46 protein-coding genes, 3 tRNA genes and 1 pseudogene (2 of these 50 only partly in view) are annotated in these 56,484 nt (G+C 71.9%); 23 read left to right on the top strand and 27 right to left on the bottom strand.

Annotated elements, in window-relative coordinates; all coding sequences use genetic code 11:
- Positions 1 to 60, bottom strand: the beginning of a protein-coding gene (locus QNO09_RS24035; RefSeq protein ID WP_283972319.1) for a hypothetical protein. 138 nt of this gene lie to the left of the window's left edge; the window shows 60 of its 198 coding nt (coding positions 1–60); the start codon lies at positions 58 to 60; its stop codon lies off the left edge, out of view.
- A 214-nt stretch (positions 61 to 274) separates the two neighbouring features.
- On the opposite strand from QNO09_RS24035, the gene QNO09_RS24030 reads away from it, so the two are divergent.
- The 3 genes from QNO09_RS24030 to QNO09_RS24020 all read left to right on the top strand — a co-directional run bounded on the left by QNO09_RS24030 (position 275) and on the right by QNO09_RS24020 (position 4,259).
- Positions 275 to 763, top strand: a complete 489-nt coding sequence (locus QNO09_RS24030; protein ID WP_283972318.1) for a MarR family winged helix-turn-helix transcriptional regulator — start codon at positions 275 to 277, stop codon at positions 761 to 763.
- 97 nt (positions 764 to 860) lie between these two features.
- Entirely contained in the window at positions 861 to 3,317 is a 2,457-nt protein-coding gene (locus tag QNO09_RS24025; protein ID WP_502962339.1) for an MFS transporter, read from the top strand.
- Between the two features lie 87 nt (positions 3,318 to 3,404).
- A complete protein-coding gene (locus QNO09_RS24020) occupies positions 3,405 to 4,259 on the top strand; it encodes a YceI family protein (protein ID WP_283972316.1) in 855 nt (284 codons plus the stop codon).
- Here the strand turns inward: QNO09_RS24020 and QNO09_RS24015 are convergent.
- Both QNO09_RS24015 and QNO09_RS24010 read right to left on the bottom strand, forming a co-directional pair.
- On the bottom strand, positions 4,245 to 4,943 hold the full coding sequence (locus QNO09_RS24015; RefSeq protein ID WP_283972315.1) for a GAF and ANTAR domain-containing protein: 699 nt from the start codon (positions 4,941 to 4,943) through the stop codon (positions 4,245 to 4,247). The genes QNO09_RS24020 and QNO09_RS24015 overlap by 15 nt on opposite strands.
- A 57-nt stretch (positions 4,944 to 5,000) precedes the next feature.
- Entirely contained in the window at positions 5,001 to 5,723 is a 723-nt protein-coding gene (locus tag QNO09_RS24010; protein ID WP_283972314.1) for an ANTAR domain-containing protein, read from the bottom strand.
- A gap of 275 nt (positions 5,724 to 5,998) precedes the next feature.
- On the opposite strand from QNO09_RS24010, the gene QNO09_RS24005 reads away from it, so the two are divergent.
- Both QNO09_RS24005 and QNO09_RS24000 read left to right on the top strand, forming a co-directional pair.
- On the top strand, positions 5,999 to 6,292 hold the full coding sequence (locus QNO09_RS24005) for an STAS domain-containing protein (RefSeq protein ID WP_349636984.1): 294 nt from the start codon (positions 5,999 to 6,001) through the stop codon (positions 6,290 to 6,292).
- A gap of 10 nt (positions 6,293 to 6,302) precedes the next feature.
- Positions 6,303 to 6,773, top strand: coding sequence for a PPOX class F420-dependent oxidoreductase (locus QNO09_RS24000; RefSeq protein ID WP_283972312.1), 471 nt, complete (start codon positions 6,303 to 6,305; stop codon positions 6,771 to 6,773).
- Position 6,774: 1 nt separating this feature from the next.
- On the opposite strand, the gene QNO09_RS23995 is transcribed toward QNO09_RS24000, so the two are convergent.
- The 7 genes from QNO09_RS23995 to QNO09_RS23965 form a co-directional block, all read right to left on the bottom strand.
- On the bottom strand, positions 6,775 to 7,554 hold the full coding sequence (locus tag QNO09_RS23995; protein ID WP_283972311.1) for a TetR/AcrR family transcriptional regulator: 780 nt from the start codon (positions 7,552 to 7,554) through the stop codon (positions 6,775 to 6,777).
- 400 nt (positions 7,555 to 7,954) lie between these two features.
- Positions 7,955 to 9,451: an MFS transporter gene (locus QNO09_RS23990; RefSeq protein ID WP_283972310.1), complete on the bottom strand. Its 1,497-nt coding sequence runs from the start codon at positions 9,449 to 9,451 to the stop codon at positions 7,955 to 7,957.
- A 106-nt stretch (positions 9,452 to 9,557) separates the two neighbouring features.
- Positions 9,558 to 11,711 carry a mannosyltransferase YkcB-related protein gene (locus tag QNO09_RS23985; protein WP_283972309.1) on the bottom strand — a complete coding sequence of 718 codons (2,154 nt, stop codon included), beginning with the start codon at positions 11,709 to 11,711 and terminating at the stop codon, positions 9,558 to 9,560.
- Positions 11,708 to 13,222 carry a bifunctional glycosyltransferase family 2/GtrA family protein gene (locus QNO09_RS23980; RefSeq protein WP_283972308.1) on the bottom strand — a complete coding sequence of 505 codons (1,515 nt, stop codon included), beginning with the start codon at positions 13,220 to 13,222 and terminating at the stop codon, positions 11,708 to 11,710. The genes QNO09_RS23985 and QNO09_RS23980 overlap by 4 nt, the downstream gene beginning before the upstream one ends.
- Positions 13,223 to 13,236: 14 nt before the next feature.
- Positions 13,237 to 14,925 carry a sensor histidine kinase gene (locus QNO09_RS23975; protein ID WP_283972307.1) on the bottom strand — a complete coding sequence of 563 codons (1,689 nt, stop codon included), beginning with the start codon at positions 14,923 to 14,925 and terminating at the stop codon, positions 13,237 to 13,239.
- On the bottom strand, positions 14,922 to 15,662 hold the full coding sequence (locus QNO09_RS23970) for a response regulator transcription factor (RefSeq protein WP_283972306.1): 741 nt from the start codon (positions 15,660 to 15,662) through the stop codon (positions 14,922 to 14,924). Before QNO09_RS23970 ends, QNO09_RS23975 begins: the two co-directional genes overlap by 4 nt.
- A 106-nt stretch (positions 15,663 to 15,768) precedes the next feature.
- Positions 15,769 to 16,641, bottom strand: a complete 873-nt coding sequence (locus QNO09_RS23965) for a DUF2797 domain-containing protein (protein ID WP_283972305.1) — start codon at positions 16,639 to 16,641, stop codon at positions 15,769 to 15,771.
- Positions 16,642 to 16,909: 268 nt separating this feature from the next.
- Here QNO09_RS23965 and QNO09_RS23960 point away from each other — a divergent pair.
- Positions 16,910 to 17,226 (top strand): annotated as a pseudogene (locus QNO09_RS23960) (transposase); the annotation flags it as partial.
- 319 nt (positions 17,227 to 17,545) lie between these two features.
- Here the strand turns inward: QNO09_RS23960 and QNO09_RS23955 are convergent.
- Complete coding sequence (locus tag QNO09_RS23955; protein WP_283972304.1) at positions 17,546 to 18,016, bottom strand: NUDIX domain-containing protein; 471 nt, start codon at positions 18,014 to 18,016, stop codon at positions 17,546 to 17,548.
- A 2-nt stretch (positions 18,017 to 18,018) separates the two neighbouring features.
- A complete protein-coding gene (locus tag QNO09_RS23950; RefSeq protein ID WP_283972303.1) occupies positions 18,019 to 18,762 on the bottom strand; it encodes a DUF5919 domain-containing protein in 744 nt (247 codons plus the stop codon).
- 95 nt (positions 18,763 to 18,857) lie between these two features.
- On the opposite strand from QNO09_RS23950, the gene QNO09_RS23945 reads away from it, so the two are divergent.
- The 3 genes from QNO09_RS23945 (at position 18,858) to QNO09_RS23935 (ending at position 20,720) form a co-directional block, all read left to right on the top strand.
- Entirely contained in the window at positions 18,858 to 19,112 is a 255-nt protein-coding gene (locus tag QNO09_RS23945) for a hypothetical protein (RefSeq protein ID WP_283972302.1), read from the top strand.
- Positions 19,113 to 19,317: 205 nt separating this feature from the next.
- Positions 19,318 to 19,761, top strand: coding sequence for a glycine-rich domain-containing protein (locus QNO09_RS23940; RefSeq protein ID WP_283972301.1), 444 nt, complete (start codon positions 19,318 to 19,320; stop codon positions 19,759 to 19,761).
- Positions 19,762 to 19,832: 71 nt separating this feature from the next.
- A complete protein-coding gene (locus QNO09_RS23935; protein WP_283972300.1) occupies positions 19,833 to 20,720 on the top strand; it encodes a protein kinase family protein in 888 nt (295 codons plus the stop codon).
- 291 nt (positions 20,721 to 21,011) lie between these two features.
- Here QNO09_RS23935 and QNO09_RS23930 read toward each other — a convergent pair whose 3' ends face one another.
- The 3 genes from QNO09_RS23930 to QNO09_RS23920 all read right to left on the bottom strand — a co-directional run bounded on the left by QNO09_RS23930 (position 21,012) and on the right by QNO09_RS23920 (position 22,512).
- A complete protein-coding gene (locus QNO09_RS23930; RefSeq protein WP_283972299.1) occupies positions 21,012 to 21,839 on the bottom strand; it encodes a PASTA domain-containing protein in 828 nt (275 codons plus the stop codon).
- Positions 21,840 to 22,152: 313 nt separating this feature from the next.
- Positions 22,153 to 22,225: transfer RNA gene (locus QNO09_RS23925), tRNA-Arg, on the bottom strand.
- Positions 22,226 to 22,421: 196 nt separating this feature from the next.
- Positions 22,422 to 22,512 (bottom strand) — tRNA-Ser (locus tag QNO09_RS23920).
- A 185-nt stretch (positions 22,513 to 22,697) separates the two neighbouring features.
- Here QNO09_RS23920 and QNO09_RS23915 point away from each other — a divergent pair.
- On the top strand, positions 22,698 to 23,216 hold the full coding sequence (locus QNO09_RS23915; RefSeq protein WP_451524923.1) for an SSI family serine proteinase inhibitor: 519 nt from the start codon (positions 22,698 to 22,700) through the stop codon (positions 23,214 to 23,216).
- A gap of 357 nt (positions 23,217 to 23,573) precedes the next feature.
- Positions 23,574 to 28,562 carry a PAS domain-containing protein gene (locus QNO09_RS23910; protein ID WP_283972297.1) on the top strand — a complete coding sequence of 1,663 codons (4,989 nt, stop codon included), beginning with the start codon at positions 23,574 to 23,576 and terminating at the stop codon, positions 28,560 to 28,562.
- A 150-nt stretch (positions 28,563 to 28,712) separates the two neighbouring features.
- Here the strand turns inward: QNO09_RS23910 and QNO09_RS23905 are convergent, their stop codons facing one another.
- Positions 28,713 to 29,291, bottom strand: a complete 579-nt coding sequence (locus QNO09_RS23905) for a TetR/AcrR family transcriptional regulator (RefSeq protein WP_283972296.1) — start codon at positions 29,289 to 29,291, stop codon at positions 28,713 to 28,715.
- A 128-nt stretch (positions 29,292 to 29,419) separates the two neighbouring features.
- On the opposite strand from QNO09_RS23905, the gene QNO09_RS23900 reads away from it, so the two are divergent.
- The gene (locus QNO09_RS23900) at positions 29,420 to 30,619 is read left to right on the top strand and encodes an MFS transporter (RefSeq protein ID WP_283972295.1); all 1,200 of its coding nucleotides are present in this window, start codon (positions 29,420 to 29,422) and stop codon (positions 30,617 to 30,619) included.
- A 63-nt stretch (positions 30,620 to 30,682) separates the two neighbouring features.
- Here the strand turns inward: QNO09_RS23900 and QNO09_RS23895 are convergent, their stop codons facing one another.
- The 6 genes from QNO09_RS23895 to QNO09_RS23870 form a co-directional block, all read right to left on the bottom strand.
- Entirely contained in the window at positions 30,683 to 32,326 is a 1,644-nt protein-coding gene (locus tag QNO09_RS23895) for a long-chain fatty acid--CoA ligase (protein ID WP_283972336.1), read from the bottom strand.
- A gap of 160 nt (positions 32,327 to 32,486) precedes the next feature.
- Complete coding sequence (locus tag QNO09_RS23890) at positions 32,487 to 33,047, bottom strand: SigE family RNA polymerase sigma factor (RefSeq protein ID WP_283972294.1); 561 nt, start codon at positions 33,045 to 33,047, stop codon at positions 32,487 to 32,489.
- Positions 33,048 to 33,180: 133 nt separating this feature from the next.
- The gene (locus tag QNO09_RS23885) at positions 33,181 to 34,353 is read right to left on the bottom strand and encodes a lipid-transfer protein (protein WP_283972293.1); all 1,173 of its coding nucleotides are present in this window, start codon (positions 34,351 to 34,353) and stop codon (positions 33,181 to 33,183) included.
- Positions 34,350 to 34,733, bottom strand: a complete 384-nt coding sequence (locus tag QNO09_RS23880; protein WP_283972292.1) for a MaoC family dehydratase — start codon at positions 34,731 to 34,733, stop codon at positions 34,350 to 34,352. The genes QNO09_RS23885 and QNO09_RS23880 overlap by 4 nt, the downstream gene beginning before the upstream one ends.
- Complete coding sequence (locus tag QNO09_RS23875; protein ID WP_283972291.1) at positions 34,730 to 35,644, bottom strand: bifunctional MaoC family dehydratase N-terminal/OB-fold nucleic acid binding domain-containing protein; 915 nt, start codon at positions 35,642 to 35,644, stop codon at positions 34,730 to 34,732. Before QNO09_RS23875 ends, QNO09_RS23880 begins: the two co-directional genes overlap by 4 nt.
- Before the next feature lie 162 nt (positions 35,645 to 35,806).
- Entirely contained in the window at positions 35,807 to 36,133 is a 327-nt protein-coding gene (locus QNO09_RS23870) for a hypothetical protein (RefSeq protein ID WP_283972290.1), read from the bottom strand.
- Positions 36,134 to 36,502: 369 nt separating this feature from the next.
- Between QNO09_RS23870 and QNO09_RS23865 the strand changes: the two genes are divergently transcribed.
- The 3 genes from QNO09_RS23865 to QNO09_RS23855 all read left to right on the top strand — a co-directional run bounded on the left by QNO09_RS23865 (position 36,503) and on the right by QNO09_RS23855 (position 38,915).
- A complete protein-coding gene (locus QNO09_RS23865; protein ID WP_283972289.1) occupies positions 36,503 to 37,369 on the top strand; it encodes a bifunctional DNA primase/polymerase in 867 nt (288 codons plus the stop codon).
- A gap of 43 nt (positions 37,370 to 37,412) precedes the next feature.
- Positions 37,413 to 37,877, top strand: a complete 465-nt coding sequence (locus QNO09_RS23860) for a hypothetical protein (protein WP_283972288.1) — start codon at positions 37,413 to 37,415, stop codon at positions 37,875 to 37,877.
- 465 nt (positions 37,878 to 38,342) lie between these two features.
- On the top strand, positions 38,343 to 38,915 hold the full coding sequence (locus QNO09_RS23855) for a GNAT family N-acetyltransferase (protein ID WP_283972287.1): 573 nt from the start codon (positions 38,343 to 38,345) through the stop codon (positions 38,913 to 38,915).
- Between the two features lie 166 nt (positions 38,916 to 39,081).
- On the opposite strand, the gene QNO09_RS23850 is transcribed toward QNO09_RS23855, so the two are convergent.
- The gene (locus tag QNO09_RS23850; protein ID WP_283972286.1) at positions 39,082 to 44,106 is read right to left on the bottom strand and encodes an nSTAND1 domain-containing NTPase; all 5,025 of its coding nucleotides are present in this window, start codon (positions 44,104 to 44,106) and stop codon (positions 39,082 to 39,084) included.
- A gap of 444 nt (positions 44,107 to 44,550) precedes the next feature.
- Here QNO09_RS23850 and QNO09_RS23845 point away from each other — a divergent pair, with 444 nt between their 5' ends.
- The gene (locus QNO09_RS23845; RefSeq protein WP_283972285.1) at positions 44,551 to 45,018 is read left to right on the top strand and encodes a hypothetical protein; all 468 of its coding nucleotides are present in this window, start codon (positions 44,551 to 44,553) and stop codon (positions 45,016 to 45,018) included.
- 305 nt (positions 45,019 to 45,323) lie between these two features.
- A complete protein-coding gene (locus QNO09_RS23840) occupies positions 45,324 to 45,536 on the top strand; it encodes a ferredoxin (protein ID WP_283972284.1) in 213 nt (70 codons plus the stop codon).
- 193 nt (positions 45,537 to 45,729) lie between these two features.
- On the opposite strand, the gene QNO09_RS23835 is transcribed toward QNO09_RS23840, so the two are convergent.
- Positions 45,730 to 45,816 (bottom strand) — tRNA-Ser (locus tag QNO09_RS23835).
- Positions 45,817 to 45,879: 63 nt separating this feature from the next.
- On the bottom strand, positions 45,880 to 47,331 hold the full coding sequence (locus tag QNO09_RS23830) for a S1C family serine protease (protein WP_283972283.1): 1,452 nt from the start codon (positions 47,329 to 47,331) through the stop codon (positions 45,880 to 45,882).
- 288 nt (positions 47,332 to 47,619) lie between these two features.
- Here QNO09_RS23830 and QNO09_RS23825 point away from each other — a divergent pair, with 288 nt between their 5' ends.
- The 3 genes from QNO09_RS23825 to QNO09_RS23815 all read left to right on the top strand — a co-directional run bounded on the left by QNO09_RS23825 (position 47,620) and on the right by QNO09_RS23815 (position 50,352).
- On the top strand, positions 47,620 to 48,447 hold the full coding sequence (locus QNO09_RS23825; RefSeq protein ID WP_283972282.1) for a glycerophosphodiester phosphodiesterase: 828 nt from the start codon (positions 47,620 to 47,622) through the stop codon (positions 48,445 to 48,447).
- A gap of 166 nt (positions 48,448 to 48,613) precedes the next feature.
- Positions 48,614 to 49,252 (top strand): ATP-binding protein, encoded by a 639-nt coding sequence (locus QNO09_RS23820; RefSeq protein ID WP_283972281.1) that lies wholly within the window; start codon positions 48,614 to 48,616, stop codon positions 49,250 to 49,252.
- A 110-nt stretch (positions 49,253 to 49,362) separates the two neighbouring features.
- On the top strand, positions 49,363 to 50,352 hold the full coding sequence (locus QNO09_RS23815; RefSeq protein ID WP_283972280.1) for a DUF5926 family protein: 990 nt from the start codon (positions 49,363 to 49,365) through the stop codon (positions 50,350 to 50,352).
- Between the two features lie 231 nt (positions 50,353 to 50,583).
- On the opposite strand, the gene QNO09_RS23810 is transcribed toward QNO09_RS23815, so the two are convergent.
- Positions 50,584 to 51,234, bottom strand: a complete 651-nt coding sequence (locus QNO09_RS23810) for a hypothetical protein (RefSeq protein ID WP_283972279.1) — start codon at positions 51,232 to 51,234, stop codon at positions 50,584 to 50,586.
- A gap of 55 nt (positions 51,235 to 51,289) precedes the next feature.
- Positions 51,290 to 51,955: a bifunctional DNA primase/polymerase gene (locus tag QNO09_RS23805; RefSeq protein ID WP_283972278.1), complete on the bottom strand. Its 666-nt coding sequence runs from the start codon at positions 51,953 to 51,955 to the stop codon at positions 51,290 to 51,292.
- 504 nt (positions 51,956 to 52,459) lie between these two features.
- Between QNO09_RS23805 and QNO09_RS23800 the strand changes: the two genes are divergently transcribed.
- From QNO09_RS23800 to QNO09_RS23790, 3 genes are all read left to right on the top strand, one after another.
- Positions 52,460 to 53,974 (top strand): PP2C family protein-serine/threonine phosphatase, encoded by a 1,515-nt coding sequence (locus tag QNO09_RS23800; protein WP_283972277.1) that lies wholly within the window; start codon positions 52,460 to 52,462, stop codon positions 53,972 to 53,974.
- Positions 53,975 to 54,056: 82 nt separating this feature from the next.
- Positions 54,057 to 55,514 (top strand): aminopeptidase P family protein, encoded by a 1,458-nt coding sequence (locus QNO09_RS23795; RefSeq protein WP_451522826.1) that lies wholly within the window; start codon positions 54,057 to 54,059, stop codon positions 55,512 to 55,514.
- A gap of 316 nt (positions 55,515 to 55,830) precedes the next feature.
- Positions 55,831 to 56,484: the start of a glycine--tRNA ligase gene (locus QNO09_RS23790; RefSeq protein WP_283972275.1), read on the top strand. It continues 2,400 nt past the right edge of the window; only the first 654 of its 3,054 coding nucleotides appear in the window; its start codon is at positions 55,831 to 55,833; its stop codon lies beyond the right edge, outside the window.

Raw genomic sequence — 56,484 nt, 5'->3', positions numbered from 1 at the left:
GAACATCTGGGTACTGCCGGCGGGGTCGTGATTGCCCTGCGGGGCCTGGTTGTTAGCCATGGCCCGAGACCCTAGCGAAAACGGCGGGGCTCCCCAAGTGGGGGTAGGGGTTCCGCTTGGGTGCGGTCGGCTCGTACCGCCGGAGTGCCGGCCAGCGCGTTTACTCCCGCAATACTTGCCTTTGCCAACTTTTTATGCCGCTCGCCCCCCTTTTGTTTGCGTGTAACAACCAACAGCTTCTATGGTTGCCCTAAGCAACGAAAGTGGAGGTGTCATGGCCGACAGGGCGCAGTACGCAGAGCTGGTCCGCCAGTTCAGCGCCTTCGGCGCCGTGAAGCGGGAGCTCGGCAGGATCATGCCCGCCGAGTGCCCCGGCGGGTCGGCGGCCGTTCTGACCCTGCTGGACCGCCATGGCGACATGCGCATGAGCAAGCTCGCCGAGCTGCTGGCGGTGGACATGTCGGTCACCAGCCGCCATGTCGCGCACGTCGTGGACCGGGGCTGGATCGAACGCTCCCCCGACCCCGCGGACAAGCGCTCACGCATCCTGCGCCTCACACCCGCGGGCCGCACACAGCTCGACGAGCTGTCCCGGCGGACCACCGAGGTCCTCGCCGAGCGTCTGGGCGACTGGACCGAGGAGGAGGTCGGCCAGCTCACGCACCTCATGGCGCGGCTGCGGGAGAGCTTCGACTGCCGGCCCGGGAACCGGGTCGCGCCGGCCGCTTTCGACCAGACCACCCGTACACCCGCAAGCACGTAAGAAAAGGAAGCCCATGGCAACGACCACACCAGCCGGTGTGCGGGCTCATGCCAAGCACGGGGGAGGCTCCCACGGCTCCTCCGGCGACGGCGCTGCGATGACGCACCGGCAGATCATGGAAGCCCTGACCGGCCTTCTGCTCGGCATGTTCGTCGCGATCCTGTCGTCGACGATCGTCTCCAACGCCCTGCCCCGGATCATCAGCGACCTCGGGGGCGGTCAGAGCGCCTACACCTGGGTCGTGACCGCGTCCCTGCTGACGATGACCGCGTCCACCCCGCTGTGGGGCAAGCTCGCCGACCTGTTCTCGAAGAAGCTGCTGATCCAGCTCGCGCTGGTCGTCTTCGTGCTGGGGTCGGCGGCGGCCGGCATGTCCCAGAACCCGGGCATGCTCATCACCTTCCGGGCGGTCCAGGGCATCGGCATGGGCGGTCTGTCCGCGCTGGCCCAGATCATCATGGCGGCGATGATCTCGCCGCGCGAGCGCGGCCGGTACAACGGCTACCTCGGCGCCACCTTCGCCACCGCCATGGTCGGCGGCCCGCTGGTCGGCGGTGTCATCACCGACACCGACTGGCTCGGATGGCGCTGGTGCTTCTACGTCGGTGTGCCCTTCGCCGTGATCGCCCTGATCGTGCTGCAGAAGACCCTGCACCTGCCCGTCGTGAAGCGGAAGGTCAAGGTCGACTGGGCCGGTGCCGTCTTCATCACCGCGGCCGTCTGCCTGCTGCTGGTCTGGGTGACCTTCGCCGGTGACAAGTACGACTGGGTGTCCTGGCAGACGTACGCGATGGTCGGCGGTTCGCTGACGCTGCTGGCGGTGTTCGTCCTCGTCGAGGCGAGGGCGAGCGAGCCGATCATCCCGCTGCGACTGTTCCGCAACCGGACCATCACGCTGGCCTCGCTGGCGTCGCTGTTCGTCGGTGTCGCGATGTTCGCCGGGACCGTCTTCTTCAGCCAGTACTTCCAGCTGGCCCGGGACAAGTCGCCGACGATGTCCGGCGTCATGACGATCCCGATGATCGCGGGCCTGTTCGTCTCCTCCACCGTCTCCGGGCAGGTCATCACCCGGACCGGTCGCTGGAAGGCGTGGCTGGTCGCCGGCGGTGTGCTGGTGACCGCGGGCCTCGGTCTGCTGGGCACGATCCGGTACGACACCGAGTACTGGCACATAGCGATCTTCATGACGCTGCTGGGTCTCGGCATCGGCATGATGATGCAGAACCTGGTGCTGTGCACGCAGAACCAGGTGGAGCCGGGCGACCTGGGTACCGCCAGCTCCACGGTGACCTTCTTCCGGTCCCTCGGCGGTGCGGTGGGCGTCTCCGCCCTGGGCGCGGTCCTGGGCAACCGGATCACCGACTACGTCAAGGACGGCCTCGCCGACCTCGGCCCCAAGGGCGCGGCCCTCGGTCACGCCGGCACGGGCGGCGGCGGCATCCCCGACCTGAGCACGATGCCCGCGCCGATCCGCACGGTGGTGGAGAGCGCCTACGGCCACGGTGTCGCGGACGTGTTCCTCTACTCGGCCCCGATGGCGCTGCTCGCGCTGCTGGTGACGCTTTTCATCAAGGAGGTCCCGTTGAAGACCAGGGGCGGGCCGGCGCAGACCGCCGACTCGCAGGCGCCTGCCGTGGCCCCGGCCGAAGCGGCCACCGGGTCTCCCGTGGCGGCGAAGGCCGCGCCGAGCTGGGCCGGGACCGCGTCCGCCGACGGCACCGGACCCGAGGGAACGCAGCGGCTCGCCGCCGTCGGCACGGCGGCTCCGGCCGGGGAGTCCGCGTCCGGTGGGAGCGGTGTTCCGGTCCGCGGTGTCGTCCGCGGCGCCGAGTCCGCGCCCGTGCCGCGGGCCGCCGTCACGCTGATCTCGCTGGCCGGGCGCCAGCTGGGCCGGTCCGTGGCGCAGGCCGACGGCTCGTACGCGGTGGACGCGCCGGGCTCCGGTGCGTACGTCCTGATCGCCTCCGCCGACGGCTTCCAGCCGCAGGCGTCCACGGTCGTGGTGAACGGTGAGCCGGTCGCCTACGACATCCTGCTCAGCGGCACCAGCGGGCTGACCGGCGTGGTGCGGGCCGCCGAGAACGGGCAGTCCGTCAAGGACGCCATGGTCATCGTGACCGACGTGCGCGGGGACGTGCTCGCCAACGGGATCACGGGCGAGCAGGGCGAGTTCTCCTTCGCCGAGCTGGTACCGGGGGCGGTGACCGTCGCGGTGAACGCCGCCGGGTACCGGCCGCGCGCCCTGCCCGTCGAGGTGGGCGGCACCGGGGTCACCCGGGTCGAGATCGACCTGGACTCGGGCGCCCGCGTCCAGGGTGTCGTCCGCGCCCCGCACGGCCCGCTGGCCGACGCCCGGGTGACGCTGGTCGACCAGGCGGGCAACGTCGTCGGCTCGGCCACCACCGGGACGGACGGGGCGTACGCCTTCACCGACCTGGACGGCGGCGAGTACACCGTCATCGCCACGGGTTACCCGCCGGTGGCGACCGCCCTGACGGTCACGGGTCCCGGCACCGACGCCCACGACATCGAACTCGCCCACCCCGGCGAGTAGGGACCGGCCCCGGCCGTGACGGGTGGCGCGCTCCGAGCGGAGGTGCGCCCCCGTCGCGGGCCGGTTTCTTTCGGAGGAGTGAGTGAGATGGGACTGACCGCGAGGATCCGTACCCGGGACGGATGGGCCGTGTCGCACGCGGTCGTCACGGTGGCGGACATGACCGGCGCGCAGGTGCTGCGGGCCGAGGCCGACGCGGAGGGCGCCGTACGGGACGCGACGCCGATGGAACCGGGGGCGTACACCGTCGTCGTCACGGCCGTCGGGTACGCGCCCGCGGCCTCCAGCCTGATCGTCACGGGTGGGGGTACCTCCCGCTCGAGCGGAGCCGAGGGTGGGGGAGGGCGGGCCGAGGTCGGCACCGTGACACTGGCGCGGCAGGGCGGCACCGAGCTGCCGCCGCCCGGCCCGTGGACCGTCGACCCGGTGCACTCCAGCGTGGCCGCCGTGGCACAGCACCTGGGCATCTCCAGCGTGCACGGCCGGTTCACGGAGTTCGCCGGCTCCATCGAGATCGCCCCGGACGATGTCACCGAGTCGCGTGTCGAGGCGGTGATCCGGGCCGCGTCCGTCGACACCGGCAACGGCATGCGCGACGGGCATCTGAGGTCGCCGGACTTCCTGGACGTCGAGCGGTTCCCGGAGATCACCTTCCGGTCGACGGGGCTGACGGCGACCGGGTCCGACCGGTGGACCGTGCACGGCGAGCTGGGTATGCACGGGGTCGTACGGCCCGTGGACCTCGACCTCGCCTACCTCGGCACGGGTCCGGACCCGTGGGGCGGCACCCGCGCCGCGTTCCGCGCCACGACCGAACTGCGCCGCGAGGACTTCGCCATGCACTACAACCAGGTCCTGCAGGCCGGTATCGCCGCCATCGGCACGACGCTGAAGGTGGAGCTGGACATCCAGGCCGTGCAGGGCGCGTCACTGCCGGCGTGAGTCCGGGGCGGACACCTTCGCCACCAACTGGCCGCACAGATCACGGAGCTTGACGTTCCGGTTCTGCGAGACCCGGCGCAGTCGCTCCAGGGCGATCCGCGCGTCGATCCGCTCCCGGGCCATCAGGATGCCGACCGCCTGGTCGATGACGCTGCGGGAGAGCAGCGCGGTGCGCACATCGGCAGCGGACTGCCGCCGGCTCTCGATGCGCAGCGCCATGTCGATCGCGTCCGCCGCCCGGGCGGCGAAGGCACGGGCCGCCTCCCGGCCCGTGCCCAGATCCTTCGCGCCGACGCCGTAGAAGTTGATCGCGGCGCCGCTGTCGCCCTCGACGGCGACCGGCAGCGCCAGCACACAGCGGACGCCCGTGGTCAGGGCGTATTCCGTGTACGCCGGCCAGCGCGACTCCGCCGCCAGATCCGGAGCGTACTGCTCCTCACCCGTCTCGGCCGCGTCGACGCAGGGCCCCGAGCCGTTCTCGTACTGGCGCAGGTCCAGGCCGCTGGGCAGGCCGCCGCTGCCGGCCAGGGTGAGCAGCCGCCCGGCGCGGCGCACGGTGATGCTGCACGCCACGGCGCCGGGCACCTCCTGCACCGCGCGGTCGGTCAGATCGCGCAGCAGCGTGTCGAGACCGCTACTGCGCACCATCGCCTGGTCGAGCGTGTCGGACGTCTCGGAACTCATGACCGTACGGGTATCCCGACATCACCCGAACACGCCTTCTCCGTAATTCACCCCACCTCAGGGGGTGTTGTGAGCACCGACGATCCGGCGGGCGAGATCGCGCAGCTTCACGTTCTCCCGCTGGGAGGCGCGCACCAGGCTCTCGAAGGCCGCCGAGGCGTCGATGCCCTGGCGTTCCATGAGGATGCCGGTGGCCTGGCCGATCAGGTCGCGGGTGTGCATGGCCTCGGTGAGCTGCTCGCGCACGGTCGCGGAGTCCAGGGCGATGCTGACGTGCGCGGTGAACAGCCGGCCGATGCGGGTCGCGTCCTCGTCGAAGACGCCCGGTTTGCTCGCGTAGGCCGTGAGCACGGTCAGCCGGCGGCGGTCGGCGCGCAGCCGCAGGGCCAGCGCCGAGCGCAGCCCCAGGCCGGCCAGCACGTCCCAGCCGTCGTCGGCCTCACTGTCCGCTATCCGCGCCACCGGGCTGTTCCACAACAGGTCCCACAGGCCGTGCTGTTCGCGACCGGTGTGCCGGTCCTCGGCGGAGCGCACGATCTCGTCGGTCCAGGCGAGCGTGCGCATCTTGCTGCCGCGTTCGATGACGGAGATCCCGGCGTGCTCGGCGCCCGGCATGAGGTGCACGGCCAGCCGGACCGCCGTGCGCAGCGCGCTGTGCGGCGTGAGGGTTTCGTGCAGTTGCTGAGAAGCCACCGTGAGAGCTTCGGCCAGCTCGACGCCAGCCGGATAACGGGGCAAATCAGGAAACTCGGACGCAGCCACCACGAACCTCTTCGGCATGCACGGCCATGGCCGTGCGCAGGAGAGCTCCGCAGCACATTCCCGACTGCGAGCACAGGACGGACAGCACTCTAACTGTTCGGTTGCCTCCGAGTGACGTCCGGCCGACGCCGCCGCGGGTGCTTCCTCCGGCCGCCCCCCGCATGGTGGAATGGCCCCACGGGTCAGGAAGCGGCCTTACCGGAATCCGGACGAACGTCTGCCAGGTGAGTGCCGTGACCTTCTTCACGAATCCCACAGAACCGCGCGACCTCCCCGGCCGCGTCCGCCTCACGATGCCCGCCGAGATCGACTTCTGTAACGCGGCGCGGCTGCTGCCGCTCGTCATGTCCGCGGCCCGGGCCCGGGGCGACCGGCTGGAGGTCCTCGTCCTCGACCTGAGCGCGACCTCCTTCATGGACTCCCAGGGCATCCGCCTCATCAACGACGTGCGGCACCGGCTGCGTCCCGGGGCCCGGGTGCGCCTGGTGGCCCGGCCGGAGGGGATCACGAGCCGTGTCCTGGAGCTGACCGGCCTGCGCCGGGACGTGCCCGTGTACGACAACGTGGCCGAAGCGATGGCGTCGTAGGCTGCCGGGCATGGCACCGAACATCGCGACGAACACCCGCGTCTCCCTCGACGAGTTGCTCGACTTCGTCCGGCCCCGGCACCACGCCGTCCTGCTGACCCGCCGAGCCGACGGCGGCCCTCAGAGCTCCCCGCTGACCTGCGGTGTCGACGACTCGGGCCGGATCGTGGTCTCCACCTACCCGGAGCGCGCCAAGACCCGCAACGCCAAGCGGGACCCCCGCGTGAGCCTGCTCGTGCTCAGCGACGACTGGAACGGCCCCTGGGTCCAGATCGACGGCACGGCCGAGGTGATCGACTCCCCCGACTCCGTCGAACCGCTCGTGGAGTACTACCGGAACATCGCCGGGGAGCACCCCGACTGGGACGAGTACCGCGCGGCCATGCTCAAGCAGGGCAAGTCGATCATCCGGATCACGCCGGAGCGGTGGGGGCCCGTGGCGACCGGAGGCTTCCCGGCGCGACTGGTGGAAGAGGAGTAGGTCAACCCTCCCCGCCGGCGTCACGCTCACGGGTGACCATCGCCTCGATGCCCGCGATCAGCAGTTCCAGCGCGAACTCGAAGTCGCGCTCCAGCATCTCGGCGACCGTGTCGCCGCCGCGCGCCGCCATGATCTCCCGGGACTCCTGGAGGACGTCGGCGGCCTGCGGGGCGGCGGTCACGGCGTTCAGGGCCTGCTGGAAGTACTCGTCCACGCTCATGCCGCCGGCGGCTGCCCGGGAGGCGAGATGGCCCTCCAGGGTGCCGTAGCCGTAGACGAACTGGAAGACGGCCGAGATCGTGCTCGTCAGGCGTTTCGCGGGCAGTCCGGTCCTGCGGACGACGCGCTGGATCACCCGTGAGAACGCCAGGCTGTTGGGCCCGATGTTGAGGAAGACCCCGACCAGCGCGGACACCCAGGGGTGCCGCACCAGCAGCGTCCGGTACTCCCGGGCCAGCGCCCGCACCTGGTCCCGCCAGTCCTCACCGGCGTCCGGATCGGGCAGCCGCACCTCGCCCATCACCTGGTCGAGGGCGAGTTCGAGCAGGTCGTCCTTGGTGTCCACGTACCAGTAGACGGACATCGCGGTGACGTTGAGCTCGCCGGCCAGCCGCCGCATGGAGAACTTGGCCAGGCCCTCGGCGTCCAGCAGCCGCACGGTGACCTCGATGATGCGCGCCCGGTCCAGCCCCGAGGGCTGCCCTCCACCGCGCCGCCGGTGCGCTGTGCTCTCCAGCCAGACGCTGGACCGCGGCTGATCCTGTCGGGTGGCTTTCGCCATGGCGCACCTTCCTCGACCTCTTGCTGCCGATCATGCTAGGGCCTGTCGTTCGGATCAGGCCGGCTGTGAGGCTCGGCTCCTGTCAGCCGACCCGAGTGGGGCTTGGTGCGTCCAGCTGCAAGGCGGAGGAGGGCGCCAACGCGGAGCGTTGGCAACCGACGACAACGCCGCAGATGGGCGTGCCAAGCCCCACGACGCCGGACTGATCCGAACGACAGGCCCTAGGCGCCTTGAGGGGCGCGGGGAACTACGCGACCGACCACAGCGGCCCCGCGGCCGCACGACGACCGCACACCCCGTTCTCCTGGGCGGTCCTAGGCGGATCCTTCCCGCTCGGCCCGCCGCAACAACCCGGCCGCGACCAGGCCACCTGACCCGCACGACGACCACGCACCTCCTCCTAGGCGGGTTCCCCCCGCTCGGCCCGCCGCAACAACCCGGCCGCGACCAGGCCACCTGCCAGCACGGCGACCGCCCCCACCAACTGACTGGTCTCCAGGCCCGAGGCGAAGGCGTCGGAGATCCTGGCCTTCTCCTCGGCCGAGTCGGCGGCTGCCAGCGCCGCCGGCAGTGACGCCGCGGACACGGTGACCAGCGACGCGAACCGCGAGTTGAGCACGGCACCGAGCACCGCGACACCCAGCCCGTTGCCGAACTCCGCGAGCGTCCCGTTGATCCCCGCTCCGACTCCGGCCTTCTCCGGCGGGATCGCCCCCATGATCGCGTTGGCCATCGCCGGCATGGACAGTGCCACTCCCGCCCCCATCACGATCAGCCCGAGCAGCATGCCCCCGTACCCGTGGCCGCCGAGCAGCGCGATCGCCGCCAGCCCGGCGGACACCAGGGTCATGCCGAGCGCGATGGCCGCCGGCGTCCCGGCCTTCAGGACCAGCTTCGCCCCGACTCCCGTGAAGTTGAGCGCGACGACGGTCAGCGCCAGGGGCGCCGTCCGCAGCCCGGCGTCCAGCGGCTCGTATCCGAGGACGAACTGGAGATGCTGTGTGAGCAGGAACAACGACCCCGTCATACCGAACGCCACGAGGATCGCGCCCGCGACCGCGCCCACGAACTTCTGGTTGCGGAAGAAGTGCATGTCGAGCATCGGGTACTCGGTCCGCAACTCCCACAGCACGAACAGGCCGAGCACCACCGAGCCGATCAGCGCGGAGACCAGCACCCGCGCGGAGCTCCAGCCGTGCTCGGGCCCGGTGATGATGGCGTACACGACGGCCGTCATGCCGATGGTCGACAGCACCGCGCCGAGCAGGTCGGGCCGGTCGCCCGCCTTGTGCTTCGACTCCGGCACCAGCGCGGCGACCGCGACCAGGCCGAGCACGGCGACCGGGATGTTGATCAGGAAGATCGCGCCCCACCAGAAGTGGTTCAGCACCACACCGCCGATCAGCGGCCCGGCCGCGAAGCCGAGCGAACTGACCGTCGACCACAGCGCGATGGCCTTCACTCGCTCCTCGTGGTCGAAGATCTGCACGACGACGGCGAGGGTCGTGGTCATCAGCAGCGCGCCGCCGACGCCCATGCCGGCACGGGCCGCGATCAGCTGGGCCGGACTCTGGGACAGGCCGGCCGCCAGCGAGCCGACACCGAAGACCGCCAGGCCCGACATCAGCATCAGCTTTCGGCCGTAGCGGTCGGCGGAGTTGCCCGCGGTGAGGAGCAGGCCGGACTGCACCAGGGAGTAGGCGTTCATCATCCACTGGACGTCGGCGGTCGAGGCGTTCATCTCGCGGGTGAGCGAGGGGATCGCCACATTGAGGATCGTGTTGTCGAGCAGCACGGTGAGCTGCGCGAGGCAGATGACACCGAGGATCAGCCAGCGCTGAGGGTGGCCACCGGACGCGATGCGCGGCGGGGCCTTCTCCTGGGGGGACGTCGTCATGTTGTACACCGTAGAACAGTTCCTATACGGCGTACAACGGAGTTACGTCGGGCCCGGCGAAGGGCGGTGGCTTTCGGCCACCGCCCCTCGTCCGGTCAGGGACGTGTCAGCCGCTCGCCTTCTGCGTGAGGTCGTAGAAGGTGCTCGAACCGACCGTGACCTTCTTGAAGTTGGCCTCGACCCAGGAGGTGATCTGGGAGGACGTGCCGTCGCTGCCGCCGCCCATGCCGCCGCCCATGCCGCCGGAGGCGATGAAGTAGTGGATCTTTCCGTCCGCCACGTACTTCTTGAACTGGGCCGGCGTCGGGGACGGGTCCGTGCCGTTGAAGCCACCGATCGCCATCACCGGCTCGCCGGTGGACAGCTGGTAACTCGCCGCGTTCTGGGCGCCGATGGCCGCGGCGGCCCAGGTGTACCGGTCGGCGTCGGTCTCCAGGAGCTTCTTGGCCTCGGAGCTGACGCCGGCGCCGTTGAGCAGGCCGCCCATGCCGCCACCGCCGCCGCCCATGGCGCCGCCGTCGCCGTTCGGCTGGTTCTGGCGTTGGCCCTGGCCCTGCTGGTTCCGGCCGCCGGGGAACCCGCCTCCGGGGAAGCCGTTGCCGTTCTGCTGGTTCTGGTTCTGGTTCTGCTGGTTCTGCCCGCCGCCCGGGAATCCGTCACCGCCCGGAGCACCGCCACCGCCCGGTCCGCCGCGGCCGCCCGCGACCGTCGGACCCGCCGTGACGATCGAGCCGGTGTGCCCCTCGTTCACGGTGGTCAGGGTGTACGCCGCCGGACCGGCCAGCGCGGCGACCAGGCCCAGCCCGGCCGCTCCCAAGGCCAGCCGGGGCACCAGCCGACCGGCGAAGATCAGGCCGAGGGCGGCCGTCAGACCGCCGACCAGGACGAACCACTTGAGCCAGGGCAGGTAGTCGGAGGAGCGGTTGAGCAGGACGTATCCCCAGGCGGCGGTCGCCGTCATGGCGGTGGCCAGGCTCAGCGACGCCCAGGCCTTGTCACGCTTCTCCCAGAGCAGCGTCGCGCCCATGCCGACCAACGGGGCGATGTAGGGGGCGAGGGCGACCGTGTAGTACTCGTGGAAGATGCCCTGCATGTAGCTGAAGACCAGCATGGTGGTGAGCAGCGCGCCGCCCCACACCAGGAACGCGCCCCGGGTCGCGGAGGTCCGGCGGGCCTCGCGCGTGGCGACCAGTCCGGCGACGAGCAGGATCAGCGCGGCCGGGATCAGCCAGGAGATCTGGCCGCCGATGGAGGAGCCGAACAGCCGGTCCCAGCCGGTCTCACCCCAGGTGCCGCCGCCGTTCCCGCCGCCACCGCCTCCTCCGACCCTCCCGGTCTCCTCGCCGTTGAGGCGGCCCAGGCCGTTGTAGCCGAAGGTCAGTTCCAGGAAGCTGTTGTTCTGCGAGCCGCCGACATAGGGACGGGAGGAGGCGGGCCAGAGTTCGACGATCGCGACCCACCAGCCGCCGGACACGACGATCGCGGCGAGACCCGCGGCGAGCTGCCCGATCCGCTTCCTCACCGTCACCGGGGCGCAGACGCCGTGGACGAGGGCGAGCGGCGGCAGGATCAGGAAGGCCTGGAGGGTCTTGGCGAGGAAGGCGAAGCCGATCGCGGCTCCGGCCCACAGCAGCCACTTCGTGCGGCCGTCCTCCAGGGCGCGGACGACGAGGGAGCAGGCCGCCGCCATCAGCAGCGCCAGCATCGCGTCGGGATTGTTGAAGCGGAACATCAGCGCCGCGACGGGGGTGAGCGCGAGCACGACACCCGCGATCAGTCCGGCCGCGGGACCGAACCGGCGCCGGACGGCCGCGTACACGACGGCGACCGTGCCGACGCCCATGAGAACCTCGGGCGCGAGGATCGCCCAGGAGCTGAGGCCGAACAGCCGCACCGAGAGGGCCATGGGCCACAGGGCGGCCGGGGGCTTGTCGACCGTGATGGCGTTCGCCGCGTCGAGCGAGCCGAAGAAGAACGCCTTCCAGGACTGGCCGCCGGCCTGTACGGCCGCCGAGTAGAAGGAGTTGGCGTAACCCGAGGCGCTGAGGTTGCAGAGGTAGAGCGCGGCCGTCGCCAGCAGCAGGGCGAGGAAGGCCGGGCGGGCCCAGCGGGGATCCTCGGGCCGGCCGCGCCAGATCCGTTGCACGAAGGGCCTCTTGGGGTCGACGGCGGCATGGGCCGGTGCGGGGGACGGGGTGCGGGTCCGGCTGCCGGGACTCGTGTCCGCGTCGATGGCCGGTCGGTCGAAGTGGACGGTCATCGGATGTCCCTCGCGTCGGTGTCGTGCGGGCGCACGGGCTGCAGGTGCAGGGTGGCCTCCCTCCCCCACTCTCGGCTTCGCTCGAGCGGGGGCACCCCCACCGTGCCGTTCGCGGCCTCACCGGCGCGCAACTGTGCGGTGTCGTAAGGGGTGGTGCGGTAGGGGGCAGTGCCGTAGGGGCCAGTGCCGGCGTGTGTGAGGCCGGAGGGGGCAGGGCCGGTGACGGTGGGGGTGGTGGTGCCGTACGGGGTGGCGCCCGACGGGTCGTCCTCGCGCCGGTCGGGGAACACCCAGGCCCGGAAGAGCAGGAACCGCAGGACCGTCGCCGCGAGGTTGGCCGCGATGAGGACGGCCAGTTCGGTGGAGTGCGCGGGCTCGGAGGACGCCGCGTTCAGTGCCGCGAGCGAGCCGCTGGTCAGGGCGAGCCCGATGCCGAAGACGACCAGGCCCTGTGCCTGGTGCCGTACGGTCCCGCCGCGCCCGCGCACCCCGAAGGTGAGCCGCCGGTTGGCCGCGGTGTTGGCGACCGTCGAGACCAGCAGGGCGAGGGCGTTGGCTGCCTGGGAGCCGGTGAAGACCCGGAAGCCGCTGTAGAGCAGCAGGTAGAAAAGGGTGGACAGGGCGCCGACCACACAGAACCCGACGAGCTGGCGGGCGAGTCCCGTCGGGACGCCCTTGATGTCGCGGTCGCGCGGGTCGTCGCCGAACGGCCGAGCGAGCAGGTCCAGCGGCAGGGCACCGGTGGTCAGCGCCCTGCCGATCCGCCACACGCCCTTGAGGTCGTCGGTCGCGGTCTTGACGATGTGGACCGTCGAGTCGGGATCGTCGACCCAGTCCACCGGCACCTCGTGGATCCTGAGGCCCGCGCGCTCGGCGAGCACCAGCATCTCGGTGTCGAAGAACCAGCCGGTGTCCTCGACGAGGGGCAGCAGCACCTGCGCCACGTCCCGGCGGATCGCCTTGAAGCCGCACTGGGCGTCGGAGAACCGCGCCTGGAGCGAGCCGCGCAGGATGAGGTTGTAGGCCCGGCTGATGAACTCCCGCTTGGGGCCGCGCACCACCCGCGAACTGCGGGCCAGCCGGGAGCCGATGGCGAGGTCGGAGTGGCCGGAGATCAGGGGGGCCACCAGCGGGAGCAGGGCGTTGAGGTCGGTGGACAGGTCCACGTCCATGTAGGCGAGGACCGGGGCGTCCGAGGCCGACCAGACGGCCCGCAGGGCCCGGCCGCGGCCCTTCTGCTCCAGGCGGAAGACGGCGACCTCGGGGATCTCCGCCGCCAGCCGTCCGGCCATCTGCGGGGTGGTGTCCGTGGAGGCGTTGTCCGCGATCGTGATGCGGAACGGGTACGGAAACGTCCGGTCGAGATGCTCGTGCAGTCTGCGGACGCACGGCCGGAGGTCCTTCTCCTCGTTGTAGACGGGGATCACTACGTCCAGGACAGGCGTACCGGCTGGTGCGGCCGGGAGATGCTCCCGCGCCGGCAGGGTGCCGGGAGAAGAGTCGGTTCGCATGGGACCGACTTTCGTCAGGCGCCCTGTTGTGCCCATGTGGTGACGCTGTGGCGCGCCTGTGAGTGCGGCTGCCGCGTCGCTTCCGGCCCCGGCTGGGGCGGCAGGGCGGGCAGACGGACCGTGAACGCGGTCCGCCCGGGCACGCTGTCGACCGTGACGGCACCGCCGTGCGCGTCGGCCACGGCCTGCACGATGGCGAGGCCCAGACCGGTCGAGCCGGTGGCGCGGGTGCGGGCGGAGTCACCGCGCGCGAATCGTTCGAAGACGTGCGGCAGCAACGCCGCCGGGATGCCCTGCCCGTCGTCCTCGACGTCCACGCACAGCCATCCCTCGTGCCACCGCACCCGCGCGGTGACGGTCGTCCCGGGCGGTGTGTGGGTACGCGCGTTGCCGAGCAGGTTGACGAGCACCTGTTGCAGCCGGGCCGCGTCCGCCGAGACGAGCGCGGGCTCGTCGGGCAGGTCGAGCCGCCAGTTGTGGCCCTGGCCGGCCGCCCGGGCGTCGCTGATGGTGTCCACAACGAGCGGGACGAGGTCGGTCTGCTCGAACCGGAGCGGCCGTCCGGCGTCGAGCCGGGCGAGCAGCAGCAGATCCTCGACGAGGAGGGTCATCCGGTCGGCCTCGGACTCGATCCGGCCCAGGGCGTGCCGGGTGTCGGGGCCGACCTGTTCGCGTCCCCGCCGGGTGAGTTCGGCGTACCCGCGGATGGAGGCGAGCGGGGTGCGCAGCTCATGACTGGCGTCGGCGACGAACTGTCGGACGCGCGTCTCGCTGCGCTGCCGTGCGTGCAGCGCCCCGTGGACGTGGTCCAGCATCCGGTTGAGCGCGGCACCGACCTGTCCGACCTCCGTGTACGGGTCGGTCTCGGAGTCGGGGACCCGCTCGCTGAGGTTCACCTCGCCGGTGTGCAGAGGCAGTTCGGAGACCCGGGTGGCGGTGGCGGCGACGCGGCGCAGGGGGCGGGTGGCGACGCCGACCAGTACGGAACCGGCGAGACCGGCAGCGGCGAGACCGGCGCCGGTGACGCAGACCTCGACCAGGATGAGGGTGTTGATGGTGTCGGTGACGTCCGTGGTCGGGATGGCCACGTAGTAACTGCCCTTGTCACCGCTCTTGTACGCGACCTGGTACTCACCGAGGCCGGGGAGATCGACAGTGCTCGGCCGTCCCTCGGTCTGCGGCACGGAGGCGAGGGCGGCTCTCTGCGCGGCGTTCAGCGACCGCGCGCTCATGTGGTAGCTGTCATCGGAGACGCCGTACGCGGACTGCGTGATCCGGCCGCCCTCGATCTTGGCGGCGACCGTACCGCCCGGCTGCGGCCCCCGCGTGACGAAGACGGTGAGGCTTTCCCCCTTGTTCTTCGCGAGCGCGTCGGTCCCGTTGCTCTTCGCGAGCGCGTCGGTCCCGTTGTTCTTCGCGAGCGCGTCGGCCCCGTTGTTCTTCGCGAGCGCGTCGGCCCCGTCGTCACCGGGCTCGCGGGGTGGGCTGAACGCGGCCCTGGACGCGGCCGCGTCGAGCTGCTCGTTCAACTGCGCGTACAGATGGGAGCTGAGGGCCAGCGTCGTCACCGTCCCGATCACCGCGCACACCACGGCGATCAGCACCACACACGCGACGACGAGCCGCGTCCGCAGGGTGCGCGGCTTGCCTGCCCGCCGGCCGACCGCCTGCTGCTGCGTACGCTGCCGTCGTCGACCGCTCATGCGGCCGCGGGCTTGATCAGATACCCGGCACCGCGCCGCGTGTGGATCATCGGCTCGCGCCCGGCGTCGATCTTGCGCCGCAGGTAGGAGATGTAGAGCTCGACGACGTTGGCCTGGCCGCCGAAGTCGTACGACCACACCCGGTCGAGGATCTGCGCCTTGCTGAGGACGCGCCGCGGATTGCGCATCAGGAACCGCAGCAGCTCGAACTCGGTCGCGGTCAGATGGATGTCGTCCCCGGCCCGGGTCACCTCGTGGCTGTCCTCGTCGAGGGTGAGGTCGCCGACGACCAGCATGGACTCCGAGCGCCGGTCGGCGGCGCCGGAGCGCCGTATCAACCCGCGCAGCCGCGCGACGACCTCCTCCAGGCTGAACGGCTTGGTGACGTAGTCGTCGCCGCCCGCCGTCAGTCCCGCGATCCGGTCCTCGACGGCGTCCTTGGCGGTCAGGAACAGCACCGGCACGTCCGGCAGTTCGCGGCGCAGCCGCCCGAGCACGGCCAGCCCGTCCATGTCGGGCAGCATCATGTCGAGGACGACGGCGTCGGGCCGGAAGTCGCGCGCGGTCCGGACCGCGCCGGTGCCGTCACCGGCACTGCGGATCTGCCAGCCCTCGTAGCGCAGGGCCATGGACAGCAGCTCGGTGATCGACAGCTCGTCGTCCACCACCAGCACGCGGACGGGGCTCCCGTCCGGCCTGAGCAGTTCGGTGCGCCCCTGGGGCGAGGTCGTGGTCATGTGAACACGATGTCGAGGGCCTCTGAGAGCACACTTTCGGCAAGCTGTGATTTCCCTGAGAAACACACAGGCGCTTCTCAGGAAACGCCTGGGAAGGCCGGTCGGGTCAGAACAGGCCGTCCTGCACGCCCGCCGCCTCCTTGAACGGACGCAGGGGGACGGTCAGCCCGTCCCCGGTGGCGGGCATCAGCCCCCACCCCGTCATCAGCCGGGTGTCGAGCACCACGACACCGTCCCCGGTGGCCAGGTGCAGATCGGGTCCGGCTGCCGCGACCAGCTCGCCGCCCACCGCACCCCCGGCGACGAGCTCGCTCACGCCCCCGACGGCGACGGGCACCCCCGCGAGCCCGAACACCCCGACATGGTCGACGACCCGCAGCGGCTTCCGTACGAGCGACTCCGGCCACGCCGGGAGCGCGACCGCCCGCTCGTGCAGCTCGGCGACCTCACCCGCCCGGTCGGCGGCCGCCTCCGGCAGCGCGGCCCGCACGGCCCGCTTCTCGGCGTACGGAATCCGGTCGGGCACCCGCAGGGCGGCCCGGAGCAGCTCCTCCGTACGCCGGGCGGCCATGAGCGGACCGACACCGAGCCAGCTGAAACAGACGGCCCCCTGTTCGAGCAGCCGCGCGGATCCCCGCTCCTGCGCGGTGATCCCGACCTTGACCATGCCGGGCCCGAACCACGCCAGATACACGTGGTACGGCCGGGGATCGTCGGCGATGGTGTCCGCCGCCACCGAGTGCGCCCGGTCCAACCGCGCACACTCCTCGCACCGCGCCCCCGTACTGCGCCCCGGCACGACCGCACTCACCGGGCACGCATGCCCCCGAGCCCCCACACACGTGCGCGCACCTCCCTCCGCGACCCTGAAGGCCACGCGTTTCCCCCGGGTCAGCGCACTGCGCCGACCGCCGTCCCAGAGCAGCTCGGGACCATCGGCCGACCAGCGCAGCCCCGAGCACTTCCATGCCTGTGCCATCCCTGCCGAGCGTAGGGGGCACCACTGACATTGATATCGGTAGGCAGGTTCCGGTGGTCGTGGCTCGGCCTCTGACTGACGTCCTGCTGGGCTGTCTTCCCTTTGGTCTGTCCGGCTGCCGGGACCTGTTCCTCATGGCTCCGGCCGGGCGGAACATGACCTGATGGGAGCTTGGTCCAGAAGCCCAGGCCCGCGCGGTACCGGGACCGTTCCGCTGACATCGGCAACCCACGACGGAGGCGACACCGGTGAGCCGGACGGCCACGCTCTCGGCCGCTCCCGAGGCTGGCTGACCACGAAGATCCAACTCGCAGCCGACGGCCGGTGTCGCCTGCTCGTGTTGGTTCTCACCGCCGGACAGGCCGGCGACGCGCCAGCCCGGACGTCATGGCCCGCCGGTGCATTCCCCGCCACCGTGGACGACCCCGCACCCAGCCGGACAAGGCACTGGCCGACAAGGCGTACTCCTCTCGCGAGACCCGGGACCACCCGCGCAGACGCGGTATCCGAGCGGTGATCCCGCAACGGTCCCACCGAAGGCGGCGCGGGCAGGGCGGTGGCAGACCGCCCGCCTTCGATCTGGAGGCGACCCGCCCCGGCGGACCCAGGGGCCGCTGCCTGCCGGTAGAGGCCGCGCCGTCACCCTTCCGCGGGATCGGGGAGTGCGTCGAGCATGATCTGAACATCTGGCTGCGTTGCCCAATTCGCCGACGGGACCGGCCCCGGATCCGTCACTCCCCGATCCGCCACCCGCACGCCTCCGCTGCGCCGTTCGCAAGCCCTCCCCGGCAGAATGCGCGCCCGACTGCGGTGCCCGGCCGGTGATCCGAAACGAGACTGCCTAGCAGCCACGTGTGACGCAGATGCACAGGGCTGGCACCAACCAGACTGAGGAAGAACGAGGTCAGCCGATATAGGGACGTTCTCGGTGCTCTAGAAAGTGGCAAATCCGGAGCCGCTGCGTGTGGTGCATCGGCAGCTGATCGATCTCCTCCGGCTGGACGAACCGCAGTTCCGTGGACTCGTCCGAGATCGTGAGCTGGCCCCCGACCACACGGGCGGTGAAGCAGATGTTGAACTGTCTACGCACCTCACCATCCGAGTAGGCGATGACGTGGCGAGGGTCGGTGTACGTACCCACGAGCCCGGTGATCTCTACGTCCAGACCCGTTTCTTCCTTTACCTCGCGGACGGCCGTTCCCGGGAGTGAGTCGGTCATCTCCATGCCGCCACCAGGCAGCGCCCAAAGATCGTTATCCCGTCGGCGCTGAAGGAGCACGCGTCCTTCGTCGTCGGTAACCACGGCGGACGCGGCGACCACCAAGCTGTTCGGCTCAGGTGCCGCCGGGTCGTCGTAGTACTCGGTCCGTGCCATGGTCACCTCTCACTTACCAGCGTCGCGGTCTTCCAGACCGCATCGAAGCTGCTGGCGTAGGTGTCGAACATGCCGCCCTTTCCGCTGCGCCGCAGGTGCCATACGGGAGCGCCGTAGGCGTTCACGCCCCAGACATGGGCATTGACCATCGCCTGGTCATCCGCACGATAGATCGAGTTGTAGAGCGTGGTGGCATGGGTCCGCACCTCGATGCCAGGTACCCCAGCAAGGGGGCGATAGTGCATGAGGGCGAGTCGACAACGGGACTCGATCCCGTGGCCGAACTTCTCCTCCTTGCCGCGCTGTTGGACATTCGCGCTGTCCGGGTCGCCAATCGCGATACGGACCGCACACCCGTCGGCAGCTCGCTCTCGCAGCAAGTCGTTGAGCCGGGGATACGCCTCGTGCAGGAAGACGGCCGCGTACACCAACACGTCAATGCGCTCGCGGGCTTGGGTCAGCATGTCCACAAGGGTGGACACGGGGATGTCCGCCCGCTGGTCGTAGAGAGCCACAAGTTCCGGACTGACAGCGCGGGCAGGGCGTGCCTGCCGGAGCGCGGGCCATAGAGCGTGCACGTCTTCTCCTAGTGTTTCCGCTGCCAGCATGGCCGTGGCACGGCGCGGCGTACGCCCCAGGTTGACCCATCTTTCAACGGACTTGGGATCGACTTCGACCTTGTCTGCAAGGGCGGCATACGTCCAGCCGCCGGCCGCCATGGCAGCACGTAACCTCTCGTTCGGCATCTCAATCTCTCCTAACACCCAGGGACGGCACTAGGGACGTTCTACCCGACGCGGGACGTCCCGAAGTGGGGTTTGTCGGAGGTTCCGACGTCCTAATGAGTGGCAGGATTCTCGTCCGCATGGCGAGCAACCAGCAGACCAGACCAGGTATCGGTGAACTGGCGAAGGACACCGCCAAGGGACGTATCGGCATCGTCATGGGTGAGCTCGGCGGCCGAGTGCAGATACGGCCCATCGGCGGCGGCCGGGAGTGGGATGCCATGCCGAACAAGGTGGTGCAGCCGAGTGCTCGGGAGGAATTGAGCGCCCGCCTGGCCATCAAGAACGGCAACAGCAGGAACGGCCTGTGATGCGCGCCATCGGCCGATACGCGGGAGTCCTCTTCATCATCATGATCAGCGGGTCGTGCGGCCTGGTGATCGGCATGGCTCTCGCTGTCGGCCAGTAGACCGGCCGCCCCGGACGGGTGCTCATTCCCCGGTTCCCCCACCCCCGTCCTGGGCGGCCTCCCAACTCCGTAAGTGCCACGCTCCACTATCCAGAAGGAGTACTCGCATGACGGCAACGGCGAACGATCAGAGGACCGGCCGCGCGGTGGCCGGCGAGGAGCTGTTCCAGAGCCTCGCCCACTTCGTGGTCGTCCACAACGGGCAGTCACCCGAGCGTGCCGAGCGGATCGCGGACCAGGCGGTCGCCTTCGTAGTCACCGCAGCCACCGCCATCGTCCCCATGGTCCCGTCGGACGACGTGGACCTGGGCCTTCACGCGCTCATCCTGCACACGAAGGAGTACGCCGAATTGTGCGAGCGGTACGCGGGCCGCTTCCTGCACCACAACCCGAAGCCCGGTGGTGGCGCCCGCGACCCGAAGCACGTCGCCGCTTCGGCAGGCGCCATGAAGACGGCGGGCTTCATGGTCTTCGACGACCTATGGACCGTGGATGGCACGAACCTTGCCCAGTGCGACTCCGACTGCGGCCGCCCGTACGGCCAGGCGTAGCAACACGACAGCAGCGGCGCGACCGGCCTCGACTCGTGGTCGGCCGCGTTCGCCCGGAAGGAGAACAGACGTTGTCCGGCTCACCCTCTGAACTGCCGATCGTGGTGCTCGACGCCCTCATGCCCACGTCTCAGCGCCTCGTCCTGAACCGCCGGGGCTCCATGGTCTGGGAGGTGCAGAGCCATCGAGGTCACTACGCCGTCAAGGTCGGCTATCCGATCGAGGCTACGGCCGACTGGCCCGCCCAGCCCTGGACCGCCCTCGCGCCCGCACGCGAGGGTGCCGTGCTGCATCGCCTCGGATTCGACGACTTCGCGTACGGAGAATGGGAGCACGGGACGTGGAACTTCCAGCCGTGGCATGAAGGGCCGGACCTGTACCGCCTGTGGGAGCCCTGCCGCAGCAACGGCTCGTCAGTCGCACCGCACGCCGGCGTGGCGCTGGGCTGTGTCGAGGCGTTGGCCGAACTGCACGCCAAGGGCTGGGCCCACGGAGACGTACAGCCCGCCCACTTCATCGTCGGGCCGGAGCGGACGCATCTCATCGATCTGGCTCTGGCCCGAGGTGGGCACGTCCCCGAGGGGTACGACTTCCCGTTCCGCGGCTGCCTCGTCCACTACGAAGCACCGGAGATTGCCCGCAACGTGCTCGCCACAGGGGAAGCCGAGCCCACGCCGGAAGCCGATGTCTACGCCCTCGGCGCCTCCCTGCTCATCTCGGCCACCGGCTGGCGTGCCGTCGAGTACCCGGACGACGCTCCACGCCCCGTCCAGAGAGAGGCCGTGGCCAACGGCAGACGCCGCCCCGTCAAGGCGCCCGGTGAGCTGGGCGAGTTGATCGAGGCGATGCTCAGCCATGCTCCCGAACACCGGCCGACCCTCTACGAGGTGGGTAAGGCCCTGAGTTGCCTCACGTCACGACCCATGAAGAGCGGACCCTCATCGACCCGCGCAACCTGAACCGCTCCGTCGAGGCTCTGTGCGTCGGTGTCGGCGTCCGTAGGGTCCGCTTTGCACAACCTGCACCACACCTGCGCCTCGCTGCTCCACGAACAGGACGCCGACGCCCGCATGATCATGGAAGTCCTCGGCCACAGCTCCATCCGCTTGACCATGGACATCTACACCGTCCTACGTCTCGGCTCTCAGCGCTTGGCGTTCGACCGTGTCGGGGATGCCCAGAAGCAGGCCGGAGATCTCACTCCGCTTCACGGGCCCGCGCCAGGGGTAACTGGTGCGGGCCCCTGCGCGCTACCGGCAGCCCCCGGGCGGACACGGGTTGTAGCAACCGCCAGGCGGGCATCCGCCCTTGTCACCCGGGGAGTAATCCTCCTCGCTGCTACCACTGTCCCCACTGCTACCGCCGTTCGCGGACGATCCGTCGCCAGCAGACGTTCCATCGTCAGGTTCGGCGTATTCCCGATCGCGGTAGTCCGGATCGTTTTCGGCGTTCTTGTACAGCCCCTTCGACGACGGACACGTCTCGTCCTTCTCTACGGCGTGCAGGACGACATCTGGTTCTTGCGCCAGTCTCGTCCCGGCCTTGACGCTCTGGAAGCACACTTTCCAGTTCGCATACTCACCAGCTCCGTTGTTCGTGTCGTAGGCCGCCTCGTCCTCGTAAGCGGCCTCGATGGCTACCGCGCCGACGGCATCACCCAGCTTCTCCACCGCGTCGGCGTACGTGGAGCCCTGCACATTCGGCATCTTGGGCCAAGGGATGCGTTGGCCGTCCTTCTTCGGGCACGGTGCCCCGTCTGGCACGGCAGCGAAGTCGACCTTGCTCAAGGTCGCCTTCTCGAAGCACACGGTCCAGTCCCCGCCCGGATTCTCGTCCCGGTCGCTGGCGTCGTGCACCGCAACGCTCAGCCCGGTCTGCCCTACTCGCTCCAAGGCACTGTCGACGCTCTGACCGACCTGGCTCCCAGCTGGGCTCGGAGTGGCCGTGATCGTGACCGGCGCGGCAGGCGTCGACGCCGCATCGTCACAGTTGTCGCCACAAGATCCGAGTAGCAGTAGAAGCAGCACCACAGCCAAGACGGCTATGCCACCGAACAGCCCCTTTTCACCCCTGTTCATTGCCAATGTGGTGATACCCCCCTGACTCCCATGGTGATCCGGGCGACCCGCCCGGGGCGCGGTGCTGTCACTCCGCGGACACCCCCACCAGCGGAGAGCGTGAGCACGTCACCACCAGCAGCGGATAGCAGGTGATGATCCGCGCGTATCGGGTTCTATCGGAGCGAGAGAGGAGACGGCAACAGATGGGACGAAAGGCAAGGGCCTGAACGTATGCCCCATCGCCGTGTGACCCGCGGTTGCCGTCGGAGACCGCCGTCAAGGCAAAAGCCAGAGGCCCTGTGGATCACTCCACAGGGCCTCTGGTCTGCTGTGCACTCGGCAGGATTCGAACCTGCAACCTTCTGATCCGTAGTCAGATGCTCTATCCGTTAAGCTACGAGTGCTTGTTCTGTTTTTTCGCCGCTCTCGGGCCTTCCGGCTCGCTCGCGGCGACAGGAAGAACATTACATGACTGCCGCCGCCATGTGAAATCCGTTAGCCGCACCCTTTGTGAGCTGCGGAAACGGCACTTCCGGCCGCACTTTCGGGGGCGACGACAGCGAAGCCCCGGTCGGCTGACCGGGGCTTCGTGATCGAGTGCGGAGGCGGAGGGATTTGAACCCTCGATGGGCTTTAAGGCCCAAACCGCATTAGCAGTGCGGCGCCATAGACCGGACTAGGCGACGCCTCCAGCATCACTCCCGCGCGAGCGCGAGCGGTGCGTGCCGATGATGACACAGTCGAGCGTGCTGTCACCAATCGACCCCCACGGTACTAGGCGGGAAGGGCGTGGGGCAAAGGCCTTGTCAGGCCCGTGCGGGCCTCCACCCGGGGGGCCGCGCGCAACATCCGGGGCCGTGCCGCGTTAGGCAGGGCATGTTGCGTGCCACTCCCCGGGCCACCGCCCGCCCCGCCCTGCGGCGCCTCTTCGTCACGGCCGCCGCCTCCGTCGCCGCCGCCGGGTCACTGACGGCGGTGTCCCCGGCCGCCTCTGCCCAGGCCGGCAAGGCCGACCTGTCGTTCCCGACCCGGCCGGGCGACGGCCCGGACCGCGATCACCTCACCGTCACCGTGCGCAACGCCGGCGGCGGAGCCGACGGAACGTTCGAGCTGTACTGCGACCCCGACGGCGGCAGCCACCCGGACCCGGGCGGCGCCTGTGCCGCCCTGGAGCGGGACACGCGGTGGGGACAGGACGTCTTCGCGCCCGCCCCGGAAGGCGGCTTCTGCACCATGCAGTACGGCGGACCCGCCACCGCGCACGTCACCGGCACCTGGGCCGGACGCCCCGTCGACGCCACCTACGACCGCCGCGACGGCTGCCAGATCTCCCGCTGGGACCGGCTCGTGCCGCTGCTGCCGGGAGTGGGGGGCGAGGCGGGCACTCAGGCCTGAGCCGTCCTCTCATGGAGGGACGGTGGGGGAGCGAGGCAGTGGGGGCGCCGGTCCGTCGACCGGCGCCCCCTACTCATATGCGCCACTCTCCGCCCTCATCACGCCGCTCCGCCGAAAGGTACAGAAAGTCCGTCGCCGTAAAGGTCCCGCGAAGGTCCCGCGACGTCGTCGCAGGAGGGCGGGCGTTTCCGCTTACTCGGTCGTCAGTTCGGTGTCACTTCCTCGTGCGACCTCGCTCTCATCCGGCGTCGCGAGCGCAACCGCAGCCCTTAGACTCCCTCGCGTGACACGCTGCGGGACGGTTGGCAAGATGGCCCGAGCGGTCGGCAAGGTGCGGTAACAGGGAGGAAGCGTCTCGTGAGCAGCAGGCCATCCCGAGGCGCTGCTCGCCTCGCAGCCATACTGGACGCGCTTCCCGACGCGTTGGTGCTGGTCAACGCCAACGGCACGGTCGTCAACGCCAACACCATCGCCCTGGAGGCCTTCGAGACTCCGGGGACCGCTCTGGTGGGCCGCGGGCTGCTGGATCTGCTGCCGCAGTTCGACTCCAAGCTCATCCCCGGCTCCATGCGACGCCCGGAGCACCTCGATCCGCATGCCCGCACCAAGCCCACCCGGATGATCGCGCGCCGGACCGACGGGACCGAGTTCCCCGTCGAGGTCACCAGTGCGAATCTGGAGAACGGCCAGCAGGCCTACGACGGTTACGGCTACACCAGCGACGAGTTGCTCATGCTCGTCGTGCGCGACCTCTCCGGGACGGTGGACACCGAGGCCGAGCTCGCCCGGTCCCAGCGGCAGACCGAGATGATCCTGCGGGCCGCTGCCGAGGGCGTCGTCGGCACCGACACCGACGGGCGGATCGTGCTGGTCAATCCGGCCGCCGCCCAGATACTGGGATTCCGGGCCAGCGACCTCGGCGGGCGCGAGCTGCACACCCTCGTGCTGCACTCGCGTGCCGACGGCTCGCCCTTCCCCTACGAGGACTCGCCGCTCGCCGACACCCTGCGCTCCGGGCGCAAGCACCGGGTGCGCGGGCAGGTGCTGTACGCCAAGAACGGCGGCAAGGTCCCGGTCGATCTGACGACCGCGCCCGTACGCGACGGGGACCAGCTCGTCGGCGCCGTGATGACCTTCACCGACCGGCGGCCGTACGACGCCGTCGTCGACGAGAAGGAGGCGGCGGAGAAGCGGCACGCCGAGGAACTGGAGCGGATCGCCGAGGAGCACGCCTCCGAGCTCACCGCGCTGCGCCAGCAGCACGTCACCGAGGTGGAGGAGCTGACCGAGCGGCACGCCGAGGAACTCGCGGCGAACGAGGAGCGGTACGCCGCGCTCGGGGAGCGGGAGAAGGACCGGTTCGAGGCGCTCGCCGCCCGGCACGAGCAGTTGCTGACCCTGCTCGGGCGGTCGCTGCGCGGCCCGCTGGAGGAGCTGCGCCGCGAGCTGGCCGCGCTGGCCGCCGACGACGCCGGGCAGCTGTGGCCCGAGGCGAACCAGGTGCTGCACCACCTGTCGGCCGGCTATGCGCGCATCACGACGCTGATCGACAACGTCCTCGGCTACCAGCGCCTCGACGCGGGAAGCGAGAACATCGCCCGCACGAAGGTGATGCTGGACGCCGTCGTCGCGGCCGGGGTCGACGGGGCCGTCGAGCTCGTCGGGCCCGGCCGGGTGCAGTTCGCCGTGCACGCGCCGCCCATCGAGGCCGAGGTCGATCCCCGGCTGCTCGCGACCGCCCTCGCGCATCTCGTCGCGGACGTGGCGGGCGTCGACGCGACCGGCAACACACCCGTGTCGGCGGGCGGTTATCTCGACAACACCGTCGTGGTGGCGGCGGCCCAGCGCGGCGAGGTCGTACGCATCGAGGTGCGCGGGCCGTACGCCGGTGGCGACACCGTGCACGAGCCCATCGTCCGCGGGATCGTCCGGGCCCACGGCGGGGTGCTGCAGACGCACGACGTGCCGGGCATGAGCGGGAGCGCGTACGTCCTCGAGGTGCCGATCGGAGGCGGGGCCGGAGCCGTCGCCGCCCAGCCCGTGGACGAGTCCGCCGCGCTCGCTCTCGTCGACCCCGCCGAGCAGGCCTCCGCCAAGCAGGCCTCCGGCGGGGGGCGGCGCCGGGCACGGCGGTCCAGCACTGACGCCTTCCTCGACGCGGACGTTCCGGGTGGTGAGGGCGAGGACACCGGAGCTCCCGGAGCCGACGGGACCGCACCCACCGGGCGGCGCAGGCGGCGGGCCGCCGGGGAACAGGCCGCCCTTCCGGCGCAGGCGTCCGGTGAGGGTGCCGCGTCCGGCGGGACCGGGCGGCGGCGGCGCGCGGCCGAGGACGCGGGTGCGGGTGCGGATGCCGTCGGCAGTGCCGTCCAGGGTGTCGCCGAGGGGGCCGTGATGACGGCCGCCGAGCACGCCGCGGGGGCCGCCGCCTCGAACACGGGCCTGGGCGGAACCGTGCCGCCGCAGGGTGTGCCCGCGCCGTCGGGACGGCGGGCCCGGCGGGAACCCGGTGAACAGGCCGCGCTGCCGCCGGCGCTGCCCGCGGCGTCCTCCGGGGGTGAGTCCGCCGGTTCGGCCGAGGCGGCCCCGGAAGAGGCACAGCAGCCGACCGGACGCCGGCGGCGGGCGCTGGCCGCCGCCAACGAGCGGGCGGCTGCCGCTGCCGCCGCACAGGAAGCGGCGGGGCCGCGCGCGGTGTTCGCGCTGCCCCCGGCCGAGGCCGATCAGACTCCGGCCCCGGCTTCGGCTCCGGCTCCTCAGGAGGGGCAGGCCGACCAGGGGCAGCAGGTCGCTGACGCTCCAGCTCCCGTGCGTGCGCCGGGAGCCGTGCCCGCCCAGGGGCAGGCGCCGGTCCAGGCGCCGGGCGCCGTGGCGGTTCCCGGTCCGGCTGCCGCCGGTGACGGGGTGGCCGAGGAGGGGCGGCACGACGCCGTTCCGCACGACCAGTCCGCCGATCACACTCCCCCGCAGCCGCATCCGACCAGCGCGCCGACCGGCCGCCGACGGCGGGCCGTCGCGAGGCCGCAGCCGGCCGGGGGCGCCGGGACGCAGATGCCGGGGCATCCCGACCAGGCGGGTCCGGTGCCCGCCGCTTCCGGGACCGCCGACCCGGCGCAGGGTGTTCCGGCGCAGCAGGACGCCACCGGCCAGGTCCCCTCGGGGCAGGCCGGGCCGGGGCAGGGCGCCCCCGCCCAGGTCGGCGTCGCCGCTTCCCCGGTCCCTCCGGGTACGGCCGTGCCACCGCAGGGCATGCCGGTTCCCGCGCAGGGCAACGCACCTCACGCCCCGGGCGACGCCGTTGCACCCCACGGCGACCTCCCGCACGGGAACGCCCCGCAAGGCACCCACCCGCAGGGCACCGCCGTCCCGCCACACGGCGTCGCCGTACCCCCGCAGGGCACCCAACCGCACGGGACCCCCCCGCAAGGCACCCACCCGCAGGGCACCGCCGTCCCACCGCAGGGCGTCGCCGTACCCCCGCAGGGCACCCAACCGCACAGGAACGCCCCGCAAGGCACCCACCCGCAGCACCCGCAGGGCACCGCCGTCCCACCGCAGGGCGTGTCCGTCCCGGCTCAGGGCGGGCTCGGGCACGGCGTGCAGGCGGCTCTCCCGGGGCAGGCGGTGCAGCCCCCGGCCTCGGCCCAACCTCTGCCGCAGCAGGGCGTCGCCGCACCGGGTCAGCAGTCCTCCGCCGGCCTGCCGCTCCCCGCTGAGGCCGCTGCCGGGCAGGTCGCACCGGCCCAGGGGGCGGGGGCGTCTCCCCTGAGCACGCCTCCCCAGGGCCCGCCGCAGAGCACGGCCGCTCCGGGAACGCCTTCCCACGGCACCAACGCCCACGGGACGCCTCCCCACGGCATGAACGCCCACGGGACGCCTCCCCACGGCATGAACGCCCACGGAACGCCGCCGCAGGCCGACGCCCCCCGGCCCTGGCCCGCCACCGACGCCACGGGCGCGGGTGCCGCACACCCCCCGCCGCCGAACGGCGCGCCGCGGACCCCGCAGCAGAACACCCCCGCCCCGGGCACCGCGCTGCCGCCGGAGGGCGCGCCGCGGGCGGCTCAGCCGCTGCCCGCCGAGGCCGCCGCGCCCGTCGACCCGAACTCCACGCAGGGGCGGGCGATCAGTGTGCGGACGCTGGGGCAGGGCGTGCCGTTCAACCGGCCGACGGCCCACGCGCAGCAGCCGTCGGCCATGCCGGTCCCGCAGCCCGTGCCGCAGCAGTCGGCGACGCCTCCCCCGCACCAGCCGGGTGGATCGGGCCGGCGCCGCAAGCTCGGGACGCCGCCCGACCCGGCGACGCGTACGGACCCGGCGGGCCGCCCGGAGCAGGGGCAGGCGCGTCCGACAGCCCAGGCGCCCCGTCCGGAACAGGCCGCCCGGCCGCACCGGACCGGCGAGCACACCCCGCCGCCTCTGTCCGCCCCCGCCCCGGCGCAGCCGTCGCTCGCCGGGCAGTCGCGGCTCGCCCAGCTGACCGAGGGCGGTGGACGGTCGTACGCCATAGGCGCACCCGACGAGAACGCCGCCGAGGGGCCCGAACCGCTGGACGGGCCCGGTGGGGCCGTCGAGGTGGCCGATCCGCCGCGGCCGCAGCCGATGGACGACGAGCTGCCGCCCGAGCCGCTGGACAACCCGCGGCGGCTGCTGGTGTGGCCGGCGCCGGACGTCAGCACGCAGCAGGCGCTGAGCGACCGCGGCTACCGGCCGGTGATCGTGCACTCGCGCGAGGAGGTCGACGCGCAGATCGCGGCCTTCCCCGCCGCGCTGTTCGTCGACCCGCTGACCGGGCCGATCACGCGTACGGCGCTGCAGTCGCTGCGGCAGGCCGCCGTGGCCGCCGAGGTGCCCGTCCTCGTCACGGCCGGGCTCGGGCAGGCCTCGCGGGACGCGGCGTACGGTGCCGATCCGGCCGTGCTGCTGAAGGCGCTGGCGCCGCGCGACAGTGAGCAGCATCCGCCGCGGGTGCTGCTGATCGAGGAGCACGCGGAGATCGCGCTGGCGCTGACGGCGACGCTGGAGCGGCGCGGGATGCAGGTCGCGCGGGCGGCGAGCGACGCGGACGCGGTGATGCTGGCGGGGCAGTTCCGGCCGAACCTGGTCGTGATGGATTTGCTGCAGGTGCAGCGGCGGCAGGAGGGCTTCGCCGGGATCATCGACTGGCTGCGGGCGAACGGGCAGCTCAACCGCACCCCGCTGGTCGTCTACACCGCCGCCGTCGACCCGGCCGACCTGCCGCGGCTGGCCTCCGGGGAAACGGTGCTGTTCCTCGCGGAGCGGTCCACCAGCTCCGAGGTGCAGTCCAGGATCGTCGAACTGCTCAGCCGGATCGGCACCAACTAGCCGGTACGGGCGGGGCGGGTCCCAGTGTCCCGCGCCGGAAGTTCCTAGGTAGTTCCCGCTGAGCTGCGGACGGTCAACGCCCCTGGTCGGCGGCGAGAATCCGACCGCCGAGACGAGACAGATCTACCGACGGATTTCTGGCGCAGCACACTAGCGTGCCGTCAGCCGGCGTGCGGCCTCCTTCACCGAGGCCCGCAGGCGGTCCCGGTCCGGGTCCCCCTCGCCGACCAGGATGCGCCGCATCTGGGGGACGACGGCGGTCCAGTTGGTCAGGGCGGTCAGCAGGAAGAGCAGGTCGGCCGCCGGGATGGCGTCGGTGACGGCTCCCCGGGCCTGGCCGTCCCGGAGGGCGGCGACCTTGCGAGCGTAGTGCTCCTGGCGGTCGGACTCGTGGGGCAGTTCGGTGCTGCCGTACTCCAGGCCCTCCCAGAAGAGCAGGCGCAGCAGCTCCGGGTGGGCGGCGTGGTAGTCCATCAGGCGGTCGACCCAGCCCTCGATGTCGTCCGGGTCGACGGGGACGGCCTCGGCGAGGTGGAGCATCTTCTTCTCCAGGACGATGGCGAACAGCTCCGCCTTGTTGCCGAAGTAGGCGTAGATGAGCTGCTTGTTGGCCTTCGCCTCACCGGCGATGCGGTCGATGCGGGCGCCGGCGATGCCGTGCCGGGCGAACTCGGCGACCGCCGCTTCGAAGATGCGGGCCTTGGTGGCCTCGGGGTCCCTTGCTGCCATGGGGAGAGGGTAGCGCGCCGAGGTAACCAACTGTTTGGTTGACATGGAATGCCGGGGCGGCCCAGACTGTTTCCCCGTCAGCCAACCAACCAGTTAGTTGTTAGAGTCGACTCCAAGGACTCCCCTCCATGCCGTCAGCGACCACGACCACAGTCCAGGCCGGCGCCCCCGTACGACGGGCCCGTACCCCCGCCCCCGGCCTCTTCCTCACCCTGCTCGCCGTGTGCAGCGCGGTCACCGCCGCCAACATCTACCTCGCCGCACCGCTGCTCCCGCTCATGGCCCGCGACTTCGGCTCGGCACCCTCGGCCATCGCCTGGATCGCCTCGGTCGCCCAGCTCGGCTACGCGGTCGGCCTGCTGTTCTTCGCCCCGCTCGGCGACAGCGCGAACCGGCGCCGACTGGTCGCGGGGCTCACGCTCGTCACCGCTCTCGCGCTGGGTGCCGGTGCGGGCGCCCCGGGCATCGCCGCCCTCGCGGCCGCGATGTTCGTCGCCTCGGCCGCGACCGTCATCCCGCAGCTGCTCGTCCCGCTGGTCGCCGAGCGTGCTCCCGCCGAGCGGCGCGCCCGGCATGTGGCGGCCGTCATCGCGGGCCTGTTCACCGGCATCGTCGGGGCCCGGGTGCTGGGCGGGCTGGCCGGGCAGGCCTTCGGCTGGCGGTGGGTGTTCGCGGGCGCCGCCGTGCTCACCCTCGTCCTGGGGCTCGCGACCGCGGTGGTCCTGCCGTCGCGGCGGCGCCGGCAGGGCCCGCTGTTCGCGGGGCTGGTCGCGCTGCCGTCCGTGCTGCGGAGCTCGCCCGACCTGTGGCGGGCGTGTGTGCGGCAGGCCGGGATGTTCGGTGCGTGGAGCGCCCTGTGGACCTCGCTGGCCCTGCTGCTGACCGGGCCGGAGTACGGGCTGTCCACCGCCACCGCCGGGCTGTTCGGGCTGTTCGGGCTGACCGCGAGCGCGGTGGCGCCGCTGGCGGGCGGGCTGGTGGACCGGTTCGGCGCCGGCAAGGTCGTGCGGTCGGCGTATCTGGTCGCCGCCGTGTCCGTGCCCCTGTTCTGGCTGGGCGGGCAGGTGCCGTGGGCGCTGTTCGCCGCCGCGATCGCCGTGCACGCGGCGCTGGTCGCCTCCCATGTCGCCAACCAGACCCTCGCCCTGACCACCACCTCCACCCCGGCCACCGCCAACACCGCCTATGTGGTCGCCGGGTTCGCGGGCGGCGCCGCCGCCTCCGCCCTCGCCGGGGTGGCCTTCAGCCACTTCGGCTGGGGCGGGGTGTGCGCGGTGGCGGGTCTGTGGCTGGTGCTGGGGTGGGGGCCGACCTCCGTACGGCGGTGATGAGGGTGACCGGCCGCCGTACGCCGGTGAGGTGCCGGCGTACGGCGCACCCGCGCGGGCGGGTCAGAGCCGGGTGACGTCCAGCTCCCCCTGGGCGTACTGCCTGCGCAGCACCTTCTTGTCGAACTTGCCGACGCTCGTCTTCGGGACCGACTCGATGATCGTCCAGCGCTCCGGGAGCTGCCACTTGGCGATGTGGCCCTCGTCGGCGAGGAAGTCGCGCAGCGTCTCGAAAGTGGCGGTGGAGCCCTCCTTGAGGACGACCGTGGCCAGGGGGCGCTCGCCCCACTTGTCGTCGGGGACGGCGACGACGGCCGCCTCGGTGACGTCGGGGTGGGACATCAGCGCGTTCTCCAGCTCCACCGACGAGATCCACTCGCCGCCGGACTTGATGACGTCCTTGGCCCGGTCGGTGAGGGTGAGGTAACCGTCGGCGGAGATGGTGCCGACGTCGCCCGTCTTGAGCCAGCCGTCCTCGCTGAACTTGTCGGCGGGGCGCAGCGGCTCGGCGCCGGGGCCGTTGTAGTAGGCGCCCGCGATCCAGGGGCCGCGCACCTCCAGCTCACCGGCGGACTCGCCGTCCCAGGGGAGGCGTTCGCCGCCGGGGCCGGTCAGGCGGGCCTCGACGCCGGCCGGGAAGCGGCCCTGGGTGAGGCGGTAGGCGAACTCCTCCTCCGTGCCGACCGCGCCGGCCGGCGGACGGGCGATCGTGCCCAGCGGGGACGTCTCCGTCATGCCCCAGGCGTGGCAGACCCGCATGCCCAGCTTGTCGAAGGCCTCCATCAGCGACGGCGGGCAGGCCGATCCGCCGATGGTGACCTGGGTGAGGGAGGAGACGTCCCGGGGATGGGCGGTCAACTCCGCGAGCAGGCCCTGCCAGATGGTCGGCACGGCGGCGGCGTGGGTCGGCCGCTCGCCCTCGATCATCGCGGCGAGCGGCGCCGGCTGGAGGAAGCGGTCCGGCATCAGCATGTTGACGCCGGTCATGAACGTGGCGTGCGGCAGGCCCCAGGCGTTCACATGGAACTGGGGGACCACGACCAGGGAGGTGTCCTCGTCGGTCAGGCCCATCGACTGGGCCATGTTGACCTGCATGGAGTGCAGGTAGATGGAGCGGTGGCTGTAGATGACGCCCTTGGGGTCGCCGGTGGTGCCGGAGGTGTAGCACATGGCGGCGGCCTGGCGTTCGTCCAGTTCCGGCCAGTCGTACGACGTCGGCTTCCCGGCGATCAGGTCCTCGTACTCGTGCACGCGGACGGCCGCGCCGGCGAGGAGCGAGCGGTCTCCGGGGCCCGTGACGACCACGTGCTCGACCGGCTTCAGGTGCGGCAGCAGCGGGGCGAGCAGGGGGAGCAGCGAACCGTTGGCGATGATCACGCGGTCGGCGGCGTGGTTGACGATCCAGGCCAGCTGCTCGGGCGGGAGGCGGAGGTTCAGGGTGTGCAGGACCGCGCCCATGGACGGGATCGCGAAGTACGCCTCGACGTGTTCCGCGTTGTTCCAGGCCAGGGTCGCCACCCGCTCGTCGCCGGTGACACCGAGGTCGTCCCGCAGCGCGTGGGCGAGCTGGGCCGCGCGGGCGCCGATCTCCGCGTAGGAGCGGCGGTGCGGCTCATCCTCACCGGTCCAGGTGGTCACCTGTGAGGTCCCGTGGATCGTCGACCCGTGAGTCAGGATCCTTGAGATCAGCAGCGGTACGTCCTGCATCGTGCTCAGCACGGCGTCCTCCCGGGGGCGACATTGCCTACGCGGTGGTAAAGGTTGTGCTGATTCTGCGCACATACCGCGCGGTATGTCACTAGGTCCGGGCGATCGATCAGATCACGCCATGCCGGAGGGACAGCTCACAAGCAGCCGGGACACCCCCTCACTGGCGGACAAGTCCCAGCTCAGCGTCCTCGCGGAGCTTGCCGATCGCCCGGGAGACGGCCGACTTCACCGTACCCACCGAGACGCCCAGCACCTCTGCCGTCTGGACCTCGCTGAGGTCCTCGTAGTACCTGAGGACCACCATCGCCCGCTGCCGGGCGGGCAGCCGCATGATCGCCCGCCACATCGCGTCGCGCAGCGCCTGCTGCTCGGCCGGGTCGTCGCCGGCGGCCACCGGATCGGGCTCGGGCAGCTCGTCACAGGCGAACTCGTCGACCTTGCGCTTGCGCCACTGCGAGGTCCGGGTGTTCAGCAGCGCCCGGCGCACATAGCCGTCGAGGGCGCGGTGGTCCTCGATGCGCTCCCAGGCGACGTACGTCTTGGTGAGGGCGGTCTGCAGCAGGTCCTCGGCGTCGCTCGGATTGCCGGTGAGCGAGCGGGCGGTACGCAGCAGCACCGGCTGGCGGGCCCTGACGTACGACGAGAACGACGGATACGGAAAGGTCTGCGCCGCCGGTTTGGCCGCCTTCGAAGCGCTCGTGCAGACGAGTGTGGTCATGGCTCAACGCTATGAGCGACGGCACGGTGAGCGGATCGGCCGCAGGTCCCGAAGCGGGATCCCCCTCAGGTTGTAGGGGTGGGGCCGACTGCACCTCCTGTAGGGGGAGTACCGGGCCCGGAGTACTGCGGGTTCACCCCTGGGGGTCGGCGGTCAGGACGAGTCCGGACGTGGGCACGCCCGTCCCCGCCGTCACCAGGACCCGTTCCGCTCCCGGTACCTGGTTCGCCGCCGTGCCCCGGATCTGCCGGACGGCCTCCGCGATGCCGTTCATGCCGTGCAGGTACGCCTCCCCGAGCTGCCCGCCGTGCGTGTTGAGGGGCAGGTGTTCCCCGGCCACGAAGTCCGCCGCCTCGCCCCGGCCGCAGAAGCCGAACTCCTCCAGCTGCGTCAGTACGAACGGCGTGAAGTGGTCGTAGAGGATGCCCACGTCGATGTCGGCCGGCGTGAGCCCCGAGGTCCGCCACAGTTGCCGGGCGACGACCGCGCTCTCGGGCAGGCCGGTCAGGTCGTCGCGGTAGAAGCCGGTCATCTGTTCCTGGGCGCGTCCGGCGCCCTGGGCGGCGGCGGCGATCACGGCGGGCGGGTGGGGCAGGTCGCGGGCCCGTTCGACGGAGGTGACGACGAGGGCCTGGCCGCCGTCGGTCTCCTGGCAGCAGTCCAGCAGCCGCAGCGGTTCGACGATCCAGCGCGAGGCGGCGTGGTCGGCGAGGGTGATGGGCCGGCCGTGGAACCAGGCCGCCGGGTTGGTCGCCGCGTGCTTCCGGGCGACGACCGCCACGTGCCCGAACGCCTCCGGGGTCAGCCCGTGGGTGTGGAGGTAGCGCCGGGCCGCCATCGCCACCCAGGAGGCCGGGGTGAGCAGGCCGAACGGCAGCGACCAGCCGAGCGCCGCGCCCTCCGCGGACGGTTCCCGGTGCCGCACTCCGGAGCCGAAGCGGCGGCCCGAGCGCTCGTTGAAGGCCCGGTAGCAGACGACCACGTCGGCCACGCCCGCGGCGATCGCCAGGGCGGCCTGCTGGACGGTGGCGCAGGCCGCGCCACCGCCGTAGTGGATCCGGGAGAAGAAGGAGAGCTCACCCATGCCCGCGGCCTGGGCGACGGTGATCTCGGGGCTGGTGTCCATGGTGAAGGTGACCATCCCGTCGACGTCGGCCGGGCTCAGCCCCGCGTCCGCGAGGGCCGCGTGCACCGCCTCCACCGCCAGGCGCAGTTCGCTGCGCCCCGAGTCCTTGGTGAACTCGGTGGCTCCCACACCGACGACGGCCGCGCGCCCTCCGAGACCGTCCCGCCCTGTCGGGATCATGCCGGGACCCGCACCGTCACCGTGCCCGTGACATGCGTGCCGAGGCCGTTCGCACCGACGACCCTTACCGTCGCGGTGTCGCCGTCGACCTCCTCGACCGTGCCGGTCAGCACCATCGTGTCGCCGGGGTGGTTGGGCGCGCCGAGCCGGACGGCCACCCGGCGCAGCACGGCCCGGGGGCCGAAGTGGTCGGTGATGTAGCGGCCGACCAGGCCGTTGGTCGTCAGGATGTTCATGAAGATGTCGGGGGAGCCCTTCTGCCGGGCGAGATCCGGATCGTGGTGGACGTCCTGGTAGTCGCGGGAGGCGATCGCCCCGGCGACGATCAGGGTCCGGGTGACGGGGATCTCCAGGGGCGGGAGACGGTCACCGGCGTTCACGAGGTCACCCCCTGGAAGACGGGCAGCACCAGCTCGTCGTCGTACCGCCGGAACTCCAGCCGCACCGGCATGCCGATCCGCACCTGCTCGTACGGCACCCCGACCACGTTGCTGACGATCCGCACGCCCTCCGCGAGCTCGATCAGGCCGACCGCGTAAGGGGGGTCGAAGGCCGGGAAGGGCGGGTGGTGCAGGACGACATAGGAGTAGACCGTGCCCTCGCCACTCGCCTCGACGGTGTCCCAGTCCGGGGAGCCGCAGCCGTTGCAGCCCGGCAGCCAGGGGAAACGCAGGGTGGCGCAGGCGGTGCAGCGCTGGATGAGGAGCTGGTGGCGGGCCACGCCCTCCCAGAAGCCGGCGTTGTCTCGGTTGACGACGGGGCGGGGGCGGCGTTCCCCCGGCTTCGAAGGCCGGTGGGCGGGTGTGTACTTGAGGATGCGGAAGCGGTGGGTGCCGGCGAGTTCGCCGTCCGCGCGGACGTCGGTGCGGGTCGTGACGAAGTAACCCGCCCCGAGCTTCGTGGTCTTGCGGCCGGACACCGACTCGATCACCGAGTCGAAGGTGATCCGGTCGCCCGGGCGCAGGGGGCGCAGGTACTCCTGTTCGCAGTCGGTGGCGACGACCGCGTCATGGCCCGACGCGTCGAGCAGGGTGAGGAGTTGGTCGTACGCGGCCGTGCGCTCGGGGCGGCGGTGGAGACCGGCCATGGTCCAGGCCTGGAGCATGGTGGGGGGAGCGATGGCGTCGGGGCCCGTGTACGCGGGGCTGGTGTCGCCCATGGCCTCGCACCAGTGCCTGATCATCGGCTCGTTGACGGGGTCGCGGCCGATGCCGGTGTCGGCGGCCGGGAGGCCCTCGTAGGCCTTCAGGCGCGCCTCGAACTCCTCGTGGTCCTCCGGCTCACCTCTCACGGCTTCTGACTGTCCGTCAGATGCACGGGTCCCGTCAAGACCTCGCAGACGCGGAAAACGCCTGTGCGGCGGTACCGGAGTACCGCCGCTCAGACGCTTGTCACCCCACGAAGCACACCCCCACGACACCCGGGCCGGTGCCGCCGCACCGGCCCGGTCAGCTCACCACCACAGCGGGGCGAAGCTGATGGCGGTGTTGGCGTTGCCCTGGTTGACGGCCGTGAACTCCGAGCCGTTGACCTGGGCGGTGTTGCTCTGGTTCGAGGCGCCGTCGCCGACGGCCTGTTGCTGGGTGGTGGCCGCGTTGCCGAAGTTGTCGCCGCCGACGCCGCTGCCGAGGATGCCCTGCTCGGCCTCCGTGACGGACGCGATGGATCCGTTGTCCGCGAAGGCGCCGTTGTCCGCCGTCGCGACGCCGGTGAAGAGAGCGGCTGCGAGCGGAAGGGCGGAGACGGCTGCGATGACACGGGCGGTACGGATGCTTGCCATGTTTCTTGTCCCTTCAGGACTGATCGGACCCAGGACGCACCGGCTCATGGCCGTTTCGTGCGTAACCACTGCTGTCACCGGGGAAGTTGGCCGACCGCCCCGGTGCCGTACTCGATGTCGCGCATCCAGAGTTGCCCACCGAATCCCCGGCGAACCACCCCGAATGCCGCTATTCGCATGCAAGCGTGAGGACAAGGCGATAAACCCCTTCGCGTCACTTCCGTCCCGGACGGTGGCGAAAGAGGGCGTTCGAACCCGGGTGCCGCAAGGGACGAAGCGTTCCCGCACTTTTCGGCCGACCCCGGGCCGCCCGGCGCGTCGCACTCGCTCCCCCTTTCCTTTTTCGAACGCACGTACGAAACTAGAGTCATGGCCACCACCGACCGGCAGGCCACGACGCTGGCCCTCGCACACGCCCTGTCAGCCGCCGAACGCGGACTGGCCGTCCTCCCCCTGTCCCGCACCAAACTCCCCGCGCTGCGCTCCCCCCACCGCGACGACCCCGCCCCGTCCCCCTGCCACGGCCAGTGCGGCCGCCTCGGACACGGGGTGTACGACGCCTCCAGCGACCCGGACCGCATCCGCGAGCTGTTCGCCGCCGCGCCCTGGGCGACCGGCTACGGCATCGCCTGCGGACTGCCCCCGCACCACCTCATCGGCCTCGACCTGGACGTGAAGACGGGCACGGACTCCTCGGCCGCCCTGCGCGAGCTGGCCCTGCGGCACCTGTTCACCATCCCGCCGACCGTGGTCGTCGTGACGCCGTCCGGCGGCCGTCATCTGTGGCTGAGCGGGCCGCCCGAGCTGGTCGTCCCGAACTCGGCCGGCCGGCTCGCCCCCGGCATCGACGTCCGGGGCGCCGGCGGCTACCTGGTCGGCCCCGGCTCCCGCACGGCCCAGGGTGTCTACGCCGCCGCCCCCGGCACCGCGCACCTGCCCCCCGCCCCCTGCCCGCGCTCCCTCCTGCGGCTGCTGCTCCCACCGCCCCGCGCCCACCACCCGGCGCCGCAGACGGCCGACGGACACGGCCAGGGCCTGGTCCAGTTCGTCCTGGCCGCGCACGAGGGCCAGCGCAACACCCGCCTGTTCTGGGCGGCCTGCCGGGCCTACGAGGACGGCATCGGCCCGGCGCTCGTGACCCCCTTGATCGACGCGGCCCTCCACACCGGCCTGTCCGAGCGGGAGGCCCGCACGACGATCGCCTCGGCGGCACGGCTGACCGGGTACCGGCCGTGAGCACCGCCCGCACGGCCCCGTCCATGAACACCGAAAGACCTCCATGCAACAGCACGCCACATCACCGGCCCTGGCGCTCGCCCGCCTCGTCCTGGCCTCCGGCCGCTCGGTGGACCTCGCCGACCTGCGGTTCTCGTCGACGTACGGCGACATGCTGGAGGGCTATCCCTGCAAGCCGCTGAACGATCTGCGGATCCGTGGCCTCCTGCACGCCGCCGAGCGGTCCCGCCCGGGCACGCCGGTGCACCTCGTGCCGCCGCGGCGCGAGTACCCCGACCAGTACGCGGGCGGCCTCGGGCCGGTCGAGGTACTGCCCGCCGTGGCCTGCCTCGGCACGTTCCACTCCGCGGCCCTGGACCCGGCCCGCGACCCGGTCGCCTACCGCTCGCGCCTGACCGTCGTCTGGTTCCAGTCCACGCCCCGCCTGCCGTCGGGCTGCGACACGGAGCCCGCGCTGCGCGACCTCGACTGGACGGGACTGGCCCGGGACGCCCCGGTACCCCCGTAGCTTCCCCTCCGGCGCTGCCGCGCCGGCGGTCCGAGTCGACCGGGTCGCTGTTCGCGCACCACCTGGAACGACTGGAGCCGGAGGACGTCCTCTGGGATCCCGCTGAACGCCGCGCCGCGGCCCCGACGGCCCATGGCCCGGACTGGGCGGACACCCAGGACGTCCTCGGGAGCCCGCGAGCACACTCGAGCGGTTCGTTGCGGGGGACATGCGATTCGGTCTGCTGTCCCGTGCCGCCGCTCTGCTCGTCGCGCTCGTCGTCCTTCAGGGCGGTTTGTCCGCCCTGGGCGCCGGAGGGCGGCGGTGGTGACGGTGGCGGTCGGTCCGGGGGGATCGATCGGATCACCCCGTTCGCGCAGGGCGCCTCGGTGCTCGCCGGGACGGCGCAGCCGTTCTATGACGCCTTCGGCCAGGCCGTGTCCGGCTTCCGGGGCGGGACCGTCCCGTGCGTGACATCGTGAGGGCATGAGCATCGACGTTCGCCCGGCCACGGACTTCGAGGACGTCCGTGCCGTGCTCGGGCCCAAGTCGCCCCAGGCGAATGTCTGCTGGTGCCTGAGCTACCGGATCCCCTCCCGGCTCAACAACGAACTGCGCGGCCCGGCACGCGGCGCCTACGTGGCGGAGCTGTGCCGCGCGGATCCTCCCCCGGGTGTGCTCGCCTACGACGGTGACGAACCGGTCGGCTGGGCCGCCGTCGCCCCGCGCGCGGACACCTCGTTCGCCCGCAACCGCAAGATCCCGCACATCGACGACCTGCCCGTCTGGTCGCTGTGGTGCGTCCGGGTCCGCCCCGGCCACCGCAGGCAGGGCGTCTCGCACGCCCTCATCGCCGGCGCGGTCGCGTTCGCCCGGGACCGGGGCGCACCGGCGATCGAGGCGTACCCCCTGGACAACGGCGACGCCAAGGTCGATCCGACGATGGCGTACGCGGGCCTGCGGAAGAACTTCGAGCGCGTCGGCTTCACGCACGCGGCGGACACGACCTCGGTCCTGGCCGGTCATCCCCGGATTCTGATGCGCCTCGCCCTGCGCTGAAAAAAGACCCGACCGCTGGCGACGGGGGATGCACCAGCGGTCGAGCCATGGCCAAGGGTAACAAGCGCTTGCCCACCGCGAGCCGACTGGCCGTCAGGAAAGCCCGGTTGTGACTCGTATCACTCAACTACCTTGATTGCCGGGCCCGTTGGGTGCGAAGGACGGGTCAGCCGTCGCACGGCGGCTCGTAGGAGAGCCGGGGCAGGTACTCCCGCCAGGTGTCCGGCGTCAGCACCCCCCGGGTCATCGAGCAGACGCGGCGGGCGGCCGCGTCGACGTCGAGATTCCACAGCCGGATGGTGTCCGCGCCGCTCGACACCCCGAGCATGTGGCTGTTCGGGCTGAACGCCAGGAAGGTGCCGCTCTTGGCGCTGGCGTTCGGGCTCATCGACTGGCCGATCGCGGTGGCGTGCGAGGGGTCGGAGACGTTCCACAGCCGGACGGTGCTGTCGTTGCCGCCGCTGGCCAGGGTGCGGCCGTCCCGGCTGAACGTCAGCGACACGACCGCCTCCGTGTGCCCCGTGAGCCGCGCATCCTCGGAGGCCCCGGCGGGGTCCGTGGTGTCCCACAGGCGGACCGAGTTGTCGTCGCCCGCGCTGGCCAGCGTGCGGCCGTCGCGGCTGTAGGCGAGGGCGTTGACCGCCCCGAGGTGCCCCCGCAGCGGCGCCCCGACGAGGGCCGCCCGGCCGGGGTCGGCCGCGTTCCACAGCCGGATGGTGCCGTCCGCGCTGCCGCTGGCGAGCGTGCGGCCGTCCGGGCTGAACACGAGGTGGTTGACGTAACCCTTGTGCCCGGTGAGGGGCGTGCCGAGCGGGCGCGGCCGGGACGGGTCGCCGATGTCCCACAGCTGGATGGTGCGGTCGTCGTAGGCCGTGGCCAGGACCCGCCCGTCGGGGCTGAACGCCAGCGGGTCCGCGTACCGGATGCGCAGCGGGGCGGGGGAACCGTAGGGGACGGGGTGTTCCGGGTCGGCGAGGTTCCACAGCTCCACGGCCCGGTCGCCGGTCACGACCGCGAGGGTGCGGCCGTCCCGGGAGAACTCCAGGGAGCGCACGTCGCCCCTGCGTGGGCGAAACGGTTCTCCTATCCGTGCCGGGCTGCCGGGCTTGCGCACGTCCCACAGCCGGATCCGGCCGTCCCGCGCCGCCGTCGCGAGCACCGGCCCGTCCGGCCGGAACGCTCCGGTCCGGCCGACCATGTCCGCCGTCGGCACCGACCACAGCCGGACCTTGTTGTCACCCGTCCCGGTGGCGAGGGTGCGCCCGTCGGGGCTGAAGCCGAGCGCGTACATCTCGCCGCTGCTGCCCGCGAAGGGGCCGCCGACCTGCGACGGATACCTCGGATCGCTGACCTTCCACAGGCTGGCGGTACTGTCCGCGCTGGCCGCGGCGAGCATGTTCCCGTCGGGACTGAAGGCCACGGACCAGACCGGTCCGGCGTGACCGGTGAGCGGCGCGCCGATCACGGCCGGGCGGCCCCCGCCGGCCATGTTCCACAGCCGCACGGTGCCGTCCCCGCTGCCGCTGGCGAGCGTCCGGCCGTCGGGGCTGAAGGCCACGGAGTGCACCGTGGTGGTGTGGCCGGTCAACGGACCTCCGGTCGATTCCGGGCGGCCGGGCTCGGACACGTCCCAGAGCCGGATCGTGCCGTCGTCACCACCCGCGGCCAGCGTCCGGCCGTCCGGGCCGAACGCCACCGAGCGCACGGCGGCCCGGTGTCCGGTCAGGGGGGCGCCCAGCGCCCGCGGCCGACGCCGGTCGGTCAGGTCCCACAGCCGGACCACCTGATCGTGGCTCGCGGAGGCCAGCGTGCGTCCGTCCGGGCTGAAGGCGATCAGGTAGATGGTGCCGTCGTGGCCGGTCAGGGGCGCGCCGAGCGACTTCGGGTGCTCGGGGTCGGTCACGTCCCACAGCCGTACGGTGCCGTCGTCGGAAGCGCTGGCGAGCGTTCGGCCGTCCGGGCTGAAGACCGCGCTGCTCATCCAGCTCGTATGCCCGGTGAGGGGCTTGCCCAGGGGTTTCGGGCGCTGGGGATCGGCGACATTCCACAGCCGTACGGTCCGGTCGTAGCTGGCGGTGGCCAGGACCCGTCCGTTCGGGCTGAACGTCGTGAGGTAGACGGCGCCGGTGTGACCGGTGAGGGGCGTGGCGAGGGGAGCGTTCACGATGGAGATCAGACGGCTGTTCGCGCCCTTGTCGTCCGGCCGCAGCCGGTGCGCCACCAGGTCGAGTTGCGCGGACAGCGACGGGTCCGTGTGCTGCACGCGGTCGGCCTGGGCGAGCACCTGCTCGAAGACGGCCTCGTCCCGCTGCTTCCAGGCGATCACCGCCGATCCGACGGCCAGCACCGCCAACACCGCCAGAGCCGCGACCGCGCCCCGGCTGATCCAGATGATCCGCCGGCGCAGCCGGACCGAGGCGGCCAGGAATTCCACCGCGCTGCGGGTCAGGAACCGGTCCCCGGCGGACCTCGCCCAGCCCTGGGCCTGTTCCAGCCGGGAGCCCCGGTAGAGCAGCGAGGTGTCGCGGTGTGACTCCTCCCAGGCCCGGCCGTCCTCCTCCAGGCGCTGGCGCAGCAGATTGCCCTGCCGGTCCTCGTCGATCCAGTCGCGCAGGCGCGGCCAGGCGTGCAGCAGCGCCTCATGGGTGATCTCCACGGTCTCCGCGTCGAGCGTCACCAGCCGGGCGCGGACCAGCGCCTCCAGAGACTCCTCCGTCTTGCCGGGGTCGGTCGACTCCTGTGCCAGCTGCCGCCGGGTCCCGCGCCGGCGCGTGGCCTGGGTGTCCTCGCCCAGCCGGACCAGGCGGAGCAGGAGCAGCCGGGCCGCCGTGCGCGCGGCCGGGTCCAGACCGGTCCAGGCCCGCTCGGCGGTCGCCGCGACCGCGCCCTGGATGCCACCGGCCGCGCGGTAGCCGGCGAGCGTGAGCCGCCCGGCCTTCCTGCGCTGCCAGGTGGCGAGCAGGGCGTGCGAGAGGAGCGGCAGCACGCCGGCGTCGTGCGCCCCGCGCGGGCCGTCGGTACCGACCTCCCGGACGATCAGCTCCGCCAGCCCCGGCTCCAGCTCCAGGCCGACGGCCTTGGCGGGACCGGTCACCGCCTCGCGCAGTTCCGCGGTGGTCAGCGGCCCGAGCACCATGTGCCGGTGCTGGAGCGCGTCGGCCAGCTCGGGGTAGCGCAGGCACCGGTCGTAGAAGTCGGCGCGGATGCCCAGCACCACGATCGCCGGGGCCGGTTCGCCGGGCCGCGCGGGCGAGCAGGCGGCGTGCAGGGCCTCGATGAAGGTGCGCCGGTCCGCCTCGTCGGGGCAGAGGGTGAACGTCTCCTCGAACTGGTCCACGATGACGACCGGGCGCGACCCGGAGGGCGCTGCGCGCCGGGCCCAGGCGGCGACGGCAGCGCGGACGGCACCGGTGAAGGACGGCGTGCCTGGCTCGGGTGCCGGCGGGCCGCCGGCTTCCCGAGCCGCGGGCTCCCGGCCGGGTGAGGCGCTGGGCTCTTTGCCGGGGGAGGGGGCGGGGTCTGCTCCGGGGGAGGCGCCGAGCTCTGCGCCGGAGGATGCGCCGGGCTCTTGGGCTGCGGAGGGGCCGGGCGTTTGTGCGGAGAAGGGACCGGGCTCCCTGCCGCGAGAGGGGCCGGGCTCTTTGCCGAAGGTGGCGCCTGGCTCTGCGCCGGAGGATGCGCCGGGTTCTTGTACGGAGGAGGCGCCGGGCTCTTGGGCTGGGGAGGCCCCGGGCTTTTGTACGGAGGAGGCGCCGGGCTCTTGGGCTGCGGAAGGGCCGGGCTCCCTGCCGCGAGAGGGGCCGGGCTCTTTGCCGAAGGTGGCGCCTGGCTCTGCGCCGGAGGATGCGCCGGGTTCTTGTACGGAGGAGGCGCCGGGCTCTTGGGCTGGGGAGGCCCCGGGCTTTTGTACGGAGGAGGCGCCGGGCTCTTGGGCTGCGGAAGGGCCGGGCTCCCTGCCGCGAGAGGGGCCGGGCTCTTTGCCGAAGGTGGCGCCTGGCTCTGCGCCGGAGGATGCGCCGGGTTCTTGTACGGAGGAGGCGCCGGGCTCTTGGGCTGGGGAGGCCCCGGGCTTTTGTACGGAGGAGGCGCCGGGCTCTTGGGCTGCGGAGGGGCCGGGCTTTTGTGCGGAGAAGGGACCGGGCTCCCTGCCGCGAGAGGGGCCGGGCTCTTTGCCGAAGGTGGCGCCTGGCTCTGCGCCGGAGGATGCGCCGGGTTCTTGTACGGAGGAGGCGCCGGGCTCTTGGGCTGGGGAGGCCCCGGGCTTTTGTACGGAGGAGGCGCCGGGCTCTTGGGCTGCGGAGGGGCCGGGCTTTTGTGCGGAGAAGGGACCGGGCTCCCTGCCGCGAGAGGGGCCGGGCTCTTTGCCGAAGGTGGCGCCTGGCTCTTGTGCTCCGGAGGCGTCGGACCGCCCTGCCTCCGGCCGGGACGGGGCTGTCCCGGGCGCGGTCCGGGACCGGGCCGGGACGACGGCGGCCAGCTCGGGAACGAACCGGCCCAGCTCCGCCAGCGGATCACCGCCCGGTACGAGCTGCACGACCTTCCGCGCCCGCCCGCTGCCGTCACCGTCGCCGTCGTCGCCGCCCAGCGCGCCGTCCCGCAGGGCGGGCACCAGGCCTGCGTTCAGCAGCGAGGACTTCCCCGCCCCCGACGCGCCCACGAGCATGACCAGGCCGCCCGTCCCCGCGACGGCCCCGAGCTGGGTGACGAGCGCGTCCGTGCTCCGCTCCCGGCCGAAGAACCACCGTGCGTCCTCCCGGCGGTAGGAGGCGAGACCCCGGTAGGGGCAGACCCCTCCGGGGGCGGGCACGGTCTCCTCCGTCGGCCGCTCCTCGACGGCGGACGCCGCGGCGCGCTCGCCGACCGGGCCGGCCACCGCGCGTTCCCACAGCCGCTGCCACTGGCCGAGGTCGTACAGCCCCGGGGAGACCGGCGTGGGCCGCTCGCGCCGCGCCTCGGGGATCAGCACGTGCAACACCGCCGCGAGCCCGGGGAACTGGGCGGGTACGTTCCGGGCCCGCCGCCAGTCGCTGATGCGCTGGGCGGAGACCCGCACGGGCCGCCCGCGTTCGTCGACCCGCTGGAGCCGGACGACCGCTTCGGACACCCGTTTGAGAGGAGGGTTGCCGGCTTCCTTGTACAGCAGTGCGAGGCGTTCGGCGAAGGCGGTGCGTGCCCCCGAGTCGGAACTCAAGGTCTCAGCTCCTCACTTCCGCGCCTGGACGTCCGGACCGGAAAACTCACTCTATATGGCTGACCTGCGGTAATACCGTCCGCCGAACCCCGGAATCTCCTCGCCCGCGACCGGAAATGGCAGGATCCGGACCCCAGCGGCACACCTATCCGGCCAGCTTCCGTCCGAGCCGGACGACGAGGCTCCACCGTTCGGTACCGGTCCCCACGAGGGGAGGGACCGGTGCCGGACGACGTGGTGATCCTCCCGGCGGACCTCGCCCCGCAACCCACGCGGACCGCCTGTCCCGACCCCGACGGACCATGCCGCACACCCCCTACACCCCCTGCCCACCTCGCCGGGCATCCCCTTCGTACCGCGCCCCCGACCCTGGATAACTGACGACCCGTCAGCTATGGTCGGCCTGCCGTACCGCTTCCGCAGCGATGTGCAGGGGTGAGCGCAGTGGATTCACGTCCCGAGAGCCCACGACCGCAGGGTGTTCCGCGCTGGGTCGCGATGTTCTACCGCCCGGACGCCGGCTCCTGGAAGACGGCCGCCGAGTCGCCCCACCGCTCACCGGTGCTGTACGCCCTCGGCGAGATGACCCAGACCCTGCGCGCACGGGGCGACGAGGTGACCGTCGCCCTGTGGGGGCCGAGGGACGGCGGGTGGCACCGGTTCGACGCCCCGCTGAAACAGACCGTCGCATCTCAGCCGAATCCGGAGCCCTCCCCCGGCGCACCGGTCACACTGACGGAACGGATGACCGGCCGCCGCCACCAGGTCCTCATCGCCGGCCTGGCCAAGGCGGGCCTCTACGACCTCTCCCCCGAGGACGACACGACCGTCCAGGCGCTGGTCGAACGGCTCGACGAGGCCGCCGTACGCCGAGTCGCCCACTGGCTGGCGACCGCCGGGGGCGCAAGGTGACAGGGCTGTTCCGGCCGGGGTCGCGCGGCAACCGGGCAGGTTCAGCCGGGGCGCGCGAAACCTAGGCCGCCCAACCAACGGCGCACGAAAACCGTGCCGCCCCGGCCAGCGGCACACGAAAACCAGACCGATCCAGCCAGCCCCGCAAGAATCCCGGGCCCATCCGGCCAGTGACGCGCGGAAACCGGTGGCCCGTCCAGCCAGCGGGCCTCCGGCCGAACCGGCCGGTTCGGCCGGAGGCCCGCTGGGCAGTCAACTCCTCGACGGTCACGCTCCCGTTGCCGTCAGGAGGGGGACACGAGGGAATGAAGGTCTCCGTAGACCGCGAACTCTGCTACGGCTCCGCCGAGTGCGTCCACCGGGTCCCGGCGGTCTTCGAGTTCGTCGACGGCTTCGGCGCCGTCCGCCCGGGTCGCGAGCGGACGGACGGCGGCCCGGAGATCCTGGAGGCGGTCGAGAGGTGCCCGAGCCAGGCGATCAGCATCACCGGGGCGCCACCGTCGCCGGACCGGCCGTAGCGAGGGCGGATGCCGCTGCCGAACCTGCTCGCGGTCTTCGCCCACCCCGATGACGAGTCCCTGTCGGCGGGTGGTGTCCTCGCCCGCCAAGCGTCCACGCGACCGGCACGGCATCCAGCCCACGCAGGGCGGCCGGGCACGCGAACGGCCCCTGACCACACGAGGTCAGGGGCCGTTCTCACTGCTCATCGCGCGGAGGCGGTGGGATTTGAACCCACGGTGACATCGCTGCCACGACGGTTTTCAAGACCGTTCCCTTAGGCCGCTCGGGCACGCCTCCCCGCGCCGGCCGTGATCGGCGGCGCGGGGACAAGGGTAACGGGTCGGCGCGGGCGGGTGGGGGTCAGTTGTCGCCGACGCGGGAGCCGAGCGTGACGTCGACCGTGTGCTGCTTGCCGCCGCGCTCGTAGGTGATCGTGACCTTGTCACCGGGCTGGTGCGTCCAGATCTCGCCGATCAGGGTGGGGCCGGAGTCGATCACCCGGTCGTCGAGCTTGGTGATGACGTCGCCCGGCTTGAGGCCCGCCTTGGCGGCCGGGCCGCCCGGTTCGACCGGTGCCGCGCCGCCCGCGCCCTGTTCGGTGATCTGCGCGCCGTCGGAGCTGTCGTCCAGGGAGACGGACGCGCCGATCTTCGCGTACACCGGCTTGCCGTTCTTGATCAGCTCCTGGGCCACGTACTTGGCCTGATTGATCGGGATGGCGAAGCCCAGGCCGATCGAGCCGGACTGGCCGGTGCCGAAGCCGCCGTTGCCGGTCGACTGGATCGCGGAGTTGATGCCGATGACATTGCCCTGCGCGTCCAGCAGCGGACCACCGGAGTTGCCCGGGTTGATCGAGGCGTCGGTCTGCAGGGCGCTCATGTACGACGCCTGGCTGCCGCTGCCGTCGCTGGAGGCGACCGGGCGGTTCTTGGCGCTGATGATGCCCGTCGTCACCGTGTTGGACAGACCGAACGGGGCGCCGATCGCGATGGTCGCGTCGCCGACGGCCACCTTGTCCGAGTCGCCGAGGGTGAGCGGCTTCAGGTCGTCGGGGGCGTTCTTGAGCTTGATGACCGCCACGTCGTAGCCCTGCGCGTGACCGACCACCTCGGCGTCGTACTTCTTGCCGCTCGCGAAGGTCGCCGTGAGCTTGCCGCCGTCCACGGCGTCCGCCACCACATGGTTGTTGGTGACGATGTGGCCCTGCTTGTCGAAGACGAAGCCGGTGCCGGTGCCGCCCTCGCCGCTGGTGCTCTCGGCCGCGATCGTGACGGTGCTCGGCAGCGCCTTGGCGGCGACCGCCGCGGTCGTGCCCGGGTCGCGCTTGACGTCGCCGCCGCTCGCGGAAGCCGACACCGTCGTCGAGCCGGTGCTCTGGTCGTTGTTCTCCGCCAGCACATAGCCGAGCCCGCCGCCCAGGCCGCCCGCGCACAGCGCGGCCACCAGGACCGCGGCGATCAGACCTCCGCGCCCGCGGCCCGGCTTCGGCGCCGGCTGCTGGTACGAGGAACCCCAGCCGCCCGGGCCGGACCCGGACCCGCCGTCGCCGTACGGGGAGGCCGGCGGCGGGGGCGGGGGCCAGGAGGGGTCGGGGGCGGAAGAGGAGACGCCGGGGTGGCCGGCGTCACCGGAGGCGCCCTGCCCCTGAGGGTGCTGCCCCTGGGCGTCCGACCCCTGGGGGTGCTGTCCCTGGGCGTCCTGCCCGTACGGCCCGGCCTGTGCCTGGGGCGCCGGAGCAGCGGGAGCGTCCACCGGCACGGGGGGTGCGGACGGGGCGGGGGGTACCGCGGTGCCCTCGTTCTCGGTGCTCACAGCTTCTCTCCTAGATCCACGGCCGTTTCTCCGGGTCGCACGCGATCACGCCTTTTCCACCCGTCGAACGGGCCGGCGCGATACCGCGATGCTTGTCCCTTTGTATGCCGTCAGCTTTTCCCACAGGCCGTCAGAGCACCATAAGCGGTGCCTGTGCGTCCGAGGCCATTCTTTATATAGGTCATTACAGGCTGAATGGATGCAATCCCAATGCCTCCGTCCGGACCTGCGCACCCGTCGAGTCCGTCCGACCGGACGCGTACCCGCACTCGGTGGCACCATGACGCGGTGACCCACGCACGACAGCACGTGATTCAAGTCGTCGCCCACCGCGGAGCCTCCGAGGACGCCCCGGAACACACCCTGGCCGCGTACACCAAGGCCATCGAGGACGGCGCGGACGCCCTCGAATGCGATGTGCGCCTCACCGCCGACGGCCACCTGGTGTGTGTGCACGACCGCCGGATCAACCGTACGTCCAACGGCCGCGGCGCCGTCTCCGCACTGGAGCTGGCCGACCTCGCCGCCCTGGACTTCGGCTCCTGGAAGACGGGCGAGGCCTGGAAGGGACGCGACGAGGAACCCGACTGGGAGCACCGCCCGGAGGACCGCGAGGCGACCTCCGTGCTCACCCTGGAGCGGTTGCTGGAACTCGTCGCCGACGCCGGGCGCCGCGTGGAACTGGCCATCGAGACCAAGCACCCCACGCGCTGGGCGGGGCAGGTCGAGGACCGGCTGCTGGTCCTGCTGAAGCGGTTCGGTCTCGACGCCCCGGCCTCCGCCGAGGAGTCCCAGGTGCGCGTCATGAGTTTCTCGGCCCGCTCGCTGCAACGCGTGCGTGCCGCCTCGCCGACGCTCCCGACGGTCCATCTGACGCAGTTCCCCTCGCCCCGGCTGCGCGACGGACGGCTGCCCCCGGGCGTGCGGATCGCGGGACCCTCCCTCCGGATCGCACGCCATCACCCCGTGTGCATCGAGCGCCTGAAGCAAGCCGGGCACCAGGTGCACGTATGGACCGTGAACGAGCCCGCGGACGTGGATCTCTGCGTCGGGCTGGGTGTGGACGCCATCATCACCAACCGCCCGCGTGCGGTGCTGGACCAGCTCGGCCGCTGACAACCGGACCGACGCGTAATCCCTCAAGTCCCACCAGACCCACGCACACCTCTTGACCCCGCGCCCCGGACAGCGGGATCCTCCCTTCCCGGCCACACCGATGATTTCCAGCCAGGTGATTACCAGGAGTGCTCCGGCGCGTTCGGTCCGTATTCGCCCGTGGTGAATGCGTCACCGGGGGTGGATCGGCCGGTTTCCGGTACAGGCCAAAGGGGCATCCACACCGTGGCGTGGGGCGAAGGAGGTCTCGGGGGTGGCGTTGGTGGTGGCACAGGAGGTGCCCACGTCGTCGAGCATGGCCGTACCCCATGGCCCTGCGGGCGTGGGGGAAGCGCGACACCGGATGCGTACGCAGCTGCGCAGAGGCGGAGTCGCGGAGTCGGTCATCGACGACGCCGTACTGATCCTTTCCGAACTCTTGAGCAACGCGTGCAAGCACGGCAGACCCCTGGGCGACGCGCTCTCGGGCGACGGTGACGTGCGTGCCGCGTGGCGTGTGGACCCGACCGGGCGGCTCGTCGTCGAGGTCACGGACGGCGGCGGCCCGACCCGCCCCGCCCCCGCGACCCCGTCGGTCACGGCGCACGGCGGTCGCGGGCTGAACATCATCACCGCGCTCGCCGACGACTGGGGCGTGCGCGACGACATCCGCGGCGAGGTCACCGTGTGGGTCGTCGTCCACGACGACGTCCACGACCCCGACGCCGGACACCGCCGCGACGACTTCGCGACGCGCGTCACCGCCCCCGCGGTCTCCCGGATACCCGGGCTGGGCTTCGCGGACGCCTTCGACGACAGGGACTGAGCGCCGCACGCCGCGCTGGACCGGGTGTTGTCCACAGGACCCCGTGGCCCGGGTCACGAACGGCTAGGCTCGCGACCGTACGAGACGAGCCGTAACCGGGAGACCCATCGATGGCCAAGAAGCGACCCCAGACGAAGGCCAAGCGCCCGCAGACCACGGGCGGGGCCCGCACCGCGGGTGCCGAGGGAGACGTTCCGGTCGTCGGCGCCCGCGAGCCCTGCCCCTGCGGCAGCGGCCGCCGCTACAAGGCCTGTCACGGCCGGGCCGCCTCCCACGCCGCGACCGAACTGGTGCATCGCCCCTTCGAGGGTCTGCCCGGCGAGTGCGACTGGGTGGCCCTGCGCGAGCTGGTGCCCGCGGCCACGGTCGACCTGACCCTGAAGGACGGCCTGCCCGAGGGCGTCCCCGCGGTCACCCTGGCCACGGTCCTGCCCATGGCCTGGCCCGCCCTGCGCCGCGACGACGGCTCGGTCCTGCTCGGCCTGCAGAACGACACCTCCTCCGGCGACATCAGCCGCGACCTCGCCGACACCCTCCAGCGCGCCCTTCAGGCCCAGCCCGGCACACCCGTGCAGGGTCGCCGCGCCCCGGCCGACAGCCCCCGGTTGCAGGACCTGCTCGACCCCGAGGGCGTGTTCGAGCCAGAAGTGCACAGCGGCTTCGAGTTCTGGGTCCCGGACCCGGAGAACGCCACGCCCGACGTGACCGCCTCCCTGGAGCGGGCCAACGCCGCGGCCATCCCGACCGTCAAGCTCCAGGGCGTGGACGCCGCGTACTGGTGCGAGACGCCGGAGAAGAACCATCTGCGGTGGGTCATGCCGCATGCCGAGGAGCGGCTTCTGGACGCCCTCGCGCGGCTGCACGCGGCGGGCCGCTCCAGCCTCGGCGAGGGCACCCGCCTGGTGGGCTCCTTCCGCGCTCACGGGCTCACGGTGCCGGTGTGGGACCTGCCCAGCGACGTCAAGGCCGAGGACATCGAGAAGCCGGCGGCCGAGTTCGCCGAGCGCCTCGCCGCCGCCCTGGCGACGGACGCGGCGCTCACCGCGGACGAGCGCCGCGCCCGGGGCGGCCTCACCAACCGGCAGGTCACGCTCAGCTGACACCCGCCGGTGGTGCGGCCGGCCGCACCACCGGCGGGCCGGACCCGCACGGCCCGCGTCGATCACAACTCCCGGTCCGGACAAGCCAGTCGGTGACCGGAAAGACGAGATCGAATTTGCGAACCGCCGATCTCTTGTTACCGTTCCCGTAGCCCGGTTGCTGGTGCATCCCCCGTCGCCAGCAACCGGGTCTTTTCGTCTTCGCTTCCGTTCACGGAACGCAGCCGGGCGTCAACTGCGCGTTCTCACAGGCGAGTTGCTCCCCGAGCGCAGCAGCAGCGGTCCCCGCCCGCCCGGCTCGGCGAACTCCGCGACGGCTGTGTACGCCGTCGGCCTCCCGCGTACGGGCTCCCGCGGCGTCTCACAGGTCCCCGGCTCGTCCCCGGCCCCCACGGCGCACCTGATCCGCACACTCCGGTCGTCGGGGCCCATGAGGCTCAGCACGGCGTCCAGCGCCTCGCCGGTCGCATTGCGGTAGTAGGTCCGCGCCCAGGTGTCCGCACCCCGCGTCACGACACAGGTCTGCGCCTCGATGCCGTCGGGGGAGGAAAGTTCGGAACCGCAGCGCACGACGGTCGACAGGCCCTGGCCGAGCACAGGGAGGCCGGGGGCGGCGAAGGACGCCCCCGGCGCCTTGTCGTCGGCGCGCGGGGAGGGACGTACGGCGCCGGAACCGGACGTGCGGACGTCGGGACCCGCCGAATCCACAACGCCCTTCGCCCCCGCAGAGCTCGCGGGCCCCAAAGACCCCATGGACCCCACCGACCCCGCGGACGCCACCGCCAGCGGCAGTGCGACCGCGCACGCCACCACGACCCCCGCGAGGGCGAGCAGTCTGGTCTTTCGGGAGTCCCGGGAGCGGCCCCGGGCGGGACGCCGCATGGTTCCGGAACTTAACGCGCCGGGGCGGGCGCCGGGCTCGGCGCGCCCGACCGCCCTACAACTCGGGCGCGCTCACACCCGTACGAGTGAGGGCTTCCACCACGGCGTCCACCACGGCCTCCACATCGGGCACCCACGGCGAGGCCGAGCCGGGCAGCGGCGCGCGCTCCCAGCGGATCTCGCCGTGGCCCGTCCCGGACGGGGGCAGGGCCAGATAACCGCCCTCACCGTGGAAGCGGAGCGAGCCGGGCACGAAGTCCTTGGCGTAGAGCAGCTCGCCGAGCTGCTCCATGGAGTACGGCTTGACGAGGATCGCCCAGCGGGTGGGGGAGGCGACGACCGGGCCGAGCCGCATGCCCGTCCGGTCGAGCGCCTTGAGCGCGCGGGCGGCCGGCAGGGCCGGCAGGGAGACCGCGCAGGGGGCGCGGCCGCCGGTGGCCATGACGATCGGCGCCGTCGGCCGGTTGCCCCACCACCAGCGCACCATGCGCCCGTCGGTGGTGGCCGCGAGGAGGCCGGGGTCGAAGGGGTGCGCGCCGGGCACTGTGCACTCGGGGTCGGGGCAGCTGCAGCGGGAGTGCCCCTCGGGGTCCGCCGCCACACCCGGGAGTACGGGCCACTGCCATTGAGTCGCGTAGGTCAGGGCCGCGCCGATCAGCTCAGGCCTCCCGTCGCTGCGCTGGGACAGGAGCCTGCGTCGCCTTCCGAGGATCTCGCGCATGAGCGCTCGTTCCTTTCCGTTGCACGCCTGGCAACACGGTGGTCCACATCACATCATGTGTCGGTCACTTCACTGTGCGTACCTGTTGGCGCATCACACCCCTGCTCGAGGCAAGGGGAACCCCCTGTGGGTCGAGCTTCGGACTGCCTCCGCGGCCGTCCCGCCCATACTGCGTCTACCGAAAGCAGGGGCCTGGCGTAGGGGTGGCGAAGTATGGCGTTTGCCGTCGCGCGTAGTTCTCTCCGCCTCCGCCACGGGAGGATGGGGCACGGTCGTCGGTGGATAGGACGCCCGGTTCCGTCACCAGGTTCCGGGTGGCTCCCAACCACCCCTGGCCTTTACCGAGTACGTACCCATCACGACCGTTGTGACGCTCCGTCGAGCAAGCCCAGTCGACCGCAATAAGCCGTCCCCTGAGGCAGTTTTCAGCCAACTTCGCTTTTCCGCAAGAGGAAGGAGAGTTGTTCGTCGGACCTCACGGACACCAGTAATCCCGGCAGGACAATGCTGGACATCTCCTCACGAGTGCGTGTACATGTGGAGACACTGCTAGCGACGCAGAATGACATGGGGGTTTGCGATGCTTTTGAGCAGTACGTCCCGGTTGCAAGGCCGGACACCATGAACGCTCCGCACCCTCCGAAAGTGGCTGGAATCGATTCAACGGTTCCCGCGCCCGCACACACTGTCGCGCCCGTCGCGGCGGGTGCACCTCCGGCCGCCCCCGCACAGCCCCCGGCTCCCGCCGGCGCGGTGCTTCAGGACCGTCTCGCCGGCTGGGTATCCGACCTCACCACCCTGCACGAACTCACCGAACGCCTGGCCCGGACGGCCACGCTCGACGCGGCGCTCCCGGAACTGCTGGGGGCCGGTGCCGCCCTGGTGGGCGCCCGGCGCGGCCTCGTCGTCCTGGAACCCGGTGACGGACTCGGCCCGGACACCACCACCGGCCTGGGCCTCGCCCGCGCCGACCTCGGCCACATCGAGACCGTCCCGCGCAGCGCCCTGTCCTACGGCCGGATCCTCGAAGGGCTGCCGGGCGGCGAGGGCGGCATCGCCGAGCCCGACCTGTTCGCCACGGAAGGGCTCGACCCCCGCCACCGCGAGGTCGCGGCCCGCCTGGGCTACGCGGCCAGCTACGCCCTCCCCCTGGCCACCGACACCGCCGGCCGTCTCGGCGCCGCCGTCTGGTTCTACGACGAACCCGCCGAGCCGGGCGAACGGCAGCGCCACCTCGCCGGCCTCTACGCGCGCTACGCCGCCGAGCACCTGGCCCGGCTCCTCGAACTGGAACGCACACGCACGTCCATGGCCACGATGTCGGACGAGCTGCTGCCCGCGCGACTGCCCCGGGTCGCCGGGGTCCAGCTCGCCGCCCGGCACCGCACCGGCCCGCGGGGCGGCGGCGACTGGTACGACGCGCTGCCGCTGCCCGACGCCGCCCTCGGCCTCGCCGTGGGATCCGTCACCGGGTCGGGCCCGAGCGCGGTCGCCGCGATGGGACGGCTGCGGGCGTCGCTGCGCGCGTACGCCGTGATGGAAGGAGAGGACCCGGTCGCCGTCCTGTCCGACCTGGAGCTGCTGCTGCGGCTGACCGAACCGGCCCGCTCGGCCACCGCCCTGTTCGGCTACTGCGAACCGGCCGCGCGCAAGATCACGCTGGCCGGCGCCGGGCACAGTCCGCCCCTGCTGATCGGGCAGCGCCGTACGGAGTTCGTCGAGACGTCCGTCTCCGCCCCGCTGGGCATGCTCGCCTGCTGGGAGGCGCCGAGCGTGGAGATCCTCGCCGAGCCCGGAGAGACGGTTCTGCTCTACACCGACGGGCTGCTGCACCGCACCGGCGAGACCACGGACCGCGCCTTCTCCCGGCTGCACGCGGCGGCCGCCGGAGTGCCCCGGGCTCTGCGCGGCGATCCCGGCGCGATCGCCGACCACGTCCTGCGCTGTGTGCTGCCGGAGGAGCTGGACGCGGCGGACGGTGCGGAGGACGTCGTGCTCCTCGCGGTCCGGTTCGAGTAACGCTCCTCGTCATCGCCCTGGGGCCCCTCCCGCGCCGCCGTACAGTGGACGGTGGTCCAGTGGCGTATCGAGGAGGATGACCGTGGCCGAGGAGCTCACACCGGCGATCCCGGACGAGAGCGAAGAGCCGATCAAGCAGCGGAAGAACGGACTGTACCCGGGCGTGTCCGATGAGCTGGCCGAGAACATGAAGAGCGGCTGGGCCGACACCGAGCTGCGCGACCTCGACCCCATCCCCCAGGCCGCCGAGACCGCCGCCCGCCGGGCCGCGCTGTCCGCGCGCTTCCCGGGCGAGCGCCTGGTGATCCCCGCGGGCAACCTGAAGACCCGCTCGAACGACACCGAGTACGCCTTCCGCGCCTCCGTCGAGTACGCCTACCTCACCGGCAACCAGACCGAGGACGGCGTCCTGGTCCTGGAGCCCAGGGACGAGGGCCACGAGGCGACGATCTACCTCCTGCCGCGTTCGGACCGGGAGAACGGCGAGTTCTGGCTGGACGGCCAGGGCGAGCTGTGGGTCGGCCGCCGGCACTCCCTCACCGAGGCCGGGCAGCTGTACGGCATCCCCGCCTCCGACGTGCGCGAGCTGGCCGGCGCCCTGCGCGAGGCCACCGGCCCGGTGCGGGTCGTGCGCGGCTACGACGCCGGCATCGAGGCGGCCCTGACCGACAAGGTCACCGCCGAGCGCGACGAGGAGCTGCGGGTCTTCCTCTCCGAGGCGCGACTGGTCAAGGACGCGTTCGAGATCGGCGAGCTGCAGAAGGCGGTCGACTCGACCGTGCGCGGCTTCGAGGACGTCGTGAAGGTCCTCGACAAGGCCGAGGCGACCTCCGAGCGGTACATCGAGGGCACGTTCTTCCTCCGCGCGCGCGTCGAGGGCAACGACGTCGGCTACGGCACGATCGCCGCGGCCGGCCCGCACGCCTGCACGCTGCACTGGGTGCGCAACGACGGGGCCGTGCGCTCGGGCGAGCTGCTGCTGCTCGACGCGGGTGTCGAGACGCACACCTACTACACGGCCGACGTGACGCGCACCCTGCCGATCAACGGTCGGTTCGACGAGATCCAGCGCAAGATCTACGACGCCGTGTACGAGGCGCAGGAGGCCGGGATCGCGGCGGTCAAGCCCGGAGCGAAGTACCGCGACTTCCACGACGCCGCCCAGCGGGTGCTGACCGAGAAGCTCGTCGAGTGGGGGCTCGTCGAGGGGCCCGTGGAGCGGGTGCTGGAGCTCGGGCTTCAGCGGCGCTGGACGCTGCACGGCACCGGGCACATGCTCGGCATGGACGTGCACGACTGTGCGGCGGCCCGGGTCGAGGCGTACGTCGACGGTGTTCTCGAACCGGGGATGTGCCTCACGGTGGAGCCCGGGCTGTACTTCCAGGCCGATGACCTGACGGTGCCGCAGGAGTACCGGGGCATCGGGGTGCGGATCGAGGACGACATCCTCGTGACGGAGGACGGCAACCGGAATCTGAGTGCGGCGCTGCCTCGGCGGTCCGACGAGGTCGAGGCATGGATGGCCGCCCTCAAGGGCTGAGTGTCGCCCGAGGGCCGAGTGTCCTCCGAGGGCTGAGTGTCGTCTGCGGGTGCGTGGGGCCGGTCGCGCGGTTCCCCGCGCCCGCACAGGGCTGAGGGCGTCCGGGAACAGGGCGGGCTTTGGGGCTCGCTCGTGTGGCGCGCTGTGGCGGCCATCGCCGTGAGGCCGGCAACGGTGTCCGGTCCGACCAGCACAGGGCGCTGTGGTCGCGGCCGGTGGCCCAGGCCGTCAGGGGCGTGGGAACCGGCTGTGGACCCGCTGTGAAGGAGCCGGGAACGTCCGACCGGTCGGTCAAGAAACAGCAGGTCAGCGGTAGTTGACGTATGAGATCATGGCCGACCTTGCCGGGCCGATCCAGGGAACGGGCGCGATCACCATGAAGAACGTTCAGACGGCGCTGACCATGCAGGACGCCATCCTGACGCTGCAGAAGTACTGGAGCGACAACGGCTGCATGATCACGCAGCCGCTGAACACCGAGGTCGGAGCCGGTACGGCCAACCCGGCCACGGCGCTGCGGGTGCTCGGTCCAGAGCCGTGGAGCGTCGCCTACGTGGAGCCGAGCGTGCGGCCGGACGACTCGCGTTACGGCGAGAACCCCAACCGGCTCCAGACCCACACCCAGTTCCAGGTGATCCTCAAGCCCGACCCGGGCAACCCGCAGGAGCTGTATCTGGGCAGCCTGCGCGCCCTGGGTGTCGACCTGAACGCGCACGACGTGCGGTTCGTCGAGGACAACTGGGCCTCGCCGGCGCTCGGCGCCTGGGGGCTGGGCTGGGAGGTCTGGCTGGACGGCATGGAGATCACCCAGTTCACCTACTTCCAGCAGGTCGGCGGCGTCGCACTGGACCCGGTGTCGGTGGAGATCACCTACGGTCTCGAACGCATCCTGATGAATCTCCAGGGCGTGTCCCATTTCAAGGACATCGCCTACGCCCCGGGCATCACCTACGGCGAGGTGTTCGGGCAG

Source organism: Streptomyces sp. 378 (assembly GCF_030124145.1).
GTDB lineage: Bacteria > Actinomycetota > Actinomycetes > Streptomycetales > Streptomycetaceae > Streptomyces.
This window is presented reverse-complemented; position numbering and strand designations above follow the sequence as displayed.

What these genes read in the sequence shown, in the direction of transcription:
- QNO09_RS23890 (WP_283972294.1), bottom strand. Translation starts at nt 33,047, where the DNA reads ATGACCACACTCGTCTGCACGAGCGCTTCGAAGGCGGCCAAACCGGCG.
- QNO09_RS23915 (WP_451524923.1), top strand. Translation starts at nt 22,698, where the DNA reads ATGTTGCGTGCCACTCCCCGGGCCACCGCCCGCCCCGCCCTGCGGCGC.
- QNO09_RS24010 (WP_283972314.1), bottom strand. Translation starts at nt 5,723, where the DNA reads ATGCCGAAGAGGTTCGTGGTGGCTGCGTCCGAGTTTCCTGATTTGCCC.
- QNO09_RS23815 (WP_283972280.1), top strand. Translation starts at nt 49,363, where the DNA reads ATGGCCAAGAAGCGACCCCAGACGAAGGCCAAGCGCCCGCAGACCACG.
- QNO09_RS24000 (WP_283972312.1), top strand. Translation starts at nt 6,303, where the DNA reads ATGGCACCGAACATCGCGACGAACACCCGCGTCTCCCTCGACGAGTTG.
- QNO09_RS23990 (WP_283972310.1), bottom strand. Translation starts at nt 9,451, where the DNA reads ATGACGACGTCCCCCCAGGAGAAGGCCCCGCCGCGCATCGCGTCCGGT.
- QNO09_RS23805 (WP_283972278.1), bottom strand. Translation starts at nt 51,955, where the DNA reads ATGCGCGAGATCCTCGGAAGGCGACGCAGGCTCCTGTCCCAGCGCAGC.
- QNO09_RS24030 (WP_283972318.1), top strand. Translation starts at nt 275, where the DNA reads ATGGCCGACAGGGCGCAGTACGCAGAGCTGGTCCGCCAGTTCAGCGCC.
- QNO09_RS23930 (WP_283972299.1), bottom strand. Translation starts at nt 21,839, where the DNA reads ATGAACAGGGGTGAAAAGGGGCTGTTCGGTGGCATAGCCGTCTTGGCT.
- QNO09_RS23980 (WP_283972308.1), bottom strand. Translation starts at nt 13,222, where the DNA reads ATGCGAACCGACTCTTCTCCCGGCACCCTGCCGGCGCGGGAGCATCTC.
- QNO09_RS24020 (WP_283972316.1), top strand. Translation starts at nt 3,405, where the DNA reads ATGGGACTGACCGCGAGGATCCGTACCCGGGACGGATGGGCCGTGTCG.
- QNO09_RS23905 (WP_283972296.1), bottom strand. Translation starts at nt 29,291, where the DNA reads ATGGCAGCAAGGGACCCCGAGGCCACCAAGGCCCGCATCTTCGAAGCG.
- QNO09_RS23955 (WP_283972304.1), bottom strand. Translation starts at nt 18,016, where the DNA reads ATGGCACGGACCGAGTACTACGACGACCCGGCGGCACCTGAGCCGAAC.
- QNO09_RS23975 (WP_283972307.1), bottom strand. Translation starts at nt 14,925, where the DNA reads ATGAGCGGTCGACGACGGCAGCGTACGCAGCAGCAGGCGGTCGGCCGG.
- QNO09_RS24015 (WP_283972315.1), bottom strand. Translation starts at nt 4,943, where the DNA reads ATGAGTTCCGAGACGTCCGACACGCTCGACCAGGCGATGGTGCGCAGT.
- QNO09_RS23945 (WP_283972302.1), top strand. Translation starts at nt 18,858, where the DNA reads ATGAGTGGCAGGATTCTCGTCCGCATGGCGAGCAACCAGCAGACCAGA.
- QNO09_RS23895 (WP_283972336.1), bottom strand. Translation starts at nt 32,326, where the DNA reads ATGCAGGACGTACCGCTGCTGATCTCAAGGATCCTGACTCACGGGTCG.
- QNO09_RS23865 (WP_283972289.1), top strand. Translation starts at nt 36,503, where the DNA reads ATGGCCACCACCGACCGGCAGGCCACGACGCTGGCCCTCGCACACGCC.
- QNO09_RS23985 (WP_283972309.1), bottom strand. Translation starts at nt 11,711, where the DNA reads ATGACCGTCCACTTCGACCGACCGGCCATCGACGCGGACACGAGTCCC.
- QNO09_RS23950 (WP_283972303.1), bottom strand. Translation starts at nt 18,762, where the DNA reads ATGCCGAACGAGAGGTTACGTGCTGCCATGGCGGCCGGCGGCTGGACG.
- QNO09_RS23900 (WP_283972295.1), top strand. Translation starts at nt 29,420, where the DNA reads ATGCCGTCAGCGACCACGACCACAGTCCAGGCCGGCGCCCCCGTACGA.
- QNO09_RS23855 (WP_283972287.1), top strand. Translation starts at nt 38,343, where the DNA reads ATGAGCATCGACGTTCGCCCGGCCACGGACTTCGAGGACGTCCGTGCC.
- QNO09_RS24025 (WP_502962339.1), top strand. Translation starts at nt 861, where the DNA reads ATGACGCACCGGCAGATCATGGAAGCCCTGACCGGCCTTCTGCTCGGC.
- QNO09_RS23860 (WP_283972288.1), top strand. Translation starts at nt 37,413, where the DNA reads ATGCAACAGCACGCCACATCACCGGCCCTGGCGCTCGCCCGCCTCGTC.
- QNO09_RS23970 (WP_283972306.1), bottom strand. Translation starts at nt 15,662, where the DNA reads ATGACCACGACCTCGCCCCAGGGGCGCACCGAACTGCTCAGGCCGGAC.
- QNO09_RS23965 (WP_283972305.1), bottom strand. Translation starts at nt 16,641, where the DNA reads ATGGCACAGGCATGGAAGTGCTCGGGGCTGCGCTGGTCGGCCGATGGT.
- QNO09_RS23820 (WP_283972281.1), top strand. Translation starts at nt 48,614, where the DNA reads ATGCGTCACCGGGGGTGGATCGGCCGGTTTCCGGTACAGGCCAAAGGG.
- QNO09_RS23840 (WP_283972284.1), top strand. Translation starts at nt 45,324, where the DNA reads ATGAAGGTCTCCGTAGACCGCGAACTCTGCTACGGCTCCGCCGAGTGC.
- QNO09_RS23995 (WP_283972311.1), bottom strand. Translation starts at nt 7,554, where the DNA reads ATGGCGAAAGCCACCCGACAGGATCAGCCGCGGTCCAGCGTCTGGCTG.
- QNO09_RS24005 (WP_349636984.1), top strand. Translation starts at nt 5,999, where the DNA reads ATGCCCGCCGAGATCGACTTCTGTAACGCGGCGCGGCTGCTGCCGCTC.
- QNO09_RS23870 (WP_283972290.1), bottom strand. Translation starts at nt 36,133, where the DNA reads ATGGCAAGCATCCGTACCGCCCGTGTCATCGCAGCCGTCTCCGCCCTT.
- QNO09_RS23885 (WP_283972293.1), bottom strand. Translation starts at nt 34,353, where the DNA reads ATGATCCCGACAGGGCGGGACGGTCTCGGAGGGCGCGCGGCCGTCGTC.
- QNO09_RS23800 (WP_283972277.1), top strand. Translation starts at nt 52,460, where the DNA reads ATGCTGGACATCTCCTCACGAGTGCGTGTACATGTGGAGACACTGCTA.
- QNO09_RS23940 (WP_283972301.1), top strand. Translation starts at nt 19,318, where the DNA reads ATGACGGCAACGGCGAACGATCAGAGGACCGGCCGCGCGGTGGCCGGC.
- QNO09_RS23810 (WP_283972279.1), bottom strand. Translation starts at nt 51,234, where the DNA reads ATGCGGCGTCCCGCCCGGGGCCGCTCCCGGGACTCCCGAAAGACCAGA.